Genomic DNA, 55,121 nt, shown 5'->3' on the forward strand with positions numbered 1-55,121 from the left:
ATCGCACCCGACTGCGGCATCGTACTCGAGCATCCGGACGACGGCGTCGCTCTAGCCGCGGCGATCATGCGCCTTGCCGACGATCGCGCACGTGCGCGGCAGATGGGGCTCGCCGCGCGCGAACTGGCTGGAACGCTCAGTTGGCAGGCGATGGCGAGCCGCTACCTGTCACTCTATGAACGGCTCGCCGCACGACGTGCGGCGAGCGCGATGGCGACCCCACGCGCCACGGTATCGGCGGAATCATGAGCGCATCGATCGACTCGCTGCAGATCGGCATGCATTGGTTCGACGAACGGCCGGGCGGGCTTGACCGTATGTTCCTGGCGTTGATCGAGTCTCTGCCTGCACAAGGCGTCAGTGTGCGCGGGCTGGTTGCCGGCACGCCCGGCGTGTTCGAGGCGTCGGGCGGCCGCGTGCACGCTTTCGCACCGGCAAACGCGCAGCTCGGCCGACGTCTGTGGCATGCGCGCGCGCAGTCGCGCAAGCTCAGGGACGCGCGCATGCCCGATGTTGTCGCCACGCATTTCGCGCTCTATGCCGCGCCGACCGTGGGCGTGTTCAGCGGTGTGCCCAGAGTCGTGCATTTTCATGGACCGTGGGCCTCGGAGTCGGGAATGGAAGGTCGCGGGCGGCTGTCACGCGTGACACGTCATGCGCTCGAACGCATCGTGTATCGAGGCGGAACGCGTCATATCGTACTGTCGCATGCGTTCGCCGACATTCTGCGCACCCGGTACGGTGTGCGCGAGGACGATATTCGCGTGGTGCCCGGCTGCGTCGACGTCGACCGTTTCAATACGCGCCTCAGCAAACGGCAGGCGCGCAAGCGCCTTGGCTTGCCGCAAGACCGGCCCTTGCTGTTCTGCGTCCGGCGGCTGGTGTCGCGCATGGGACTCGAAGACCTGATCGACGCGATGTTCGTGGTCAAGCAGGCCGTACCTGACGTACTGCTGACGATTGCCGGGAAAGGGCCGCTTGAGCCGCAGTTGCATGCCCGCATCGTCGCGCGGGGACTGGAGCGGCATGTGCAGCTTGCCGGTTTCGTGGCCGACGCTGTGTTGCCGCTGTGGTATTGCGCGTCGGACGTGACGGTGGTGCCGACCGTGGCGCTCGAGGGCTTCGGACTGACGACGATCGAATCGCTCGCTGCCGGCACGCCCGTGCTGGTTACGCCAGTGGGTGGCTTGCCGGAAGCGGTTGAGCCGCTGTCGCCCGATCTGGTGCTCGCGTCGGGCGGATTTCAGGCGCTTGGCGGCGGCATAGCCGATGCCTTGCTGGGGACGCACGTATTGCCCGATGCGCAAGCTTGCCGGAATTATGCGCGGGCGCACTTCGATCATCCGGTGGTGGCGGCGCAGGTCGCGCGGATCTATCGCGAAGCGATAGACGCGTTCTGACGGCGCGAGGCGCTCATGCGACGCAACGCCCGACGAACGTTCGAACGGATCGCTTGCGCGGGCGCGGTGTTGCTGCCGGTGCTGGCGTTTTATGCTGCACTCGGGTCGGGTGAGGCCGCGCTCGGCCCGGCGGTATTTGCGCAAGCGGCGTCGGGGAGCGCCACCGGCGCCGGCGCGAACCCCGCACCGGTCTCCGTCGCCGCTCTCCCGTCGCTGTCCTATCGCACGTCGTGGATCGGCAACACGTGGGGCTACGCCAATCAACGTTGGGTACAGATCGACGTGCAGGCGCTCGCCGTCACGCCGGAAGGCGACGTGTACACGAATGCGCCGTGGGATGAAGGCGGCGGTGAGATCGGCCACTACCGCAACGGACAATTGATCGGCCACGGTGGGCAATCGCACGGCTGGGGAATGCTGGGCGGCGACGCGATCGCCGTGAACGGCGACTATGTGTTCGCAGCACAACTGGTCGTGAGTCTGGGCAACGGGATGGCGGCGCAAAAGCATCTGCCGCCCGAAGGGGTCGTGTGGTACGGCGTGTCGCGCCGCCGCCGTGCCGACTTTCGCGAGGGCGCGCCGTTCGAAGGCGAGGTGGATTGGCCCGGCAGTCCCCTCGCGTTCCGTGTGATTACCCAGTCGTCGAGTGCCGAGGACTACGCAATACGTGGTCTCGCCGTGGATTCGACCCGGCTCTACGTGTCGAATCAGCACGATAACCGCGTCGAGATCTTCGATGTGCGTTCGATGCAGCCCGTCGGCAACTTTCCGGTGCGCGAGCCGGGGCGGATCGCCGTCGCACCCGATGGCACGCTGTGGATCATTGAGCGCAGCCGCACAGACGGCGCTCGACGCGTCGCTCACCATGCACGCAATGGCGCGCTGCTGGGCATGCTGAGCTTGCCGCCCGGCGCCGAGCCGGCCGACCTGACGCTGGATTCGCGCGGCCGGCTGCTGGTCGCCGACAACGGTCCGCGCCAGCAGATCCTGATCTTCACCGCCATGCCGCCCGCGCCCGCAGGCGCTGCGCCGAGCGCCGCCAACGCCACACACGAGGAGGCTTCCATGCAGTTGTCAGCCACTCTGGGCGAAGCAGGCGGTATCTACGCGGGCCGTGCCGGCGCGCCGGGACCGTTGCGCTTCAATGGGCTGACGGGTGTGGGTGTCGATGGCGCGGGCAATGTGTACGTGTCGATGAACGGTGCGGGACCGCGCGGCTTCGTGCCCGGCCCGGGCAACACCGATGGCGCGCTGATCGAGAGCTATACGCCCGACGGCAAGCGGCGTTTCAGCCTGCAAGGGCTGCTGTTCGTCGATGGCGCGCAGTTCGTCGACGGCGATCCGCCGTCCGTGTATAGCGGCACCAAACGCTTCACGCTCGACCTGTCTCGTCCGACCGGGCAGGAATGGTCGTATGCCGGCTATACCGTCGACCGTTTCCGCTATCCGTATGACCCGTTCCTCAATCTGCGGCAGGGACAGCGTGGCATGCCGCTCGTGCGCGATATCGACGGACGGCGCCTGCTTTACACCGTCGACATGAACGGCACCTGGCTGCGCATCTATCGTTTCGCGGCCGACCGGGAGACAGCGATTCCGTCGGGCTTTGTCACGCCGTCGCATGTCGACGGCGCATGGCCGCCCAACCAGCCGCCCCATGGCGGATGGATCTGGCGTGATACGGCGGGCCAGGGCCGCTTCGCCGCGAGCGACTTCGATCAGGACATGGCGCGAGACGATGGGCCGCCGATGTCCGGCTGGTGGGTCGACAGCGCGGGCGCGATCTGGCAGGGCACCCAATCGCAAGGCATTCGCCGCTTTCCGCTGCAAGGATTCGACCGCATCGGCAATCCGGTCTACCGATACGCGGCGATGCAGCGCTACGCGATGCCCGCGCCTTTTAACCGGATCGCGCGCCTGAACTACTTTCCCGCCGACGACACGATGTTCATCTCCGGTTCGACCCGCGAGCATCCGTTCGTCGAATACAACTGGAATGGCGCCGGCTCGTTGCTCGCGCGCTACGACCACTGGACCAGCGGCAAGCCGACGTTGCGTTACGCGATCGAGCTGCCCGACGAAGGGCCGCCCACGGCCCTATCGTTGAACGGCTTTGCCGTCGCCGGCGACTATCTCTTCGGCGTCGAAACCGAGACCGCCGTCGTGCGCGTCTACGAGCGCGACACCGGGCGCGAAGCGGGGCGCCTGAAACCGGGTCCCGAAGTCGGCGCGGCCAGCGGCTGGATCGATTCGGCGATGCCGATTACCGCGCACCGGCTTGCGAGCGGCGAATACCTCGTGTTCGTCGAAGAAGACGCGCATGGCAAGGCGCTGATGTACCGCTTCAAGCCTGCGGCCCGCGCGCTGACGAGCACCTCGATCAATCACAACTGAGCTCGCATCGATATGAAAATCGTCCACCTTGCCAATCACGCGCAGAACGTCGGCAACGGCATCGTCAACATGATGGTCGACCTCGCCTGCATGCAGGCGAAGGCCGGTCATGAGGTGACGGTCGCTTCGTCGGGCGGCGGTTTTGAGGCCTTGCTCGAACAGCACGGCGTGCGTCATGTGTTGCTGCCGCAATCGCGCCAGCCGTGGCGGGTGCCGTCGATGCTGGCGGGCTTCAACCGCTTGCTCGCGCAGTGCGATCCGGATGTGGTGCACGCGCACATGATGACGGGAGCGTTGATCGCGCGCTTCGGCGCCGTGCGGCGGCGCTATGTGCTGGTCACGACTGTGCATAACGAATTCCAGAAGAGCGCCTCGCTGATGCGCTTCGGCGATCGCGTCGTGGCGGTCAGCAAGTCGGTGGCGGCGTCGATGGCGGTGCGCGGAGTGCCGCAGGAACGTCTGTCGGTGGTGCGCAACGGCACCATCGGCACGCCGCGCTTCGCCGGCGTGCCGATACCTGCTTCCCCGCGGCTGACTCGCCCGAGCATCGTGACCGTGGCCGGCATGTACGAACGCAAGGGGATTCAGGATTTGCTGCGCGCGTTCGCGCAGTTGTGCGAACGGGTTCCGTCGGCGGCGTTGTATCTCGTCGGCGAGGGGCCGGATCGCGCCGGCATGGAGGCGCTGGCGCAGGAACTGGGCATTGCGCATCGCGCGCATTTCACGGGCTTCGTTGCGAATCCGCGCGCGCATCTGGCCGAGGCGGATGTGTTCGTGCTGGCCTCGCATAAGGAACCCGGCGGTCTCGTGCTGTGCGAGGCACGCGAGGCGGGCTGCGCGATCGTGGCCACCCGTGTTGACGGCAATCCGGAAATGCTCGACGACGGCGAGGCCGGCCTGCTTGTGCCGCCATCGACCCCGCACGCGCTGGCCGACGCGATCGAGCTGCTACTGACAGACCAGATCGCCCACGCCACGTTGGCCGCACGGGCGCGGCGCAACCTTGAGACCTTCCATGTGGAGCACGTATGCGATGCGTATCTGTCGATCTACGAACAGACGCTCGACGCATGCCGCCCGCAATGCCACGTGCTGACAGAAGCGCGGCGCGTCGCGTCGCCTGACGGAGTTATACGATGAGCGCGATCGTGCAACCCGCAACGCCGGCTGCCGATGCCAGCAGCGTGCAAGACGGCAACGTGCAAGACGGCGCCCGAAGCGCGGAACCCATCTTCGCCGCTTTCGCCGTCTGCGTGACGACGATGAATCGCACCGAAACGCTCGCGGCGTGCCTCGACAGCCTCTCGCATTGCGTGCCGGCTGCCGCGTGCATTGTCGTCAGCGACGACTCGCCGGAGCTTGCGATGCGCGCGGCCAATGCGGCCGTTGTCGCGCAGCATCCGGGCGCTATCTGGCTGGAGGGCCCGCGGCGCGGCGTATGCGCGAATCGCAACAACGCGGTGCGCCATTGCCTCGCCCACGCGCCGCAATGCGAGTATGTGTCGTTCGTCGACGATGACGTGCAGATCGCCGCTGATTTCTTTGCCGTCGCGCGGGCCCATCTCGCCGCGTTGCCGCCTGAGCGTCGTCACAAGGTGATGCTGACGGGCGGTTCGTCGAGTGGTGAGGAACATCCCGAATGTTATCCGCTGAAACTGTCGTTTGCGGGCTATTTCACCGCCGCCGACGAGCCGCAGTGCGTCAACATTCATGCGGCCGTGTTCCCGTTAGCGCTCTTCGAGCGCAACGGCTGGGACGAGAACATTTTCTTCGGCATCGAAGATGCCGAACTGTCGCTGCGCGCGCTCAAGAACGGCTACTCGATCGAGCTGTTGCCCACGCTGCGCACCCGCGACACGCTGCCTGGCGGCGGCGTGATCGAGTGCACGCCTCGCCGGTATGGCATGTCGCGCTATCAGCTGTATTGCGAAGCGGCGCGGCTCTACGTGGGGGTGAAGCGCTACCGCGTGATCGATCCGAGTCTGCCGAAGTACCTCGTGTTCATCACGCTGTATTTCGTCCACCTGACGCTTTATCTCGCGAAGCGCCGCGCGCTTTCGTCGCTGCTGCCGATTGTCAGACTGTCGAATGTACGGCGGGCGACCACGGCCCAATAAAACTAACTTTTCTATTCTGCCAGGCGATGAATATCCTGTTCACGATTCACCACAATCTGAGCCGCAACGCGGGCGCGCCCGGTGTGACCGTCAAACTCGCCGAGGCGTTGCGCGCGCGCGGCCATACCGTACGGATTTTTTCGCATGACGACGTGAAAGTCATCGGCGGCCTCGGGCGCACGATGCTGTTTCCGTGGATCGTGCTGGGTCATGTGCTTGCGCATTCCGAGTACGACGTGCTCGACATGTCGTCGGGAGACGGCTGGCTGATCAACCTCGCAAGGCGCGCGTGCGGATGGCGGCGGCTGCAGTTGTCGGTGACCCGCAGCCATGGCATGGAGCCTGTGGTGCACGAGGCGTTTCTCGAAGCCTGGCGCACCGGCAATGTGGAAAAATCATGGAAATACCGCTTCTACTATGGTGGACTGCGGCTATGGGAATGCACGAAGTCGTTCGAGTGGGCAGACGTTGCGATGCTGCTCAACGATACCGAGTGCACGTTCGCCGTATCGAAACTGCGCTTTGGCGAAACGCGGGTGGTCAGGATCGACAACGGGATCGACGAGACGTTCACGTCGATCGCGCGGACGGCGCTGAATGAAGCGAGGACAGAAGCGGTGGTCCCGCTGAATCTTGCATTTATCGGCCGCGCCAACTACTGGAAAGGCATCGATACGCTGGCGACGGCCGTTGCCGCGCTGTTCGAGCGCAACGGCGGCGTCACACTCACATTGCTCGGCACCGGCGAGTCCGCCGAGCAGACGCTCGCGCGCTTTCCAGAAAGCGCGCGCGAGCGGATCACGGTGGTGCCGGCTTTCGACAACGCAAAGCTGCCCGAACTGCTTGCACCGTGTCACATTCTCGCGTTTCCGTCGATCTACGAAGGATTTCCGCTCTCGCCGCTCGAAGCGATGGCGTGCGGGCTCGTACCGGTGGTGTCGAATATTGGCGGCCTGCGTGCTTATGTGCGCAATGGCGACAACGGCGTGATCGTGCCACCCGGCGACGCAACGGCGCTCGGCGCCGCCATCCAGTCGCTCCTCGACGACCCCGCGTACTGGGCCGTGCTGCAGCGGCGCGCGCGGGAAACCGCGCTCGACTATTCATGGGCGAACGTCGCGGATCGCTTCGAGTTGCTCTACGCGTCGCGTCTACGACGGCGTGCCGCGCCGGTTGCGGCATAACCGGCATAACGGCTATCCGCGCGCTGCGCCGACGTTGCAGCGTCGGCCGCGCGGCTGACCGTCGCGGCGTCGCTTAACCGGCGAACACCGACAACCGCGTCCACACCTTGCGCACCATCGCGCGCAGTTCACTCGACACATGCAACGACCAGCCGAGGTTCGCGGCTGCCAGCACGATGGCGGCCGCAATCAGCACCGGCAGTGCGACGATCGACGCGGCGAGCACGCCCGCCACAACAAGAAACGACAGATGAGCCAGCATATTGGCGACGATCGCCAACGCATGCAGCCGCGAGAAATACAGAAACGCCGCATAGTCGAACAGCGCTTTGATCACGACGACGGTAGCGGCGCCCACGATGCCGAACGTGTGAATCGCCAGCCATAACGCACCGACGAACACCGGCAACTGAATCCAGCTCACGCGCGCGACGTCGGCGGGATTCCCCTGCGCCTGAATCAGAATGCCGAGAATGCTCGATTGACCCGCAAGCCACACGCCGACGATGAGAATGCGGCCGACCGGCGCACAGGCTGTCGCCATCGACGCGCCGAGCCAGATCGTCAGGAATGGTTCCAGCGCGAACAGCGCGACGATCACGCACGGCGTGAACGCACCGTTCAGAAACGCCAGAGCGCCGCGCGCCAGCTGATCGGCGTTTTCTCGCGACGACGCCGACAGACGCGGAAACAGTGTGCGCAGCATCGCGCCCGGCAAGATGTTCAGGCGGCTCACCAGATTTTGCGGCGTGGCATAGTACGCGACGAAGCGCGCGCCTAGCAGCGAGCCGACCAGTACGCGATCCAGCGTCTGCGAAACGATGCCGGCGCCGGAAAACAGCAGCAGCCAGCGGCCATAGCGAAACAGGTCGGCAACCGCCCGCCATTCCGGCTTGCCCACCCGCCTGAGCTTCAACGCCCGCCAGGTCGCGATGCCGAGCAGGACGGCGGCGATCAGCCGCGCGCCTACCGCAGCCGGAATCACCACCGCCAGCGAGGGCGAAAAACAGTAGATCGCCACCAGCGGCAATACCTGGAAAAGGATCGTGCCGATCGTCTGGTTGGTGTTGTAGCTGGCGAAGCGCTCGACCGCCGTGATCGCGCCGGCGAAGACCCACGACACATTCGCGAGCGGCACCGAGATCGCGATCCATGGCAGGCTCGCCATCACTTCGCGCTGGAACGCCGGCTCGATCTTCACGCCGTGTGCGATATACAGAAACGCGCCGAAGTACACGATCAGGCCGCCGACTATCCCGGTGGCGAGATTCAGCGCGCACGCGCTCCAGAAAATCCGCTCGACTGACCCGTCGTCGGCATCGCGCACTTTGGCAATCTGATTTTCGGTCGCGAGACTGATGCCCAGATCGAGCACGCTGAAGTAGCCGATCAGCGCCCACACCAGGTTGATGACGCCATACCGCTCGACGCCCATCAGATGCAGGTAAGCCGGTACGGTCGCGAGCGAGATGAAGGTCGGAACGATCGAGCCCGCGAAGTTGATCGCGATGTTCTTCAGAATGTTTTTTTCCATGGCTTTGCTTTGCAGTCAGGCCGTGCTGGGCGCTGCGGGTGGCGCGGACGCGGCACGCCTCGGCTGCGCCTTGACGAACGCGCGCCTGAGTCGTTCGGACGGCTCGTCGACGTAGCGATAGATGAGCCAGGATAGCGCGGCTACGGCGGCGATCATCAGCACAATCCACGGCATCCGCGCGGCGCGCGACAGATGCAGGCAATGTTGCAGGAAGATCGGCAGGGCCGCGCCATGGACGAGATAGACCTCATAGGACAGATTGCCGAGCGTCCGGTCGGAGCGTGTGCCCGCTCGCCGCACGGTCGCCATCGCATAGGGAACGAGTAGTAGCGCGAGCAGGCCGTTAGCCTGCGCGTTGTACTGGCTAAGCGGACCGGAAAAGCTGCCCCACAGGAAGAATTCGCGTGCGTGCGGCAGCGCGATGCAGCCGGACAGCAGCAGCGCGGCGCCCAGCAGGCTGGCCCGCGCCTGACCGCGGGCCGGGCGCCAGCCATGACGGGCCGTCAGCAGACCGCACAGGAAGAACCCGAGATAAAGCGGCAGCGTGCCGGTTGTCGGACGCAGACCGTAGATCGTGAAGAGCACCGCGAGGCCCGCAGCCGCGAAGCCGTATAGCGCGAGACGGCCTGTCGAGCGATGCGTCGTGCGATCGAGCAGCCAGATGGCGAGCGGGGCGAACAGATAGAACTGCAACTCGATATCGAGCGACCACACCGTCGGCACCACATTGGCAGGCGCGCTGAGCTGGGCATAGCCGAGCAGAACCAGATGCGATACGTAGAAATTGAGCGAAGCCGGCGACCAGTCGTTGGGCAACTGGAACGCCAGCCAGCCGAGCGGATGCACGCACAGCGCAAGCACCGCCAGTGTTGCGTAGAACGCCGGGAACAGTCGCCAGACGCGCGACACGAGGAACGTCGTGTAGGGACGGTCGAGCGACGCGTACTCGCTATGCCACATCTGATAGATCCAGTAGCCGCTCAGCGCGAAGAACAGGTAGACGGCGGCTGCGCCGAGCGCGAGTGGCAACACGTGACTGACAAAGACAGTGCACGCGAGCGCGAGACGGAATGCGCCGGGCGGCATGACCAGATTGCGTGGGTTCATCGCAAGTCCTCAAGGGGCGCTTCAGGCCGCTGTCACCGACAGCGAATGGACGAACCAGCGCGTAAAAGCTTCCGCGCCGCAGCGGTTCAGATGCAGGTAGTCGACGAACGAGGTGTCGGCGAGCGCCAGTTCCGTCTGTCCGTAGACGAATTCAATGTTGCGCGTCTGCGCGAATTTTTCGATCGGCTGCCAGAACGCCTTCAGTGTCGTGCCGAATTGCGCGCGTGCGACCGCCTCTACCGGTGTCGAGACGATGATGAAGCGCGCGCCGTCCTGCCTGATCTGCCCGGCGAGCTGGGCAAGGGCGGCATACGCGGCCGGACGCAGGCTGGAGATCGGATGGGTGCGGTACCCATAGACGCGTTCGTCGGTGAGATCGTGTTTGGCGCACGACAGCAGCACGGATCCGCCGTGATCGAAGTCGAGTGAATCGACATTGCCGGGATGGTCCCGGTCGTGCCATCCCGCCGTGACGCGGCGCGTGTAGTAGTACAGATCCGGCGACTGGATATAGGGTTCGAGCTGCGCACCGGACAGATAGCGTTCGAATGCTTGCCAGTCGATGTCTTTTTCCCAGTGATCTTCAAAATCGACATAGGTCGTCGCGAGAATCACCGTGCGGAATTTGCAGCGTTGCGACAGATGCGCGTAGAACGTCGGCAGGTCTTCGATGTTCAAGCCCCACGACGCGGCGTTGATGATGTTCGAGGCCTTCAGGCCGTGCGCCAATTGCTGGTCGTCCATGTCGTTCAGGGCAACCGACGAACCGATCACCAGCACATCGCAATTCGTCGGCATGAGCCGTTCGCGCAGCCATGCGCTCTTTTCGTTGAACGCTTCGCTTGAGGAGAGGCGTGGGGCGGGAATGCGCACGCCTGCCGCAAACGACGCGGCGATCGCTGCCACGAACAGCACGATCGGAATGCAGAAGCCGGTGAAGAAGGTGCGGGCGTTCATGATTCAGAATTGGAAGTAGAGAAATTCGGCTTTGCGGGCAAGAAACAGCAGGCAGAAGATGAACGTCACCCCGCAACCGAGCCCGCTTGCCAACGCGAGCGAACGCGCCGGACGAGCCGGCAGCGTGCCGCCGGGTTGCGCGAGACGCGCGACGATCTGCTGCGAGTTCGGACAGCCCCAGACAATGGCCGCGCTCGCGACCAGCAACAGCACACATTTCTTTGCTTCGGCGATGCCGTAGGGCTTCAGCGCGCGCCACGGTTCATCGAATTGCAGGAGCGACGCATAGTGTCCGCTCAGCTTCGCGACGAAGGGCTGCAGTTGCGCGGGCAACACGATGCCGTGCAAACCGGTCATGCCGGCGAGCACATCGAAGGCCGCATGAAACGACGGTGCACGGAAGAACACCCACGCAAGCATGACGGCGAGAGACGTCAGGACCGTGCTCAGCACGCGATAGCGTGTGCGCGTTTCCCACTGAACCCGCCTCTCGCCCATGGCGAAGCGCCATGCGTGGTTGATGCACAGAAACAACCCGTGCAGACCGCCCCAGATCACGAAGGTCCAGTTCGCGCCGTGCCACAGACCGCCGAGCAGCATCGTGATCATCAGGTTCAGATAGCGGTACGCGGCGCCGTCGCGGTTGCCGCCGAGCGGAATGTACAGGTAGTCGCGCAGGAAACGCGATAGCGTCATATGCCAGCGCCGCCAGAATTCGACGATATTGGCCGATTTGTAGGGCGAATTGAAATTGAGCGGCAAGACGATATTAAACATTCGCGAGATGCCGATCGCCATGTCCGTGTAGCCGGAAAAATCGAAGTAAAGCTGAAACGTGTAGGCGAGCGCGCCGGTCCAGGCGGCGAACAGATTCAGCGGGACACCATGGTGGGCCGCATCGAAAACCGGCGATACGTAGGGGCTCAGGTTATCGGCGAGCAGGATTTTTTTCGCGAGGCCGATCGTCAGAAACAGCACGCCGGTGGCGACGTTGGCGGGTACGATCCGGTAGCAGTCGCGATTTGCGAACTGCGGCATCATTTCCTTGTGATGCAGCACCGGTCCCGCGATCAGATGCGGAAAATACGTGACGAATAGTGTGTAGTGGACGAAGTTGAATTCGGTCGCGATGCCGCGGTATGCATCGACGAGAAACGCAATCTGCGTGAACGTGAAGAACGAAATGCCTAGCGGCAGCACGATATCCAGTGCGCTGAGATGCACGCCCACGGTCTGGTCGACGGTGGCGATGAAGAAGTTGCTGTACTTGTAGAGCGCCAGCACGCTGAGATTGCACGCGATCGCCAGCGCGAGCAGCCGCTTGCCGCCCTGAGTATGGTGGCATCGCGACAGTTCGCGGCCGGCCAGATAGTTGCCGCTGACCGAAAGCATCAATAGCAGGACGAAATGCGGATTCCACCAGCCATAGAAGAACAGCGACGCGAGCGCAAGCCAGCCGGCGGCGAGTAAGCGGCTGTAACGCCCGATCGCAAAGAAAACGACCAGGACGATGGGCAGGAAGGCGAACAGAAATTCGAAGCTGTTGAAGAGCATGTTCGACTCGCACTCGGTGACTGGGCCACGGCTCGCGGCACGGTGGACGTTGCCCCAGATGGTGCGCCAAGACAGGCTTTGAATGTGTGCGCGTGCGTACAGATGAGCGTGGCCCACGGGGGTTTAATGAGCATCGTGCACGGCGACACGGGTTGCGTGATCGCAGGCAAAGCAAAAAAAGAAGCCGGTCCGCGCTCAGGCGAGTGCGGGTGTCAGGCCTGGCCATCTGCGAGGGTAGGCAATGAAACCTGTCGTCTTTGACGACTGCTTTGGCTGGCTGCATCCTGCGCCGGGCGAGAGCGGCGTCGTGCTGTGCAATCCGTTTGGATACGATGCGCTGTGTACGCATCGTGGCTGGCGCAAGCTCGCCGAGCGAATTGCCGCGGCGGGCATGCCGGTGCTACGTTTCGACTATCCGGGCGCGGGCGATTCGGCTGGCGTGGAAGAGGATCCGCAGCGCGTGAGCGCGTGGCTCGACAGCATCGTCGCCGCCATCGGACGGCTGCGCGAATGGACTGGCGTGACGCGCGTGTCGCTGGTCGGTCTGCGGTTCGGCGCGACGCTGGCGGCGCTGGCGGCCGAGCGGATGGGCGGCATCGATAACCTCGTCTTGCTGGCGCCGCCGATCATGGGACGCAACTATCTGCGTGAGCTGCGCGCGCATCGGCAAAGCTGGCTCAGCACGCCCGCAGGCATGAACGGCGACGCGATCGCCGACCCCGATACCTATGTCGAGGCGTTCGGCTTCGGGCTATACGGCGACGACATTGCCCGAATCGGCGCGCTCGATCTGCGACGCGATACGGCGAGGCCCGCTCGCCGAGTACTACTGCTCGATTCGAGCGACCGCAACCGCGCGCAGGCGTTGGCAGAACACTATGTGGCCAATGGCGTGACGGTGGAACGTCACAGCTTCGACGAGTGCGACCGCTTTGTGATCGAAGCGTTGTATAGCGAAGAACCGGTCGAGGCGTTTTCGCGTGCCACTGCGTGGCTGGCTGAAGAGCTGCCGGTTGACCATGCAAGCGCCCGTGCGGACATCGACACGCCGGAACCAGGCAACCCCGAATCACCCGAACTCGCGCTCGCGCCTTATCACGCCGTCGAGCGGCCGGTGGTGTTCGGAAAGTGTTTTGGCATCTATTGCGAACCCATTGCGCCGCGCACCGAGGTGCCGCGCGCCGACACACCCGCGATGCTGTTTTTCAACACCGGCGCGAGTCATCACATCGGCGACGGCCGCATCTTCGTGCTGTTCGCGAGGCGTCTGGCAGCACTCGGCATCGCGTCGCTGCGCATGGACCTGAGCGGTCTCGGCGACGCCGTGCCGGCTGCCGCGGCCGTCACGCTCGACACGATCTATTCCGACATGTCGTGCAATGACGCGTGCGCCGGCGCCGACTGGCTCGTCGCGCACGGTCACGCGCGCGTCGTCACGTTCGGCGTGTGCGGGGGCGCGTTTGTCGGGTTGCATGCGTGCGCGCGTCATCCAGACATCGTCGGCGGTTTTGGCGTGAATCTGCAGAAATTCATCTGGGACGGTGCAGCGCGCGAGCCGGGCGCCCATCAGTTCGCGTCGTCGAAAGTCTATTGGCGTTCAGCGCTGACGCGCGAAAAATGGTTGCGCGCGCTGCGCGGTCAAAGCCATCCGTTGCGCATTGCGGGCGTGCTCGGAAAACGGGTCGCGCGATCCTGCTGGCTAGCCGCGACCGGCTGGATCGAACACCTTACCGGCTGGCCGCTTACCACCAACGAAGTGCGCGATATCGTGCGCACGCTTCACGCCAAAGGGGTGCATCTGCGGCTCGTTTACGGCGAGTTCGACGTCGGGCTCGACGAGGCGCGCGTGCAGTTCGGCGCACGGCTAGGCGCATTGCTGCGCTATTCGCGCGTGCGCGCTGTCACGTTGCCGAAGCTCGATCACGCGCTCTTCACGCGCCCTGCGCGCGAAGCGGCGATGGCCGATGCCGAACGATGGCTGTTTTCAGAGGTGATCCAGGCGGCAGTTCCCGCAGGCGCCGAAATCGATACCACCGGCGCAACGACGCCGGTGCTTTTCCCGAGTCAGTCCGCCAGCTCGCCGGCTGGCGGAACAACGAGTTCCCGCCCCCCGGCACACTCATACCTCGACGGAGTACGTCCGTGAATACACAGTCACTGTCCGAGTTGGACCGCATCAACCGCACGGCGTGGAATTCGCCGGATGCGACGCGCGAATTCACTACCGAAAAGACTTTCTCCGATAGAGGCGAGCAGGCAGCGCTCGAATGGCTGAGGCCGCGTTGCGCGGGTCTGCCGTTGCTCGATATCGGCATCGGCGCGGGCCGCACGATTCCGCTGATGACGTCGCTTTCGAACGACTACACCGGCGTCGACTACACGCCCAAGCTGCTGGACATGGCGAAGTCGCGCTATCCCGATCTGGACTTGCGGCATATGGATGCGCGCGACATGTCCGCGCTGCCGTCCGGGCATTACGGGCTGGTCGAGTTCAGCTGGAACGGCATCGATTGCGTCGACTACGACGACCGCGTGAAGATTCTCAGCGAGATGTACCGCGTGTTGCGTCCCGGCGGCTACGTGCTGTTCTCATCGCATAACCGGGGCGGTCCTGGCTATGGCGAGAACATCTGGCAACTGCTGCCGGAATTCACCCTCAACCCGCTCAAGCTCGGCTGGCGCACGCTGCGCTCGTTGCGGCGCTTTCAGCTCGGCACGCTGAACTATATGCGCAACATACGGCTGAATCGCGACTACGGCAGCTACGCACTGAAGACAGCGGCGGCGCACAACTTCGGCATTGTGATCGTCTATACGACGCTCGCCGAACAGCGCCGGCAGCTCGCCGAGGTCGGCTTTCAGCGCGATGTGGTGTTCGGCAGTTGCGATGGCGACCTGATCGCCGACGACGTGGAAACGAGCAACGCGTGGTGGTTTCACTTCATCGCGCACAAACCGTTTGCCGAACGACGTTTCGACTGACTGCCGGCGAGAGCCGAAAGGGTCGATCGGAACATAAAGAAATCAGGTTGAACACGAACGGGAAGCGGACATGAATCGCATCGTTGAACCAGGCAATCCGCTCGCGTCGATTGCGGGCGTCACCGGAGAGGCCACACGTTTGTCCGTCCAGCCGGTGATTCTCGCGGGCGGTTCCGGCACGCGGCTCTGGCCGTTGTCGCGCGCGCGCAATCCGAAACAGCTGATCGGGCTGATGGGCGACGAATCGCTGCTCGAAGCAACGCTGCGCCGGCTTGACCTTGCGTTCGCCCATGCCGCGGGTAGCGAGATCACGGCTGAGATGCCCACAGTCACGCCGCTGAGCATGGCCACGCCGCTCGTGGTCTGCTGCGAGGACCTGCGTCTGCAAACGCTCGAGCGCCTCGAACAGTGCCGCCGGCCGGTGCGAATGGTGCTCGAGCCGGTGCCGCGCAATACCGCGCCGGCGCTGACCGTCGCGGCATTGGCCGCGCGCGCGGCAGCCGCGGACGGCGACGATCCGGTCATCGTCGCATTGCCGGCGGACCATCTGATTGCCGATCATGCGGCTCTCGGCGCGGCGCTTGTGGAAGCGGTCTGTCACGCCGGGCGTGGGGCGATCGTGACACTGGGCGTGCCGCCGCAGCGCGCGGAAACCGGCTACGGTTATATCCGCACGGGTATGGCGCTCGGCGAGCACGGGGCGCGTGCGATCGAACGCTTCGTCGAGAAACCCGATGCGGATCTCGCCGAACGCTATGTCGCCTCCGGCGAGTACTGGTGGAACAGCGGTATGTTCGTGGTGCGCGCGTCGGTCTGGCTTGCGGCCATCGAGCTATGCGGGCCCGCGATCGCGGCGGCTTGCGCGGCGGCTTTCGAGCATGCCGCCGTGGATGGCGACGGCACGCTGCGGCTCGCGCGTGAAGCATTCGCGGCGTGTCCTTCCGACTCGATCGACTACGCCGTGATGGAGCGTGTCGCCACCGACGCGCGCCTGATCGGCGTCGCGGTGCCGCTGGTCGCGGGCTGGTCGGACGTGGGCGCATGGGATTCGGTATGGGCAGCGTCCGATAAGGACGCTTGCGGCAACGTCGCGCGTGGCCGCGTGATGTTCGAGGGCTCGGCCGACAGTTTCGCGCATTCCGAGGGGCGCCTCGTCGCGTGTGTCGGCGTGAGCGGCGTGGTGGTGGTCGAGACCGCCGACGCGGTGCTGGTCGCCTCGAAAGATCGCGTACAGGACGTCAAGGCGATCGTCAGCCGCCTGAAGGCGGAGCAGGGCGCGGAGGCGCAGGAGCATCGCAAGGTCGGCCGGCCGTGGGGCTTTTACGACTCGCTCGAGCGCGGGGAGCGCTTCCAGGTGAAGCGCATCGTCGTCAAGCCGGGCGGGCGTCTGTCGCTGCAGATGCATCACCATCGCGCGGAACACTGGATCGTGGTGCGCGGCACCGCACGCGTCACGCGCGGCGACGAGTGCTTCCTGCTCTCGGAGAATCAGTCGACGTATATCCCGCTCGGCGTCACGCACCGGCTCGAAAATCCGGGCAAGACGCCGCTTGAAATGATCGAGGTGCAATCAGGCGGCTATCTCGGCGAAGACGACATCGTGCGCTTCGACGATCAATACGGCCGTGATCAGGAGAGCGGCCATGCAGGCACGGGTACTTCACACTGACGCACCGCAGGCGGCGCGTGCCGCGAGCTTGCAGGACCCCGTGGCCCGCAGCGCGGGCGGCGCGCCCGGTTCAGGCACAGCCTGCCCGGACACGGCCGCCGTGAACGCGGCCGGCTCAAGCGCAGCGGACCCGAACGTGTCGAGCTTCGACGAGCGCCGTTTCCGCCATGCGCTGGGCCGTTTCGCCACCGGCGTCGTGGTGATTTCGACCGGCAGTGGCGACGGGATGCATGCGATGACCGCGAATGCCTTCATGTCGGGGTCGCTCAAGCCGCCGCTGATCGTCGTGTCGGTCGGGCACCGCGCGCGCATGCACGAGCGTCTGATGAACAGCGCGAGGTTCGGCGTGAGCGTGTTGTCCGACGCCCAGGAACCCCATAGCCGCCATTTCGCCGGCGAGCCGCAGGGCCGGCTCGCGCCGCGCTTCGCGCCGGTGGACGGCTTGCCGGACGTGGTGCTGCTCGAGCACGCCGCGGCCCGGTTCGCGGCGCGCATGGTGGACCGGCATCCGTGCGGCGACCACACGCTCTTTGTCGGCGAAGTGCTGGTGTTCTCGCTCGACGAACACGCGCCGCTGATCTTCTTCGGGGGGCGCTATGCGTCGGTAGCCGGGCCGCTCGAGGCGCCGGTGACAACACCGGCCGGAACGCCGGTCACGATCAGCCCGCCACTGAAGCGGTGAGCGCCGCTTTTCCTTTCAATTTGCCCGCGTTTCCCGCCTTCAACCACCACCGACAACCGGCGTCTGAAGCGCCGCGTCGTTGCGCCGGTGTTTTTGCACCTGTCCAGAGCCGCCCAGGGAGTGAGCAGGGGGTGAGGATCAGACAATTCGATTCCCTACGTGCGTCTTCGCACTATGCAAATTTCGCAACGCAGGCACGCTTGTGACGCAAGCTTATGGCCCGTCAAAACATGCGGCGTTACACGGACGAAACAATTCTTCAGAGGGATAACCCTCTCAGGACGTTTCCCAACTGGCGCAACCGTTTCGAAGCTAGCAACGTATCGTAAAAGAACAACGACACCTATATAAAACGACACATCAGGGCTGCTTGATCAACAGGCTACGCGGGGGCAAACACCGCTTCGGGGAGAGTGTCAACATGGAACAGGCAAACAAGGATCGATCGCTGGTCAGCAAAGTCATGGACGGACTCGTGACCGGCATTGTCGAAGAGAAGTACGGCGCCATCCTGCCGCCACAGGATGTGCTGTCGAAGGAGTTCGACGTCAGCCGCACCGTCATGCGCGAGGCGCTGTCGATGCTGCTCGCGCGCGACATGCTGGACGTGCGGCCCAAGATCGGCACGCGCATCCGGCCGATGAGCGATTGGCGCATGATCGACGAGGACGTCGTGAACTGGCGTTTTCGCGCGAAACCCGATCCGCTGTTTCTGCGCGACGTGATCGAGTTTCGCATCCTGATCGAACCGCGCGCCTCGGCGCAGGCGGCCGCGCGGGGTAGTGCGGCCGACGTCGCGGCGATTCGCGAGGCGTTCGACGCGTTTCGCGTGATCCGGCCGGGCGAGTCCGGTTATCAGGCCGCCGACGAACTGTTCCATGCGCGCATCGTGGTGGCGAGCGGCAATCAGTTCTTCAAGCAGATGGCGGCGATCATTCGCGGCGCGCTCTCGACGGTCAACCCGATCGTCAATCAGAAGGATGGCGCGTGGGAGAAGGCGGTGAGCACGCATCAGCGCGTGGTCGACGCGATCGAACGGCGCGATCCGAAGGAAGCCGAAATCGCCTCGCTGGCGATGATCGACTACACCGCGGAAGAGGTCGCCAGCAACTACACGTCGGAACCGCCCGTGCGGGGCTGAATGCGGCCGCGGCGGCGGCCGCTGAAAATGCCTTCCCGCAGGGACCTTGCATAACGAACGGCGCGACAGCATGCCTGCGCATGCGCACGCGGCTTGCGTCACAATAGCGGCCTGTTCTGAACTGCACGGACTCGAAGGAACGATGACAATTGCCATGCAACAAGCCCCGGCGGGCGGCGTGATTCGCTGGGGGATCGTCGGGACGGGCCGCATTGCCCGTCGCTTCGCTCTTGGACTCGCTCATGTGCCGCAGGCGCAACTGACCGCGCTGTGGTCACGCCGCGCCGAACCGGCCATGGCCTTCGCCGACGAGTTCGGCGGCGAGGTGTGCGCGAGTTTCGACGCGCTGCTCGCGAGCGGGATCGACGCGCTTTATGTCGCCACCGTCCAGGATAGCCACGCCGACTACACGATCGCCGCGCTCAAAGCCGGTCTGCACGTGCTGTGCGAAAAACCCGCCACCATCAACAAGCCGCAACTCGAGCGTGTACTCGAGGCCGCGCGCGCCGGGCAACGGCTTTTCATGGAAGCCATGAAGCCGCCGTTTTATCCGCTCTACAGAAAGTTGCGCGCGCATCTGGATGCCGAGCCGATCGGCGAGGTGGGTCTCGTGCGCGCCGGCTGTTCGGTGCCGGGCGTGCCGGACGATCATCCGTCGCTGTCGTTCGAGCACGCGGGCGGCGCGCTGCTCGATATCGGTGTCTACGAAATGTTTCTCGCGGTCGACTGGCTCGGTGCGCCGCGTGAGGTACAGACGCTCGGGCGGCTCGGCTCGACCGGCGTCGATACGTTCGCGAGCCTGAACAGCCGGCATGAGCGCGGCATTGCCCAGCTGTTTTGCGGACTCGACCTGCACGGCAAGGGCGACGCATTGCTGATGGCCACGGGCGGCCATGTCACGCTTCACGAGCCCTGGTGGAATCCGGTGCGCGCGACGATCCGGTACGCCGACGGTCGTGTGGTCGAGCTCGACGAGCCGTTCGAAGGCGGCGGCCTGAACTACGAGACCGCGCATTTCTGCGAGCTGATTCGGGCGGGACAGATCGAGAGCCCGCTGATGACGCATGGCAAGTCGCTGCAGATGATCGAGATGGCCGATGCCGCACGCGCTGCGTTGGGACTTAAGTTCGCGGGAGAGTGAGGGTTCGCTGAGGGCGATTGCGATCGATTGCGAGCGATTGGGGGCGCCGCTGGATGCGGCGCGCCCAGTGAGGTGTGTCAATGACGCGCCGGCAGCGCAAGGCGCTTTTCGTACCAGTGCTGCACCCACTCGAGCACCTGGCACAGCACCCAGTAGACCGCGGCGGCCGCGAGGTACAGCGGCAGCGGCTGATAGGTCGACGCGATGATCTCCTGCGCGCTGCGCAGCAGCTCGGTCACGGTAATCACCGACACCAGCGACGTATCCTTGATCAGGCTGATCAAGCTGTTCGACAGGCTCGGCACGGCGATGCGCAAGGCCTGCGGCGCGATCACGTAGCGCAGCGTCTGACGCCGCGAGAGCCCCAGGCTATAGGCGGCCAGCCACTGGCCGTTGGGAATGCCGAGAATCGCGCCGCGCATGCTTTCCGACAGATACGCCGCCACGTTCGCCGACAACGCGATCACACCGGCGGGCGTGGGGTCGAGCGAAATGCCGAGACTCGGCAAGCCGTAGTAGATCACGAAGATCTGCACCAGCAGCGGCGTGCCGCGGAACACGCTCACATAGACGCGCGCGATCCAGTTCAGCGCGCGGTTGTGGCTGACGCCCATCACCGCGAGCACGGCGCCGGCAATCAGGCCGAAGATCATCGACAGAACCGCGAACTTGACCGTCAGGACGGCGCCCTGTGCGAGCACGGGAAGCGATTGGACGAGCAGGGAAGTGGTGGACATGAGCGGTGGGCAGGGTTGGCGCACAAAGTGCACATGGGCGCGCATCATGGACAAAAGCGAAGGGCGGCATCGCCGACGATGCCGCCCTTCGCTTCATCCGGCGCGCGTTACTTGACCGGCTTGCTGACGTCGATGCCGAACCACTGGTCCGAGATCTTCGAGAACGTGCCGTCTGCTTCGAGCTGGGTCATCGCGTCGTCGATCGCCTTGGCGAACTTCGGATTGCCCTTCCTGAACGGAATGCCCGACGGGTTGCCCGCACCGACCGTCGCGCCCGTGCGCAACGGCAACTGCGAGTTCTTCATCAGATACGCGAGCATCAGGCGGTCGTTCAGCGCCGCGTCCAGACGGCCGGCGGCGAGGTCGCGCAGGTATTCCGGCGCGCCCGGGTACGTCTTCACGTCGATGCCCGGCACCGACTTCGCCATGTCCATGTAGTTCGTGCCCAGACCGACGCCGAGCTTCTTGCCCTTCAGGTCGTCGAGCGATTTGAACTGGCGCGTGTCGTCCTTACGCTGGATCAGTTGCGCGGCCGAGTACGTGTAGGCCGGTGAGAAATCCAGCGCCTGCTTGCGTGCGTCGGTAATGCCGACCTGGTTGACGATCACGTCGAACTTGCCCGCTTGCAGACCGGCGATGATGCCACTCCATTCGGTCGTGACGAATTCCGGCTTCACGCCGAGCCTGGCGGCGACAGCCTTGGCGATGTCCACGTCGTAGCCGACCAGTTCGCCCGACGGCGCCTTCGAATTGAACGGCGGGAAGGTGCCTTCCAGGCCGACACGCAACGTGCCGCGTTGCTTGACCTGGTCGAGCAGATCGTCCGCGTGGGCGGTGACAGCAGTAAACGACGCGCCGATCAGGCCGGCGACGAGCATCTTTTTCAGCAAGCCAAATTTCATCGAGTTCCTTTTTGTTCGTCTGGCGTTTTAGCAGACGAAAGCATAACAAAACAGACTATCGAAACCTAAATACCGTTTGTTTATGTCTATATTACGGGGGCGGAGCGAGCGTGGCGGTGCGTTAGCCGGGGGTGCGGCCGGCTCGGACCAGGCGCGGATTGGGCATGAACCCGACGCTGGCGCCGACGCAAGCCGCCGGCTTTCCGGAAGACTGCCGCCTAGCGCAGCGCCTGCGCGCATTCGGCCACCAGCGCCGGTCCGCGATAGATGAAGCCGGTATAGAGCTGCACCAGCGAGGCGCCGGCCGCGAGCTTGGCGCGCGCATCCTCGCCCGAGAAAATTCCACCGACGCCGATGATCGGCACCGTCTCGCCGACCTCGGCGCGCAGCTTGCGGATCACTTCGTTCGACGCGTCGAATACCGGCTTGCCCGACAGGCCGCCGGCTTCGTCGCCGTATTGCATGCCGGCGACGGCGGTGCGCGACAGCGTGGTGTTGGTGGCGATCACGCCTTCGAACTTGTGGCGCAACAGCGTATCGGCGATCGATTTGATCTGTTCGTCGTCGAGATCCGGGGCGATCTTCAGGGCGAGCGGCACCAGCTTGCCGTGCATGTCGGCCAGACGCTGCTGCTTGTCCTTGAGCGCCGCGAGCAGCGCGTCGAGTTCGCCCGCGCCTTGCAGCTGGCGCAGGTTCTTCGTGTTCGGCGACGAGATGTTGACCGTCACGTAGCTCGCGAACGGGTACACGCGTTCGAGGCAGTAGAGATAGTCTTCGGCGGCGCGCTCGATCGGCGTGTCGGCGTTCTTGCCGATGTTGAGTCCGAGAATGCCGCGATAGCGCGCGGCCTGCACGTTCTTGACGAACTGGTCGACGCCGGCATTGTTGAAGCCCATCCGGTTGATCACGGCATTCGCCTGCGGCAGGCGGAACATGCGCGGGCGCGGATTGCCCGGCTGCGCGCGCGGCGTGACCGTGCCCACTTCGATGAAGCCGAAGCCGAGCGCCGCCAGACCGTCGATGCAGGCGCCGTCCTTGTCGAGCCCCGCGGCGAGCCCGACCGGGTTGCGGAACGTCAGCCCCATCACGGTGCGCGGCGCATCCGGCACGCGTGGCGCGAGCGCGCCGGCGAGGCCGGTGCGGCCGGCCGCGCCGAGGAGGCGCAAAGTCAGGTGGTGAGCATCTTCCGCGTCCATGCGAAAGAGTTGGGCGCGTACGAGCGGGTAGAGGGAACTGAACACGGGGCGAAGCCGGGCGGCCGGAAAATGGGAACCCGCCATTTTACCGGCTTTGGGGCATGAATGAGACTAACGGGTAGAGACGTGAAGGCGTGGGACGTGTAGGCCAGCCATATCGAACAGGGCCGGTGCGCCGCAGAAGTGCGCCGATGCGGGCAGGGCTTATCGGGTGTGGCCTCGCGTGCCGGTGTGGCCGACCTGGCGCTGGCCTCAAACCGTTACGGCCGCAGCGGCCCGCGCCTGCCCTGAATCGCGAGATCGACCGGCGGTAAATCGATGCTGGCGGGATCGAGCACTTTCCAGGCGCCGTCGATCAAACCTTCGAGCGGCCGGAAATTCGCCTTGTACGCCATCTTCGGACTCTCGCGAATCCAGTAGCCGAGGTACACGTACGGCAGCTTGAGGCTCTTCGCCTGTTCGATCTGCCAGTAGATGTTGTAGGTGCCGAAGCTGGTGTGCGGCAGGCCCGGCTCGAAGAACGTGTACACCGACGAGAGCCCGTCGCCGAGGATGTCGATCATGCTGATCATGCGCAGAATGCCGGGCGCCGCCGGATGGTCCGGCAGCGGCTCGCGGAACTCGACCAGCCGCGAGTTGATCCGGCTCTGCAGCAGGAACTGTTCGTACTGGTCGCGGCTGTCGCGGTCCATGCCGCCGCCGGCATGCCGTGCCGATTGATAGCGCATATAGAGCGCGTAGTGCTCTTCGTCGTAGTGCAGTGGGGCGACTGTTGCGATCAGCTCGCCATGCTTCTTCCACACCCGGCGTTGCGTGCGGTTCGCCTCGAAACGATCGACCGGCACGCGCACCGGCACGCAGGCGCGGCAGCCATCGCAATACGGGCGGTAGGTGAAGACGCCGGAACGACGGAAGCCGGCTTTGACGAGGTCGGTGTAGACGTCGGAGTTGATCAGGTGACTGGGCGTGGCGACTTGCGAACGCGCGATGCGTCCATCCAGATAACTGCAGGGATAGGGCGCCGTTGCATAAAATTGCAGCGCGGAAAGCGGAGAAAGAGGCAGCTCGTTGGGATGAGTCACGTTGGCAGCTCTCGATGCGTCTCTGGTATTGCAAACCCGGCGCCTTGCGGTTTGAAACCCGCGGCTCGTGATCCGCGGCTCGGTAGGCGGCGGATCCGGATTCGGCCTGATTCTTCCTACGCCGCCGGCGCGACAACATTGCGCAAGACGGTCTTGTCGAAACGCCAGGGAATCGGCGGCGCATCGACAGACGCGCGAACGTGCGCGATGAACGCTTTGCGCGCGATCTCGCGACCGCCCAGCGACGCCAGATGCGACGTGTTCTGCTGGCAGTCTATCATTTCTATTTCGTGACAGCGCAAGTGTCCGACAAGCGCGGCCAGCGCCACTTTCGAAGCATCGGTGACCTCCGCGAACATCGATTCGCCGAAGAACATCCGGCCGAACGACACCCCGTACAAACCGCCCACGCGCCTGCCTTCGAACCAGGTTTCGATGCTGTGCGCGTCGCCCACGCGGTGCAGCGACGAATAAGCTTCGACCACGTCCGCGGTGATCCACGTGCCACGCTGGCCACGCCGCGGCGCCTGCGCGCAGGCACGCATCACGGCGGCGAAATCATGGTCGACGCGGACTTCCCACGCGTCCTCGCGCAACACGCGCCTGAGCGTCTTGCGCAGCGACGGCGACAGCTTGAATTCGGCGGGGCGCAGGATCATACGCGGGTCGGGACTCCACCACAGCACCGGCTGGCCGTCCGAGTACCACGGGAAGATGCCGCGCCGATAGGCGTCGATCAGCCGCGACGGCAGCAGGTCCGCACTGGCGGCGAGCAGGCCGGGTGCGCCGCTTGCCGCGCCGAGCGCGCGCTCGACGGAGGGAAACGGATCGTCAGGTCCGAGCCAGGGAACCATGCGCGCCGCTCAACCTTCGCGCAGCGAGCGGAAGATGTCGCCCGTGTGCAGCCCGAAGCTGCCGGCGGCGCGGTCGGCGAAAAAGAAACGCAGGGTCTGGCCGACCGTCGGAAAGGCGATCTCGTCCCACGGAATGTCGTGTTCCTCGAAGAGTTTCACTTCGAGGCTTTCCTCGCCGGCGGCGATGTCGAGGTCGAGCAGCCGCGCCATATAGAAAAGATGCACCTGATGCACGTGCGGCACGTTCAGCAGCGAGAACAGGTTCTGCACCTCGACGCGCGCGCCGGCTTCTTCCAGCGTTTCGCGCGAAGCCGCTTCGGCGGTGGTTTCGCCCATTTCCATGAAGCCTGCCGGCAGCGTCCAGTAACCGTAGCGCGGTTCGATCGCGCGACGGCACAACAGCACTTTGTCGTCCCAGACCGGGACGGTGCCGACCACGTTGCGCGGATTCTGATAATGCACCGTGCCGCAACTTCCACATACGAAGCGCTCGCGGTTGTCACCCGGCGGAATGCTCAGGCTGACGCCGTGGCCGCAGACAGAACAGAATTTCATAGGAAGGGGACGAGAAAGGGTGATAGGAGTTTATCACTGGGGCGCGTCTTGTCGGGATCGGAGCATGGCGGTGGCGCCAGTCGGCGCAGGGTGGGGATGTTCGGCGGGCCAGGCCGCACTGCCGCGCGTGCCTGTCACTATGGTTCAAGAAGGATGTGGATCTGTTTGGAGTCCGGATCAACGGGCGCGAGTGAGGGCGCGCTCGGGCCGCGACGGTGCTGAGCGTGGTTCACGCTTGCCAACGATTCGGAGGCTAGTCCGGCAACGAACAGAGGTGCGGGAAAGATGCGTGCAATCGGGCACGCAGAACGCGCTCAACCGCGAGGCGGGGAACGGGAGACAGAAAACAAAAAAGGCCTGCCGGTTGGGCAAGCCTTCAAGTTTTTCGACGTTTCGAACCGCTTTAGCCACTTAAGCGCTACTTGGTTGCGGGGGTAGGATTTGAACCTACGACCTTCGGGTTATGAGCCCGACGAGCTGCCAGACTGCTCCACCCCGCGTCCGTCGAAGAAAAGATTATAGAACAAAGCCGAGGCCAAAGCAATAGCTAGTTAAGGAACGGTTTCAATAGGATCCGATAGGTTGCAATGCGGGTTCTCCAATACGGGTTCCAATACGCGCGCGCCGATGCGATGCGAACTCCGAAGCGCACCGGCCTCCGAAGTCGCGGTGTGAATTGCCGGCGTCGCATGCCGGAATGCCCGCTTGGCGTGCTGCGCTAGAATCCAGGTTCTCTTCGCGCGCCGGCATGCATGGTCAACGGCCTGCGCTTCACCTCTTACCTTGCTCTGAACTCCATGGATATCGCTCACGATCTACAGGTGATTGCCGCTCAGGAACAAGCGCTGGTGTTCCCGCAATTCGATACCGACCGCGCATGGCAGATCGGCGCCTATCTGCACGAGGTCGCCAAGGCGCGCGGCATTGCCGCGGCCATCGACGTGCGCACCTTCGGTCAACCACTGTTCTTCAGCTTGCTCGAGGGAGCGACGCCGGACAACGTCGACTGGGCGCGCCGCAAGGGCAACACGGTCGCGCATTTCCGGCGCAGTTCGTACGCGATCGGTTTGAAGATGCAGCAGGCGGGCAGCACGCTCGCCGACAAGCACGGCTTGCCGGTCACGGAATATGCGTCCCATGGCGGCGCGTTTCCGCTGACGGTGGCGGGCGCCGGCGTGATCGGCACGATCACGGTGTCCGGTTTGCCGCAACGCGCCGATCATGAACTGGTGGTGGAAGCGCTGTGCGCTCACCTCGGCCACGACTACAGCAAGCTCGCGCTTGCAAAGGCCTGAGGCGATGCGGATGCCTCCCTATGCGCTGCTCGCCATTGCGATCGTTGCCGAAGTCATCGCGACCTCCGCCATGCGAGCCTCGGAAGGTTTTTCGCGGCTATTGCCCGCAGCGGTCGTGGTGATCGGCTACGGCATCGCGTTCTACTGCCTGTCGCTCACGCTGAAGACTATTCCGGTGGGCATCGTCTACGCGGTGTGGTCCGGCGCCGGCATCGTGCTGATCACGCTGGTCGCGGTCGTCATGTACCGGCAGGTGCCTGACGTGCCGGCCGTCATCGGGCTCGGGCTGATCATTGCCGGCGTCGCCGTGCTGAACATGTTCTCGAAGATGCAGGCGCACTGAACGTACGCCGAGCGTTACTTGCAGCGCACGATCATCGAACGGTTTTTCACGTTGGCCGAGACGACGTTTGTGACGCTGCCGCCCGCGGCGCCGCCTTCGTCGTTGTCTTTCGACACGATGTCGTAGCCGGTTGCGCCACATGCCTTGCCGGCCTGCACGTAGCAGGAGGCCCAACTGGACGCGGCGTCGGCGCCGCTGCAGTTCACCGCGAAGCCGGTCTGGCCGTTCGGCAGATTGATCAGCGAGGTGGTGTTCGACGATGCGCAGCCGCCGAGACCCGCGCCGAGCAGCACGGCGGCGGGCAGGGCGACAGACAGGGACGCCCTGCGGACCAGAGCAAGCGCGGCGCCGCTGGGTTGGAAGCGGCCGGAGCGGCGCAGTTGCGTCATGAAATGCATCGTGATGGTTCCTTTCAAATAGATATCGAGACTTCTCGCCACGCACACCGCACGTGTGCCCACAAGGCTAGGACGTTTCGATCGTGATGCCTGCCGCGCTGACCAGTTGACGGCTTTCCGCGCCGCTTTCGGTCGCAGCGTCTTCCCAGATGCTGATGGCCTTCGGAATGTCGATCCCGTGACTTTCGGCGTAAGCAAACCAGGTGTTTGCCGCATCCGGTTCAGGCAGTTCGTGGTTCTGCAGAAAATATTTTCCCATATTGCGCTCGCTGTCCTCGAAAAGGCGTCCCTGCGTCAGTACGGATCTTCCTGGTGAACCCGTTCGACAGAAGCAGCCGGCGCAAGTGCAATCCGGTGTATCGACCGGCATGCGGCGCTTACCGGTGCGGGGCGCGCGACCTTGATCGGGCGGCTGAGGGAGGCTGGACCGCGGTCCGGCCGCGCGAGTACCATAGCGGGCATGTCCGGGGGCGGCCGGTTCTCCCCGGTGCCCGTTTTCCGCCGGATACTTCTGATGAGGCGACCATGGAAATTCGGTTTCCCGCGGACGCGCCCGCTTACCGCGACTCCAATCTGACGGTTGTCTTTCCCGCGCTAGTCGACGGCGAACCGGTGCCGTGCGCGATTTCGGTCGAAGCGCTCGAGGATCACTTCGGCGCGTACACCGAGGATCTCGAAGGCTGGATGCGAGCGTTCGACGCCGGGCGTCCGCACATCGAGGCGGTGGCGCGCGAGCATTTGCAGATCAGCAACGGCACGCCTGTCCTGCTCAAGAGCGGCCACTTTCCGCCTGGCAACGTGGCGGGCTGATCCGGTTCACTCGCTGATGCACGAATAACTCGGCTCAACGGGTTCACTCGCACGTGTACGAACAGCGCGTCTCAGCCGGTTCACTCGCGCATGCACGAGCAGCCTGCGTCAAACCCGCTGGCTTTTGAAAGCCGTCCGCAATCAGGCGGTTTTCGCGGCGTCCCGGCGCGTGTCCGTATTCGCCGCTACCGCCGCGCGCGCGGCGTCGAACGCATGCCGGATACCGTCTTCATACGAGGTCTTGGCGATCGGGCCGATCAGCCGTGTCAGCGCGGAGTCGTCAAGCACAACCGGCTCGGTCATCAGGTAGTTCATCTCCACCAGTTCCCGCATCAGCGGATTGAAAAGGCCTAGCAGGCGCAGCAGCGTCTTGCCGGCCACCATCAGCTTCGGCTCGCGGCCCGCCAGCGCAAAGGCCTGTCTTGCCACCTCGCGCTGCGTGATCGTGCCCGTGCCGGCCAGATGCCACCAGCGACCGTACGCGTCGGGCGTGCGCGTGAGTTTCTCGACCACCGGTCCGATATCGGGCAGGTAGATGAATTCATGCGGCACGTCGATCGGCCCGATCACCTGCGCGCGCTTGCCGTGCGCCGCGGCCTCGAATATGCCGTTGATCAGACTGCGTTCGATACAGTGACCGTAGAAATCCGGCAGGCGCAGCACGAGTGTCGACAGGCGGGTCGACCCGCTCGCGCGCCCGTGCGCCGCGAGCACCCGTTTTTCCTGTTCGAGCCGCATCTTGCCTTTGAACGTATGGGGCTCGCGCGGATGATTTTCGCTGATCGGATTGCCGCGCGCGCGGCCGTACGGATACACGGTGCCGATCAGAATGAAGCGTTCGACGCCCGCCGCCGTCACGCCGTCGAGGGTTCTTGCCATGAGCGGCGGATGCGCGGCGAACTGGTCGTAGGGCACGCCCACCAGATAGATCACCGTCTGCAACCCGGCCGCCGCGGCGCTGATCGAATCCGGATCGTCCGGATTCCACGTGACGATTTCCGCATGCGGGTCGTGGCCGAAGGCCGCCTCGAGCGGCGCGCGCGAACGGCCGACCACCCGGTAGTCGCGGCCCGCCGCGCTCAGCGCCGCCCCGATGATCTGGCCGGCCGCGCCCGCGGCACCGAATAAACCCACTTTCCCAATGGCTTGCATGAACGACTCCTGAAAACGGCGCCGCGTCGCGCCTGATGGAAGTTGTCTGATCGATGAGAATTTAGTGAACACCGTTCAGTAAACAGTGTTCAGTTTAATTTGACTTTTCAGTTTGTCAACCCGAAAATGTTCGTCATGGGAATCGTCGAACGAAAAAGCCGTCAGAAACAGGCGCTGCGTGAGCGCATCCTCGATGCAGCGCGGCGCATCGTCATGCGCGAAGGCTTCGCCGCGCTGTCAATGCGCAAGATTGCGGACGCCATCGAGTATTCGCCCGCCACGCTGTACCTTCACTTCGCGAGCCGCGATGAGATTGCGCAGACCTTGTGTGCGGAAGGTTATGCGCAATTGCTGGAGACGTTCGTGCCGCTTGCGCAGATCGCCGATCCGGCAGAGCGGCTGAAGGCGCTTGGGCGTGCGTATGTGGCATTCGGCGTCGCGCATCCGGAGACCTACCGGCTGATCTTCATGGAAGACCCGAGCTACACCGGCGCGGCGCTGGGCGGTGCGGCCACCGCGTCGGGCAAAACGAACCTCGCGCCAGCGAAAGCGGACGACGATCCCGGTGACGCTGCCTTGCACATCATGCTCACCGCGCTCGAAGAATTGAAAGCGGCGGGGCGTTTGTCCGCATCGATGGACCTGGCCGTGTGGGCGGAAGCGTTCTGGGCGACCCTGCACGGCATCGTCGCGCTCAACCTCACATGCCCCGTATTTCCGGGCGCTCCGCTGGACACGGTGGTGGGCGTCGCGCTCGATACCTGGCTGGGTACGCAATCCGCCGGGCAGCCGCAACGCGCGGCAAGATCCGCGCGCGCCGGCGGCAAGAAAAAGTCCGCGGAAGCGCCGGCGGAATTGCACGCCGAGGCGGGTGGCGAACCGGCTGCGCAACCGTCCCAGCCGTCCCAGCCAGCGGCACGGGCCGGTAAAAAGGCCACCAAGCCGGCCGGAGCTTCGGCCAACGAACCTGCGACCAAGCCCAAAGCCGCGAGTGCGTGATAACGTTCAGTTCCGGTTCAATTCGCGGCATCGTGCCTAGCCCCCCATGTCCATTTCCGCCTCGCCCGCCATCAGCGACGAAGTCGCGACCTACGTAGCCAACCGCATCGGTTTCATCGAACTGGAAAGGCCGAAGGCGCTCAACGCGCTGTCGACCGGCATGATTCGCGCGATGCACGCCGCGCTCGATCAATGGCGCGAAGACCCGGACGTGCTCGCGGTGGTGGTGCGCAGCCAGCATCCGCGCGCGTTCTGCGCGGGCGGCGATATCCGCTTTCTGTACGAGTCGGCGCAGCGCGGCGATCAGGATGCGCGCGATACCTTCTTCACCGAGGAATACCGGCTCAACGATGCGATCTTCACCTACCCGAAGCCGTATATCGCCTTGATGAACGGTGTCGTGATGGGGGGCGGCATGGGGATTTCGCAGGGGGCGCATCGTACCGGCGGTCTGCGGGTGGTGACCCACTCGACCAGGATGGCGATGCCCGAGACCCGCATCGGACTCTTTCCCGATGTCGGCGCGAGCTGGTTTCTGGCGCGCACGCCGGGCGCGCTCGGCCGCTATCTGGCGGTCACGGGCGAGACGATCGGCGCGGCAGACGCGCTCTACGCAGGTCTCGCCGACGCCTATATCGACGATGCGGCATTGCCCGCGCTGGTCGACACCTTGCGCTCCGAACTGTTCGAACGTGGCGCGGACGTGGTGGCGTGCATCGAGCGTGAGACCGCCACCCATCGGGTCGTGCCGGAACCCGATGCTTCGCCGCTCGCGAGCACGCGTGCGTTGATCGACCGGCATTTCGCGTTGCCGGACGTGAAGCAGATTCTCGCGTCGCTTGCGCAGGAACGGGAGCGTGGCGGGGAAACCGGCGATTGGGCCGAGCAGACGATTGCCGTGTTGCGGGAACGTTCGCCGTTGTCGATGGCCGTGTCGCTGGAAGTGGTGACGCGCGCGGAGGGGTCGATGGCGGACGTGCTGCGCGGCGATCTCGACCTGACGCGCACGTGCGTCGAGCAGGGCGACACGATCGAAGGGATTCGCGCGCGCATCATCGACAAGGACAACGCGCCGCGCTGGCGTTTTGCGCGCATTGAAGACGTGAGCGCCGCCGATGTGGAGAAGATGTTCGAAAGCCCGTGGCCGGCGAACGAACACCCATTGCGCGACCTGCGCGGTTAAGCGCGTTCGGGTTGCGACGTCAAGGCAATCGAGGCGGCAGGGCTATGCCAGGGCAAAGCCCGGCATAGTCAAACGGACACACACCGGGAGCTCGCTCAGTCCTCGTCCTCGCTTGCCATGAAGGCGCGCATGAACACCAGCGCGCCCCAGCCCCACATTGCATTCGCCGCGAAACCCACCGCGAGGCGCGGCAGCATGTTGCCGCTCGGCCAGATGCCGCGCAACGGATCGACCACAAACACGCTCGCCGCTGTCAACGCAAGGCCGCCGAACACGAATGCGGGCACCCACGGCGCGCGGCGCCCCGGTGCGACGCGCAACAGCCATGCCATCAGCACCGCCCAGAATGCGCTCCAGATTGCATTCGCAATAAACTCCGGCAGTCCGAGCGGCAAAAACGGCGCGGTCGAAAAACCGGTTGGGTCGATCAGACCGGCTGCGTGCAGCAATGCCAGCGTCGATTCATGAAAGAACAGGGACGCCAGAAAACCGGCGACGAACGGCAGGATGAGTTTTTGCATGTATTGCACCGCGAGAGCTCAGGCGGCGCGGTTCACGCGGCCTGCAGCGGATTATTGGAAACGTGGCGCCATTATATAGAGGGGTGCCCGGCTTTCAGCGTCGATAAGGTGCAACACCCGCGCAATATCCGTATGCTTTAGCGTCGGGCTAATCACGAAAGTGGAAAACCTAAGCTCAAAAAAATCGTTCAAAAGCCGGGTCCCGATCCATAGACTGTTTCTCCATGCAGACGGTGTTTGCCGCCGTCGCCCATTTAATCGAGCGCGTCACGCGCACGTTTGGTCGAGGGAAGCCGTCGCGATGTCCTGCCTGATGCCGATCTTCAACCGCTCCATGGCGCACACGCGTTCGCGGATGCGCTGTCGGAACTAGTCCCGCAACGAGTTTCCGGTCGCAGCAGTATTTCCGTCCTTTTTTGCACCTGCATCTCCGGCTTGCATGCCGGATGGATGTGCGCGGCTAGCGGCGCGCGGCTGGCGGTGCGCGACCAGCGTGTGCGCATTCACTCGACGCATCGTCGTTACGCACGTTTCCAATCAATCCAGTTTCGAACAAGCAGGAGCAGCAAATGAATGTGTTCTGGTTCATTCCGACTCACGGCGACAGCCGCTATCTCGGTACGTCCCAAGGCGCACGCGCAGCGGATTACGACTACTTCCAGCAGATTGCCGTCGCCGCCGATACGCTCGGCTACGAGGGCGTGCTGCTGCCGACCGGCCGTTCATGCGAAGACGCATGGGTCGTCGCGTCGAGCCTGATTGCCGCGACCCAACGTCTGAAGTTCCTGGTGGCGATCCGGCCGGGCATTTCGTCGCCGGGTCTGGCGGCGCGCATGGCGGCAACCTTCGACCGGTTGTCGAATGGGCGCCTGCTGATCAATGTCGTGACCGGCGGCGATTCGGCTGAACTGGAAGGCGACGGCGTGTTCGTCGATCACGACACGCGCTATGAAATCACCGACGAATTCCTGCATATCTGGCGCAAGCTGCTCACCGCCGCGCATACCAACGACGCGATCGACTTCGAGGGCAAGCATCTGACCTCGAAGGGCGGCAAGGCGCTATATCCGCCGGTGCAGAACCCGCATCCGCCGCTGTGGTTCGGCGGTTCGTCGGCGGCGGCGCACGACATCGCGGGCGATCACATCGACACGTATCTGACATGGGGTGAGCCGCCCGCGGCGGTCGCGAAGAAGATCGCCGACATTCGCGCCCGCGCCGAAGCGCGTGGCCGCAAGATCAAGTTCGGCATTCGCCTGCACGTCATCGTGCGCGAGACCGAAGAGGAGGCATGGGCCGCCGCCGACAAGCTGATCAGCAAGCTCGACGACGACACCATTTCCCGTGCGCAGGCTTCGTTCTCGAAGATGGATTCCGAAGGACAGCGCCGTATGGCCGCATTGCACGGCGGCAAGCGCGGCACACGCGCGGAACTCGAGGTGTATCCGCATCTGTGGGCCGGCGTCGGTCTCGTGCGCGGCGGCGCGGGGACGGCGCTGGTCGGCAATCCCGAGCAGGTGGCAGCGCTGATGAACGAGTACGCGGCGCTCGGTATCGACACGTTCATCCTGTCCGGCTATCCGCATCTCGAAGAATCGTATCGCTTCGCCGAACTGGTGTTCCCGCTGCTGCCGGGCCATAGGAGCAAGGTCGCGGGCGGTCCGCTGTCGGGGCCGTTCGGCGAGATCGTCGGCAATAACTATCTGCCGAAGGCGGCGAGTTCGAGCTGAGCGTATCGCTCGGTTCGGTAAGAACGCCTACCGGTTCAGCAATGAGGAAATCATCATGGCTCAATCTACTGTGAGTGCGGGACAAAGTACTCACGCCGGGACTCACACTGACACTCACGCCGGCGCGCGCATCGACGTGAACGCGGATGTGCGTGCAAGCGCCAATGCAGGCGCGAATGCGGACCTGAAAGCCGGTGCGCGTTCAAGCGTGAGTCTTGCCGTCTTGCGCCGCGGCGGCGTGCATCTTGCGCCGTGGCTCGCGCCGCTCGCGATCCTGCTGGCGTGGGAATTCGCGGCGCGCAGCGGCATTCTCTCGACGCGCGTGCTGCCCGAACCGCTCGCGGTCGTGAAGGCCGCGTGGTCGCTGATCCAGTCCGGTGAAATGTGGGCGGACGTCAAGGTCAGCACGTGGCGCGCGGTGTCGGGCTTTGCGATCGGCGGCGGCATCGGACTCGTGCTCGGCCTTGCGACGGGGCTCTTCAAACCCGCCGAAATCGCGCTCGATTCGACGGTGCAGATGATCCGCAACATTCCCGCGCTGGCGATGATTCCGCTCGTGATTCTGTGGTTCGGCATCGAGGAAGAAGCGAAGGTCTTTCTCGTCGCGCTGGGCGTGTTTTTCCCGGTCTACGTAAACACGTTTCACGGCATCCGCTCGGTGGATGCCAATCTGATCGAGATGGCGCGCAGTTACGGCGTGAAGGGTTTCGCGCTGTATCGGCATGTGATTTTGCCGGGGGCGTTGCCGTCGATTCTGGTCGGCGTGCGTTTCGCGTTCGGGCTGATGTGGGTCACGCTGATCGTCGCCGAAACCATTTCCGCGCAGTCGGGCATCGGCTACATGACGATGAACGCACGCGAATTCCTGCAAACCGATGTGGTGGTGGTCGGCATTCTGTTGTACGCGGCGCTCGGCAAACTCGCCGACGTGCTGGCCAAGAGTCTCGAGCGCGTGTCGCTGCGCTGGCATCCCGCCTATCAACGAGGAGCGAAACCATGAGCGCAACGACATTGTCGGCGTCGTTCGGCGGCATCGCGGGCAGCGATCTCGAAGCCGAATTGACCCAACCGCGCACCGTCGATCACGACGCGGACGAGACTGCCGGCCTGGGCCGTGCGGATTCGGCGCACGCTCACCCGCGCGTGGGCGTTGCGCCTGCAGCGGCCGGTACATCGGCGCGCAACGACGCACGCCGCTCCGCGGATTTTTCGGTCGAGTTGCGCGGCATCGGCAAACAGTATGGCGAGCGCAAGGTGCTGTCCGACTTCGATCTGTCGATCGAGCGCGGCAGTTTTGTGGCGATCGTCGGCCGCAGCGGCTGCGGGAAATCGACGTTGCTGCGCCTGATCGCGGGTCTGGAGAAGGCCACGTCGGGGGTGCTCGACAAGCGCGCCGAAGACGGCCAGCCGCTCGATACCCGCATCATGTTCCAGGACGCGCGGCTCCTGCCCTGGAAGAGCGTGCTGCAAAACGTGATGCTCGGCCTCGGCCGCAGCGCCCGTGATGATGCACGCGCCGTGCTTGCCGAAGTCGGCTTGCTGGAACGCGCCAACGACTGGCCCGCGCAGCTCTCCGGCGGTCAGCGTCAGCGTGTGGCGCTGGCGCGCGCGCTGGTGCATCGGCCGCAATTGCTGCTGCTGGACGAGCCGCTCGGTGCGCTCGATGCCTTGACCCGCATCGAAATGCACGCGCTGATCGAACGCCTGTGGCGCGAACATCAATTTACCGCGCTGCTGGTCACGCACGACGTTCATGAAGCCGTCGCGCTCGGCGACCGCATTCTGCTGATCGAAGAAGGGCGCATTGCGCTCGATCAGCCAGTGCCGCTTGCGCGCCCGCGGGCGCGTGCCTCGGCCGGTTTTGCCGCGCTGGAAGAACATGTGTTGCAACGCGTACTGAAGACCGCGCCGAACGACGACGCGCAGTCCCATCGCGCTTACGACGCACGTGACGAGGGCCGCCTCACGCGGCCGACAGACGTCCGCTGGGCCGTCTGACATCCCTTGACTGATCGTTTTCAATCGCTTTTCTGGAGTCACTCGACATGAGCATTTCCGCAATCAACGTACGCAATCAGTTCAAAGGCAAGGTCAAGGAAATCATCCGCGGCTCCGTGGTATCCGAAGTCGATGTGGAGACGCCGTTCGGCATTGTTACCTCGGTGATCACCACGCGTTCGGTCGACGAACTCGACCTGAAGGTCGGCTCGGAAGTGGTCGCGCTGGTGAAGTCGACGGAGGTGTCGATCGCGCGTCTGTAAGCGCGCGGTTGCACGGTTCGCGCGGGTTCGCACGGTTCGCACCGTCGCGCGTGTCGACGCTATTTCGCGTTGGCGCCGCTGGCGGGCGGCTCGTGCATTATCCTGTCGTTGGCCGGCTCGCGCGGACGCTTGATCGGCATAGTGTCGGGGTTGCTCGAACCATTGGAACCGGGAGCCGCCTCGGGCGGCTTTACCATCGATGCGCCGCTATCGCGCGGCGCCGCTTGCGTCTTGAGCGTCGGCTGCGACGTTTGTGCGAACGTCATCGTGCCGACTGTGCCGCACATCGCGAACACGACGCTCGCTGTCAGCGCGGCCATTCTGTTCTGCGCCATCTCGTCCTCCTTCCGAAGCCGCTCGGTGGATTTGCTGCCGTCACACAACGTACGGTGCGCAACGCGCATGCCTCGACGCGCCCCTGCGTAAGGCCGCGAAACTTGCTACGATGAACTCAGCACCACGACGGAGACGGCCATGTCGAAGTCATTGAGTCCGGAAGCGGTTGAAGCATTACGGCGCCTGAACGATGCCGGCGTCGGACAGCCCATGCCGAAGTTTGAGCAATCCGTCACGGCGGAGTTGCTGGCGAGTGGGCTCGCCGCCGAAGCGAGCGGCGGCGACGTCGAGATCACCTGCAGCGGCCGGCAGTACCTTTCTGGCGATTGCGACTGATCGTCTGGCGAGGGCGGGCCAGGGCATGCTCCGAGCCGCAACGACGGCCCGGTGGATAGGTACGGCCGCCGACAATCTCGTCAAGGGCATGTCAAGGGCTAATCAAGGGCACGTCAATGACACATCAAGGACGCACAAGACACCAAGGAGGCGATCATGGAGCCGAAAGGCCTCGACATGGGCGACTACCAGGAGCGCTATCAGGACTACGACATTGAAGTCGCGGTCGAGCAGGTGCTCACCGGCGTCAAGGCGCATTTTCGGGTGTTGCGCAACGATGCGGTGGTGCTCGACTGGCGACTCGTGCACATCGACACGCTATGGTCCACCGAGCATGCCGCAGCAGAGGCGGGCTTCAGGGCGGCGCGCGAAACGATCGATGCCGACTCCGCCGCTTAGCCACAAGCGCGTGAGCCGCCAGGCGCATTCGATAAGCTGACGAACTTTTGCCTTGCAGGAGACCGCTGCGTATCCGCTGGCTGGATTCCGATCATCCGTATCGCCGAAAGAGGAGATGCGCGGGGCGTGATGTGGCGGTGGCAGAAGCTTGATGCCGCGAGCGTGGCCACCGCGTAAACGGAACTGGGCGCCGGCATGCATTGTTGCGTGCGCGGCGCCCAGTTCGGCTGCCGTCTTGTGGACGGCAGCCTTCAACGACGACAGATTAGTGGCCGAAGAAAACCGATTGCGGGCCCGACGCAGCCGGTGCACGCGTACCCGATTGCGACGACACGTTGTTCACGCCGCCGTATGCGTTCGACTCGGCATTGGCGCGTTCAGCCGCGACGGTTTGCGCGTTCTGGCCTTGTTGCGAAGCCGGTGCGCCGACCGACGGACGGTAGAACGGTGCCGGGCCGTAGCCGCTAGCGAATGCGGGGGCAGCGATCGAGGCAGAAACAGCAACCAGCAGGGCGGCGATAAGCTTGGTCTTCATGGTGTGACTCCGATAACGTTTCGATTTCATTTCAGGAAGGCGTCGCAGGAGCCGGTGAGGTGTGTCTGCAACGTCGATGGAAGGCAGTGTATACCCCTACTATCAAGAATTTGTACCGATAATCTGAAATTACTATTCTCGCCACTGAAATAATCGGCCGGAGGGTTATGCGACGGGCGTCAGCGGTGGTCCGACCCCGTCGGCCAAGCGGTTTTGGCGCTGAAAGAGCTAGGTGGGAGGGCGGCTAACAGCCTCTCCCGATACTCGCGGGCTTTGTGTTTTTCTTGAAGCAGTCCCACTGGAGAACCGTAATGTTGTCGTACCCCATCGAGCTGACGCCGGATTCTAACGGCACGCTCCTCGTCACGTTCCCGGACGTGCCCGAAGCGATCACCGTTGGAGAGAACGAAGATGATGCAGAGGTGCAAGCCCTCGACGCACTGGAGGCCGCACTTGAGATCTACTTTTCGGAGAAGCGGCTCATTCCTTTGCCGTCGAAGGCAAAGCGCGGCCAGCGTGTCGTCACGCTTCCTGCTCTCGTCACCTCGAAAGTCCTGCTTGCAAACGAAATGCTGCAGCAGAACGTGCGTAAGGCGGAATTGGCGCGTCGACTGAAGGTCAACCAGGTGCAGGTCGATCGGCTTTTGAATTTCCGCCATTCATCGAGGATCGAGATGGTCGAGTCGGCGTTTGCCGTTCTTGGCAGGCGTCTGGAGGTGCGGCTGGTTTGATCCGCTTGTTCTTTCCCAATTGAAAACCTCGCTTCGGCGAGGTTTTCAATTGGGAAGTTTGCGCAACAGAGTGCGCGTCGCAGTGCGGTGGATCGCGATGCAAAAACAAAAAACGGCGTTGTGATTTCTCACAACGCCGCTTCGTAAAACTTTCGCCAAACTTTTTACTGCCTGAATTCTTTGGGGTGGCTGATGGGGCTCGAACCCACGACAACAGGAATCACAATCCTGGACTCTACCAACTGAGCTACAGCCACCACTGACATCTGCTTGACTTGCTAAGCAACTCGTTGCTGAGAAACTTGGCTCGTCGATGAAGAAACGAGATTATACGAACAAGAATCCCGTTTGCCTAGTCCTTTATTCAAAAATTTCGACAGGCTCACGCAGATGCTGTCTTGCCTCGTCGAAGATGGTCAGATCGCGCGCCGCCAGGCGCTTGCTATCGGACAACACGCGACGCCATCCCCGTGCACCGGCCTCACCGCGATAGAGGCCGAGCGCATGGCGCGTGATTGCACCGAGGTACGTGCCGCGCGCCATTTCAGCCGCGCAATATTCGATCAGCTTCGCCTCGACCTGCTCGCGTGTGAGCGGTGCATCAGTTGAGCCATAGAAGCGCGCATCGACTTCGGCGAGCACATAGGGGTTGTGATACGCCTCGCGCCCGAGCATCACGCCATCGACGTGCTGAAGATGCGTTTCCACCTCATCGAGCGTCTTGATGCCGCCATTGATGATGATCTCCAGATGCGGGAAGTCGCGCTTCAACTGATACGCGTAGTCGTACTTGAGCGGAGGAATCTCGCGGTTCTCTTTCGGGCTCAAACCTTTGAGAATCGCATTGCGCGCGTGCACGACGAACACGTTGCAACCGGCGTCCGCGATCGTGCCGACGAAGTCGCGCACAAAGCCATAGTCTTCGACCGCATCGACGCCAATTCGATGCTTGACCGTGACCGGCACGGAGACCGCGTCGCGCATTGCCTTCACGCAGTCAGCGACGAGTTGCGGTTCGTTCATCAGGCACGCGCCGAACGCGCCGCGCTGCACGCGCTCGGACGGACAACCGCAGTTCAGATTGATCTCGTCATAGCCCCATTGCTCACCGAGCCTGGCCGAGCGCGCGAGGTCGTCGGGCTCACTGCCGCCGAGTTGCAACGCGACCGGCGCTTCTTCGGGCGTAAACGCCAGATGGCGCGGCACGTCGCCGTGCAGCAACGCGCCGGTGGTGACCATTTCGGTGTAAAGCCACGCATGACGCGATATCACACGATGCAGCGAGCGGCAGTGGCGATCGGTCCAGTCCATCATGGGCGCGACGGAAACGCGGCGTGGACTGGGAGTTTGAACTGAAGACATGGGGCGGCCGAACGGCATCGATCAAAACCCGATTTTACCGCAAGGCATGAAACCTCCCGTGCGGGCGGGAGACCTGGCAGCGCCGAAGGGCCGCTCAGCGGGTCTCCGGCGTATTAGTGCCCATGCCCCCCATTGCCGCCACTGGTCCACGAACTGCCGCCGCCGTGGGAGCCGCCAGCGCCGCCGTGCCAGCCGCCGCCTCCGTGCCACCCTCCGCCATGCCATCCGCCGCCGCGCCAGGACCCGCCATGTCCGTGGTAGTAACAGCAGGGGCCACCCCAGCCGCCCCAGATGTCCACCGTGCCGTAAGCCGGTCCATACACCGGACCGTAGGCATAGCCGTAGCCGGGGTAATAGGGCTGCGCGTAGGCATAGTCGTATCCCGGGTATGCCGGCGCGACCACGCATCCGGCGAGACCTGCCGCCACGGCCAACATCGCGACTGATGCAATGAGCCTGCTCACGATTTTCTCCCTCGTATGAGAATGAGAAAAACGGCGTGCCGGGGAGTTCAGCAGGATTTGTGTCCGCAAATTACGGCCCTGATTTGCCAACCGGCTTCCGTGATGCCTGCACGCCAACCTGACGCCATAGCGGCTGCCCGTTGCGCGCACCTTTCGAACTATGACGGATTCATCGCGCTGTAACAGTTGGTTAAATTATTGCAACGTAACTGTAGGGCGCGCCTGATACTTTTTCCGTCAGACAATTTTCCTTTGAATCCAGACCCATGCTGGCGCTGACGCTGGACGAAGAAGAACGCACCCCACATTGCCGCGGCCGCCAGATGCGAAGCCGGCAAGAACCCGGCCGTCAATGAAGCACGATCCACAGCCTGCGACCGCATCGGAATGGCGCGCCGAAGGCGACGCCTGCGCCGCTCGCGGCGAACACGAAGCCGCACTCCGCTGTTTCGAGGCGGCGCGTTTGCTGGATCCCGCTGACGCCATTGTCCGCGAGCGTCTCGCCGCGACGCTTGCCGCGCTGAATCGTTTCCCCGAAGCCGTCGTCCGCTATCACGAAGCGATTGGACTCGATCCGCGCAACACCGATTTGCGTCACGGCCTCGGCTGGTCGCTCGAACAGATGCACCGGCTCGAGCAGGCGATAGACGCCTATCGCGAAGCCGTCCGGCTGAATCCGAAAGCCGACGGCTCGTACAACAACATGGGCAATTGCCTGCAGGCGCTCGGTCGTTTCGACGAATCGCACGAAGCCTATCGCCGCGCGATCGAGGCTGCCCCGCAGGTGCCGATCTATTACCGCAACTTCGTGCAGTCCAAACGCCTTACCGCCGACGATCCGATGTTCGTCGCGCTGGAGCAGCTCGTCGGCGATGCCGCCTCGCTCACGCCCGCCAATCAGGCAGAGATTCACTTCGCGTATGGTCAGGCGCTGTCCGACGCGGGCCGCAACGATGCGTCGTTCGATCACTTCCTGAAGGGCAACGCACTGTACCGCGCCGGCGTGCGTTATGACGAAGCCGCATCGCTCGGTCTGTTCGGACATTTGCCGGAGCTTCTGACTTCAGAGGTGCTGGCGGCGAGGCGCGGTCAGGGCGATGCGTCGGACGCACCGATCTTTATCGTCGGCATGCCGCGCTCCGGTTCGACGCTGATCGAACAGATTCTCGCGAGCCATCCGCAGGTTTTCGGCGCAGGGGAACGCACGGAGTTCGGCGAGGCGCTGGTGAACTGCATCGGCCGCGATCCCGACGACCCCTTGCGTATCGATATCGAAGCCTTGCAGGGCGTCGGCCCCGCGCAATTGCGCACGCTCGGCGCCGATTATTTGCGCCGCATGCACGCGTCGCTACCGGAAATGCAAACCGCAACGCCGGGCTACTCGCGTTTCACCGACAAATATCCGTTCAATTTCATCAACGTCGGGCTGATTCATCTGGCCTTGCCGAATGCGCGTTTCATTCATAGCCGCCGTTCGCCGTTGCAAAGTTGCCTGTCGATTTTTTCTCGAATTTTCCATGACGTGCCGTTCAGCTACGATCTTGGCGAACTGGGCCGCTACTATCGTGCGTACGACACGTTGATGGCTCATTGGCAACGCGTGTTACCCGAGGGCACGATGATCGAAGTCAAATACGAAGAACTGGTTGAAGATTTCGAGGGCAATGTCCGGCGCTTGCTCGCGCATTGCGGACTCGACTGGGACGAGCGCTGTCTGGCGTTTCACCAGACCACGCGGCAGGTGAATACGGCAAGCGCGGCACAGGTGCGCCGTCCGCTCTACAAGACGTCGCTGCGGCGCTGGCAACCGGGGCAGGCATTGCTGCAACCCTTGTTCGACGGTTTGGGACCGGAATTGGCGCCAGTGGGTAGCGTCGGCGCGCCCGAGCGCGAGCCGCTTGCGGATGCGGGAACGGATGACAACGCAACGGAGCGGAAATCGTGAGTGCAACGCGTGGTGCCGTCATATGGATGACCGGTTTGTCCGGCGCCGGCAAATCGACCGTGGCCGAGGCGTTGCATCAGCGTCTGAAAGAAGCGGGGCATGCCTCGATCGTGCTCGACGGCGACGTGCTGCGGCGCGGCCTGACCGCCGGCCTCGGCTTTACGCCTGAAGACCGCGCCGAAAATCTGCGGCGCATCGCGCACGTCGCGGCGTTATTCATGCAACAGGGCTTCATCGCGATTGCCGCGGTGATCTCGCCGGAGCATGAGCATCGGCGCATGGCTCGCGAAATCGTGGGCGAGGGTTTCGTCGAAGTGTTCGTGAATGCGCCGCTGACGGTGTGCGAGGCGCGCGACGTCAAAGGCCTCTACGCGCGTGCCCGGCGCGGCGAGATACCCGATTTCACCGGTGTTTCCGGGCCGTTCGATGTGCCGCTCGATCCCGATGTCATGATCGAAACCGATCGGGCGTCGATTGGAGAGGCGGTAGGCTGCCTGCTTATGCATCTGAGCGCCATGGGTTGCCTGCCGAGGGAAAGCGGGCTCAGCAGGCCTCGTCTCGCGAAATAATCGGCACGAGGCGTGAGCCTGAATCCGATCGCGCAAATTTTCCACCCGGCGCGGCGCATTTCGCTATACCTTTTCGCCTGGTCGTGGACAGAAGGGGTGATGCGTCGATGCCGACATTGTCGATACGAAAAATCAGGCCGAACGTCGAAACGCTCGTTCTGGCGGCCGATCTGACCGGCACGGTTGTTTTCGCGGTCGAGGGCGCGCTCAGCGCGATGCGCGGCGGTCTCGATCTGCTGGGTGTGATGGTGATCTCGTTTGTCGCGGCGCTCGGCGGCGGCGTGATCCGCGATCTGTTGATCGGCGATTCACCGCCTAACGCGATCCGCGACTGGCGTTATCCGGCGTTGACGTTCGTTACCGGTTTGCTCACGTTTGTTTTCCACTCGGCAGCGCAGCAGTTTCCTGTCGCGCTGATTACGGTGCTCGATGCTGCCGGTCTCGCGCTGTTTGCTGTCGCGGGCGTGGAAAAAGCGCTGCTGTTCGGGATCCGTCCGTTTATCGCGATGCTGATGGGCACCATCACCGGCGTGGGTGGCGGCGTGATCCGCGATGTGCTGATGGCGCGCGTGCCGCTGGTGCTGCATGCCGACATCTATGCGACCGCGGCTTTCGCGGGCGCATTCAGCGTGGTGGTGGCGCGACGCGCCGGTTTGCCGCCGGGTGTCGCGGCCCTCGCGGGCGGCGCGGTGTGCTTCATCTTGCGCGTGCTCGCCGTCACCTATGGCTGGCATCTGCCCAAGGTATCGCTTTCAGCGCTTGCGTAAAGGCTCGATCAGCGACGACAAGCCGTTGTGATCGATCTCATGCATCAAAGCCAGCAGACGGCCTATTTCGCCCGGCGGAAAGCCCTGGCTCGCAAACCAGTTCAGATAGTGGCCGGGCAGGTCCGCGATCAGCCGGCCTTTGTATTTTCCGTAAGGCATCACACGCGTAACCAGCAGTTCGAGGTGTTCGGGATTCATCGCAGATGGGTCGACGGAAAGTTTATTGAGCGCGGCGGTGCGAGCGCCTGCTGACGCGGCATTCTAGCTGCGCTGCAGGCATTGCGCCGGCATGGTAACGTCAGCGCTTTCCCTTTACACACAACAGGACAGGTTCGATGGAATACCGCAGACTCGGCGACTCGGATGTGAAGGTTAGCCTGATCGGTCTCGGCACCATGACGTGGGGCGAGCAGAATACCGAGCAGGAAGCGCACGCACAGATCGATTACGCGCTCGACCACGGCGTCAATCTGATCGACGCCGCGGAAATGTACCCGGTGCCGCCGCGTCCCGAGACGCAGGGATCGACCGAGCGCTATATCGGCACGTGGATCGCGCAGCACCGCGGCGCGCGCGAGAAGATCGTGCTGGCCACCAAGATCGCCGGCCCGGCGCGCCAACCGCACAATCCGCGTCATATTCGTGGCGAGGGCAACCAGTTCGACCGCAAGAACCTGACCGAAGCGCTCAACGACAGCCTGAAGCGTTTGCAAACGGACTACGTCGACCTGTATCAGTTGCACTGGCCGGATCGCAGCACGATGACGTTCGGCCGCCCCGCCTATCCGTGGGTCGACGACGCGTACACGGTGCCGATCGAAGAAACGCTGTCGGTGCTCGCCGAATTCGTCAAGGCAGGCAAGATTCGCCATATCGGCGTGTCGAACGAAACACCCTGGGGCGTCGCGCAGTTTCTGCGCGCGGCCGAAAAGCTCGGCTTGCCGCGCATCGTCAGCATCCAGAATCCGTATAGCCTGTTGAACCGCACATACGAAGCGGGTTTGTCCGAGTACGCGCATCGCGACAACATCGGCCTGCTTGCGTATTCGCCGCTGGCCTTCGGCTGGTTGTCGGGCAAGTATGAGGGCGGCGCGCGTCCGGCGGGCGCCCGTATCACGCTGTTCGAGCGCTTTCAACGCTACAGCAAGCCGCAAGCGATTCTGGCAACCACGCGCTATGTGGAGCTGGCGAAGCGTCACGGTTTGTCGCCCGCGCAGTTCGCACTGGCTTTCGTCAACAGCCGGCCGTTTTTGACGAGCAATCTGATTGGCGCCACGTCGCTCGATCAACTGAAGGAAAACATCGCCAGCGCCGAGGTGAAACTCTCGCCGGAGGTCCTCGCGGAGATCGACAGGCTGCATGAATTGCAGCCGAATCCGGCGCCTTGATGCTGTTGAGGTGTGGGTTGGGTTGAGGTGTGAGTTGATGCGTTTTACCAGCCTCAGCCTCAGCCTCAGCCCAAGCCCAAGCCCCGCTTCAGCGAATCTTCAGCGTCGAGCGCACCGCATTGAGCGCCAGTAAGCTCACCACCGCGCAGAACATCAGATAGAAACCGGGCGCGAGTTTATTGTCGCTCGCATCGATCAGCCAGGTGATCACGAAGGGCGCAAAGCCGCCGAATATCGTCACGCCGATGTTGTAGCTGACCGCGAGACCGGTCGCGCGTGTCTGCGTCGGAAAAATCTCCGACATCAGCGCGGGCAGCGCGCCGAAGTATGTCGCCTTCAATACGCCGATCCAGATCAGCGCCAGCAGCATCGTGGCGAACGAGGGATGCGCATTCATAAACACGAAGGCCGGATAGACCGTCAGCAGCATCAACGCCGCGGCGATTGCCATGATGCGGATGCGTCCCAGGCTATCGGACAGGTGGCCGGCGAACGGCGTCAGCACCGTCAGCACGATTCCCGTTGCGAGCGTCGCCGAGAAGCCGGTCGACGCGGGCAGGTGAAGTTGCTTGATCGCGTAGGTCGGCATGTACAGGATCATGTAGTTGGCCGCGGTCGAAATGACCAGCGAACCGACCGCGAGCAGCATGCGGACTTTCTGCGTGCCGAACAGATCGCGCAATGGCGTGCGGGTTTTCGGCTCCGTGTCGAACTCCGCGCCTTCGTCCACGTAACGGCGAATATAGAAGCCGACCGGGCCGATCGCGAGGCCGAACAGAAACGGAATACGCCAGCCCCACGATTCGAGTTGCGCCGCCGTGAGCTGGCTCGTCAGCAACGCGCCGAAACCGGAGGCGAGCAGCGTCGAGAGGCCCTGGCTGGCGAACTGCCAGCTGCCCATGAAGCCGCGCCGCTCGGGGGCATGCTCGACCAGAAACGCGGTCGACGCACCGAACTCGCCGCCCGCCGAAAATCCCTGAACGAGCCGCGACAGCATGATGCCGGCCGGGGCCCACAAACCGATCGCCGCATACGGCGGCATCACCGCGATCGTCAGCGTGCCGATCATCATCAAACCGATCGACAGCAACAGCGACACCTTGCGTCCCGCACGATCCGCGAGCGAGCCGAGCACGAGTCCGCCGAGCGGCCGGATCATGTACGAAATGCCGAAGGTGCCGAGCGTGAGCATCAACGAAATCGCTTCGGTGCGCGCCGGGAAAAACAGCTTCGCGATCGTCACCGCGAAAAACCCATAGACGATGAGGTCGAACCACTCGAGCGCATTGCCGATAGATGCCGCGAGAATGATGCGATGGACCTTCGCGGCGGACGGCCGCGCGGCGCTGGCTTGCAAGGTGGATGTGCTCATCGTGGCGTGTCTCGTGACGGATGCGGCTAACAGTGAACTGCGGGCGTGATGGAAGCGTGCGGCCGGCGTACTGCCTTGATCGCTCAGGCCGCGGCTTCCGTGGTCGTTGCGCTTGCGTGCGGGGCGTTCTCGCCGAGATCCCAGAAGAGCCCCGCCATGATCTGCAGGCCCTCGCGGACCACCGGTCCGAGCAGATGCTCATTCGGCGCGTGCTGCGAGCAGGCCGGATACGAATGCGGCACCCAGATGGTCGGCAGGCCGAGCGTGTCGGCGAACACCTCGTTGGGCAGCGTGCCGCCGAGATTCGGCAGCACGGCCGTCTTCTTGCCGGTGGTCTGTTCGAGCGAGGCGATGGCCCAGGTGACCCACGGATCGTCGGGATTCAGACGTGTCGCCGGCGCGCCGCGCTCGACGCCGATCTCGACCAGCGAAAAGCCATGTGCGTCCAGATGGGCGCGCAGGTGCCGTTCGAGGTTTTCCCAGTCGGTGCCGACCACGAAGCGCAACTGGCAATGCGCGAACGCCGACGCCGGAATCGCATTGACCGGGTTCTCGGGATTGCCTGCCTTGAAGGCCAGCACTTCGAAGCTGTTCCAGCCGAACACACGTTCCGGCGCCGTGAGACCGGGCTCGCCCCAGTTATCGTCGACGGCCGGATCGCCCGGGCCGCCGCCGACCGTGATATCCGCCAGGGCACGACGCACCGCCTCGGGAATCGGCGGCGGACGCAAGCCGTCGACAGCGATCACGCCGCGTGCATCGACCAGACTGGCGAGCGCATTCGCCAGCACGATGGCCGGGTTGCGCAGCAGACCGCCCCAATTGCCCGAGTGGTGTGCGCCATCGCGCAGGTTCAACGAGAGCTTGAAGTTCACCGAGCCGCGCGAGCCGAGAAACACCGTGGGGCGGCGCGCGGCGAGACGCGGACCATCGGAGGCGATCAGCACGTCCGCGGCCAGTTCCTGTCTGTGTGTGCGGCAGATCGTGTCGAGCCCTGGCGAGCCGGTTTCCTCGCCCATCTCGATCAGCAGTTTCGCGTTGAAGCCGAGCTTGCCGCCGCGCGCGGCCAGCACGCTCGCGAGCGCGGCGAGGTTGATGGTGTGCTGGCCCTTGTTGTCGGCGGTGCCGCGGCCATACCAGCGTTCGCCTTCGACGGTCACGGCCCACGGCGTCAGCGGCGCGCGCCATTGACTGTCGTAGCCGCGCACGACGTCGCCGTGGCCGTAGATCAGCACGGTGGGCAACCGGTCGTCTTCGTGACGATGGGCGATCAGGAATGACCCGAATCCTTGCGCCGGGTTATCGACGATGCGCGTGCTGAAGCCGAGTCCTTCGACTTCGGGCGCGATTTCGTCGGTCAGATACGACAGCAGCGTGGCGGCGCGGTCGCTTTCCTGGCTCTCGGTGCGAAATCCGACGCGCCGGTTGAGGTTCTCAAGGAAGGCGCCTGATTCGAAATGCTGCGTGGCGTGTTCGATGGCCTGATTGCGGCTCATGTTTGTCTCCGATGCGGGGTGCGGGGATGGCGCCGCCGCGCCGCCGTGCGTAGCACGTCCGGCTTGCTGCCATCATTTCGAAACGATTCTAGGAGGCCGTTATTTTTGTCACAATGATCGTCTTTCGAAGCTTGCGTTGCCGGAAAGGCAAAGCTCGGCACCCCGGCGCACGGCTGCATCCGCTTGCATAAGGCATCGCTCATGGCACTTTCATTACACGGCATTGCATTGCGCTACTTTGTCGAAGTGGCGCGCACCGGCTCGATCAGCGACGCGTCCGCGCGGCTGCATGTGGCCGTGTCGGCGATCAGCCGGCAGATCGCGCGGCTCGAAAGCGATCTCGGCGTTGCCCTGTTCGAGCGGCGGCCGCGCGGCATGTCGCTCTCCGAGGCCGGCGGGCGTCTGCTCGTCTACGCGCAGCGCAGCCTGCTCGAGGCGGAGCACGTGATGAAGGAGATCGGCGGCCTCGAAGCATTGCACGGCAGCATGATCAAGCTCGCCAGTTCGGAGGGATTCGCCGCGGACTTCCTGCCCAGCGCGATGGCGGCGTTCCGCCGCCACTATCCGGGGATCGACTTCACGCTGTCCGTGATGGCGCCGGGCGAGGCCACTCGCCGGGTGCGCGACGGCGACGCCGATCTCGCGCTGACGTTCAGTCTCGCGTCGGAGAAGGGCGTCAAGGTCGAACACACGGAGCGGGCACCGGTGCTGGCGCTGCTGCGCGCCGATCATCCGCTGGCCTCGCGCGCGAAGGTGTCGCTCGCCGATTTGCAGCGCTATCCGCTGGTGCTGCCGGAGGCGGGCACGACGATCCGGCAGTTGATCGACATCACCTGTGCGCTCGAAGGCGTGCTGCTCGAGCCCGATCTCACCTGCAACAACAGTGCCGCGATGTACCGCTACGCGCAGAAGTCCGGGGCGATCATGTTCACGGGTCTGCTATCGGTGCGCGACCGTTACGCCGACGACGGCTTTGTCGCGATGCCGCTGACGCATCCGCAGATGCGCCAGCGCAGCATTCAGGTGCAGACGATGGCCGGACGGCAGTTGCCGCCGTCGGTGAAGGCGTTCCGCGACCATCTGATCGCAGAAATCGGCGGTGCGAAGCCTGCGGATGCTGCGACGCGGAAGCCGGCACGAAAGCGAGGCGAGGCGCGTTGAAAGGCAAATCTCCCTGCCGGACGCCGAATCACGACCTAAACTGTGGGGACGGAGCGGGCCGGTCGGCTTCTACTGCGCGGCTGGCGGTGCTGCGGCCTATACCAGTGGTAGGATTCAGCCCGAAAAATGGAGCGCGGTGCGCAATGCATGCGGCGTGCCGTCCACAACAGAGCGATAGGACTCAGGACATCGAATGGCGCAACAAAAAACAAACCCAAAACTTGAGCAGGCGCTGACGCGCGGGGATCTTGCAATTCGTCAGGCCAACTCGGCCCGGGCGACGGCGTTGCTGCGCGCGCTGGGCAAGATGATCGTCGAGGCGTCGGCGACGATCGGCGTGGAGGCATTCACGCTGATTCCGGACGGCGACAAGATTTACGATCCGACCGACGGACTATGGCCGCAGGAATTGCAGGTTTCGCTCGACGGCCCTGTCGAGGAAGCGGATCCGGACGAGGTTCGCACGGTCCGGTTGATTGCCGATGATCCGGGCACGGTGTTCAGGGTTGAATGGCAGCGGGCCGACGGGAAGATCGGGCGTCAGGATGGGGGGCCGTTTGCAACGGTGGCTTTTATTTCCGATGTGGAGATTCCCTGGACGGATGATGAGGATTGAGGTTTTTTTTGTCTTTGCGGCGCGTTCTTGTCGGTGTGCTTACGGTGTTGCCTTTCCTTGAGTTGCTAGTGGTCTGTTAGCGTTCGCCCCTGTGCGGGGCAGGCACCTACTTTCTTTGCCGCCGCAAAGAAAGTAGGCAAAGAAAGCGGCTCACACCGCTCATGCTAAGTGGGCGCCGTAGCTTGCAACGGGTAGTGGTGCATCTGGAATCCGTGCCCGCGCCCCTGCGTGCGCTTGTGACAAAGGGCTCATCAGCCCCCACTCCGCACTGCGTGCGTCGCGGACGGGTCTGCATGGGAAACCAGTGGCTTCGTTTGAGTGCGGTGGGAACCATCGGCTTCGCCTCGGCGAGGCGCCTCCGCATTCACCTAGCCCCCACTTCTAATGATCTGTCGGTGTGCTGCAATCACCGTCCCAACCCCGGTCACAATCACCGCCGCAATCAAAGTCGCGACTACAACCACAACTACCGTTCCACTCACAATCGCGGTGACGGTGGCAGTGACGATTGCGATTGCAGTGGCGAAGGCGAAGGCGAAGCAATGATGAGTCACGGCCCGGTGGTAAGACGCGAGCGTCAAACGTAGCCGGTGATTTTATGAAGTGCTCTTCGGCGCGCGCAGCGCCGCCGGAAGAATGACGCCCGTGTCACTAGGCTATGCAGGTGCACGAACACAGATTCCAGATGCACCACTACCCGTTGCAAACCACGGTGCCCGCTTAGCATGATCGGTGTGAGCCGCTTTCTTTGCCTACTTTCTTTGCGGCGGCAAAGAAAGTAGGTGCCTGCCCCGCACAGGGGCGAACGCTAATAGACCACTAACAATTCAAGGAAAGGCACCAAACCAAGAAGCACTAACAATTCAAGGAAGCGCACCAAACCAAGAAACACAGCCAAAAACCACAAAACAGGCAAGCAACTCAAGGAAAGACCACTGCCGCAGGCAAACAGCCAGAAAGCGCCGCAACGGCAAAAAAACCTCCACCCGCTTCGCGAAAAAACCCAGCCCGCAGGGCCCCAAAAAACCTTATTTCATCATCCTGCGCCGAAACAAAACCGCCGAAACAACAAACCCACCCACCGCATAAACCGCCAGCACGGCAACATGCAAAACAGCACCATCGACAGGCCGCGCAAGCATAGCCGGCCGAATCAGATCGACCGCATGCGCCAAAGGCAAAAACTCAGTCACGATCCGCGCCGCGGCAGGCAACTGTGAAACCGGAAAGAACACCCCGGACAGCAGCAACATCGGCGTCAACACCAACGTCTGGTAAAACATAAAGAAGTCATACGACGGGGCGAGCGCCGTCACCACCATCGCGACACTCGCGAACGCGAGCCCCGTTAGCACGATCACCGGCAACGCCAGCAGCATCGACGGGAAACTCGCGTAGCCCAGCGCGCCCGCGACCAGCATGATCGCCGCGCCTGAAAGCATCGACTTGCTGCCCGCCCAGATCACCTCGCCAAGCACGATATCGCCGAGCGTCAGCGGCGTATGCATGATCGCCTCCCACGTGCGCTGAACGTGCATGCGCGAAAAGCCCGAATACATCGACTCGAAACTCGCCGACATCATCACGCTCGATGCCACCGTGCCCGCAGCGAGAAACGCGATATACGACACGCCGTCGACGTGCCCGACCATCAGCCCAAGCCCGAAACCCAGGCCGAACAGATAGATCATCGGATCGGCAAGATTGCCGAACATCGAAGCGATCGCGAGCTTTCGCCACACCAGATAGTTGCGGCGCCACACCGCAATCCAGTTCACGGCGTTGGCAGGGAAAGCGGCGAAGGTTTCCTGCTTCGGCGGTGCCTCGCCGTGGGGTTCGTAAGTGCGTGCGTCCATTGCGTGTCTGTTGCCGTGTCGTTATAGCGGTAGAAGGTTGTGAGCAGAGCGGCTGTCGATTCGCGTCAATCCTGCATCTCGCGCCCGGTCAGACGCAGGAACACGTCTTCCAGATTCGCCGGGCGATGCAGATAGCGCAGATCGGCGCGTTGCTTGAGCCGGGCATGCACGGGCTGTGCGTCGTTCACATAGCAGAAGAGCGTCTCGCCGCTGATCTCGGTACGCTCGACAAGCGGCGCCAATTCATCGCGCAACGCGACCGGATCGGGCCCGAAGATTTCGATCACGTCGCAACCGATCTCGGATGAGATCAATGCACGCGGTGCGCCTTCGGCGATCTTGCGTCCTTCCTCGATCACGCAGAGGCGGTGACACAGCCGTTCGGCTTCTTCCATGAAGTGCGTGGTGAGCAGGATTGTCTTGCCGCGTGCAAGTAGCGAGCGCAACCGCTCCCAGATCAGGTGGCGCGCTTGCGGATCGAGGCCGGTGGTCGGCTCGTCCATGATCAGCACGTCGGGGTCGTTGACGAGCGCGCGAGCCAGCGTCAGGCGTCGCTTCATGCCGCCCGACAGTTCGCTCACACGCGCATCCGCCTTGCTCTCGAGGCGCGCGAATTCGAGCAGCGACGGCACCATTGCGCGGCATTGAGCGGCGCTCAGGCCGAAGTAGCGGCCGAACACCAGCAGGTTTTCGCGGACGGTGAAATCGGGATCGAGATTGTCGAATTGCGGCACGACGCCGACACGCGCCCGTGCCACGCGCGCGCGGCCGGGAATCGGCTCGCCGCACAGGCGGATCGCGCCGGCATCCGGTGCGGCGATGCCGAGCAGCATGCGCAACGTCGTGGTCTTGCCGGCGCCGTTCGGGCCGAGCAGGCCGAAACACTCGCCAGCGTTTACATGAAACGACAGTCCGTCGACGACCGTTTTCTCGCCGTAGCTCTTTTTAACCTGGTGGAATTCAATGGCGGCTTCAGACATGAATCGATCGAGGCTCCGGGAAAAGACGTAAATGGCCGGTAAGGCCGCTCATTCTATGGCATTGGCAGCGAGGTGTTGATCGCCGCCGACCATGCCGGCCGGCGTTTCTTGCGTTGCGGCAAAGGTCCGGGGGCGACCCCAATCCGGCCGAAACCCGCCACGAATCCAGCACGCACCGGTTTAGGGCGCACTTAGCGTTTTCCATCCCTTGCAACCTGAATTGCGGCGCACCATGATTCATTCAGACCGCGTTCCTCGCGGAATGGGAGAAAAATCATGGCGAGCTACCAAAAAATCCTGCTGTGCTACGACGGCTCGCGCGAAGGCCGCAAAGCGTTACGTTGCGGCGCCGACCTGGCGTTGGACCTGAAGGCGGAAACACACTTGTTGTCCGTGGTTGACATGCGCTCGAGCATCGCGCAAAGCGCAGGCCTGCTGACCGATGTGGCCTGCGGCAGTTTCGAGAAAACAGCCCGCGACATCCTGCAGGAAGGGGTGGACTGGCTCACCGAACGCGGCGTGACCGCACAAGGGCATTTTGCGTTTGGCCATCCGATCGACGAGATCGCCAATCTCGCCAGCGAATTGCATGTCGACCTCGTGGTGGTCGGCCACCGTTGCCGCACCGGTCTGTCACGATGGTGGATGGGCGCGGGGAATACACAACTGCTCGACCGGGTCTCGTGCAGCATTCTGGTGGCGTGCTCCTCTGCGCAGGAGCAGCAAGCGGCGGCGGCTTGACGCACGGCGAGAGGAGGGCGCGGGCTGGGCTGAATAAGCCGAACTGAATCGGCTGAACTGAATCAGCTGAATGTGGCACGCGACCGAACGGTCGCGCGTTCACGGCGATCGTTCGGCCAAACTATGATTCGCACCTACGCCCCCGTCGATTGCGCCTGCCGGGCGATCACTTGTTCAAATCGACCGCGGCCAGTTTCCACGTGAACAAACCTTCGCGCCGCAAGATCGCCGAGTAGCGCGCGTCGCCAGCGCCATGCTGGTAGTTGACGACGAACTCGTTGAGGCCGCGGTAGCCCGCCGTGGTTTGCGGCGGCTGCGGTGGCGCGGCGCTGTTCCCCTTGTTAGCTGCGCCGTTGGCAGTATTGCCGGGAACAGGGGGTGTCGGTTCTTGTGCAGGCGCCGTTGTGGCCGGCGGATTGCCGGCGCCCGCTGGAACAGGTGGTCGTTCTCCCGGGTTGCCGCGCGGCGGCATGCCGTTCAGCAATGCCGCGACGCCGTCGGGTGTCGCATAAGCGTCGACCAGGGGGCCGATCAACGCCACACCGATCATCGCGCCAATCGCCGCGAACGGATTGCCGGTGCCCTGGGTGTCGAGCCGGCGTGTCAACAGGCCGGTGACCTGCTGCTTCAGGCTCTCGCGCAATGCGGGAAAGTCGACGTATTCATTGACGGTTTGCGCATCGCGCGCATCCGCCGCGCGTTTGAGGTTATTCAGCGCCATGTAAGGCGACGCGTAACCGAACCCCAACGCGACGATCACCGCAATCACAATCAAGGTGACGATCAGTGGCCGGGTGGCGTTGCGCCTCGTACGTGTTGAAACTGCCATCGAGTGGGGCTCTCCATCAGAGGGGATCTAACGTGGACCGCTGTCACGCGAAAACGATCCCACGCGATGCGATATTCGAGAAGGCGCGAGCGAGTGAAACACGACTGAAACACTTTACGCCCGGCGTCGCACAGCCGCACAGCCGCAGTGGAATGCCGCGCACGGGCGAGGACAGTTTATGACTCGAACACCGCGCCGTGCACGTTGGCTTCATCTGCGATGCAACGGTCGATCATGCGGCACACGGCGTCTACCGTGCCCACCATGATCAGCCGCGACGGACCGTGATATACGCGCACCGGCGCGCGACGCGCGGGTTCAGCCGTATTCAGCCCGGAATTCAACGATACGCGAGCAAAAGCCGGCAGCGAGGACGGCAGGCTCGATACGCCGGCGGGCGCGTCGAACAGTGACGGAGTAACGGCGGAGGACGCCTCGATCAGTGAGCAAGGCACCAGCTTGCGCAGATGACGCAGACGACCGAACTGGCGAAAAGGCAGCAGGCGGGCAAGGCGTTCCATGAGTCTCTCCAGGCGATTCAACGTTGGGGCAGCTTTGGGTTGGCTGGCGAGCCAGAAGCGAGCAGGGGTTAGAACTCGCCAGGGCGGATCAGCCCGACGGCGATACCCTCGAGCGCAAATTCCGCGCTGCCGGTTTCAACGAAGATGTTCTCGTAATCGGGGTTCTCGGCGATCAGCTCGATACCGTTCGGCCGCCGCTTCAAGCGCTTGACCGTCACGTCGTCGCCGAGGCGCGCGATGATGATCTGGCCGTCTTTGGCCTCGCTTCTCTTCTGCACCGCGAGCAGGTCGCCGTCGAAGATGCCCGCGTCGCGCATGGACAGCCCGCGTACCTTCAGCAGGTAGTCCGGCTTGCTCGAGAACAGCGCCGGGTCGCACGCGTAGTGCTGCGAGATATGTTCCTGCGCGAGGATCGGGCTACCCGCGGCAACCCGGCCGATCAGCGGCAACGACAGTTGCATGATGCTGGCGTGCGGCAGCGTGAACTGGTACGGCGAATCTTCCGCCCCGCCCAGCAGGCGAATGCCGCGCGATGCGCCGGCCGCGAGTTCGATCACGCCCTTGCGAGCCAGCGCCCGCAAATGCTCTTCTGCCGAGTTGGCCGAGCTGAACCCCAGTTCGGCGGCGATCTCCGCGCGGGTAGGCGGAAAGCCGGTGCGTTCGATGGCCCGGCGGATCAGATCGAAAACCTGCTGCTGTCGTGCGGTGAGTTTGGTCATAGCGCCACTGTATGTATGAACAGGTGACTGTATTTTTATACAGTATTCCGCGCAATTCAAGCTTTACTTTAAGTTCGTGACTTTGGGTGGCGCTCCAGCGTCGTCCAAGGACGCCATA

Annotated in this window: 57 protein-coding genes and 2 tRNA genes (1 of these 59 cut by a window edge); 31 read left to right on the plus strand and 28 right to left on the minus strand. The window is 63.8% G+C overall.

The features are described from left to right. The 6 genes in view from DSC91_RS33430 to DSC91_RS33455 are tightly spaced (at most 26 nt apart) and all read left to right on the plus strand, a layout consistent with a single transcriptional unit that may run on beyond the window. Positions 1-249, plus strand: the 3' end of a protein-coding gene (locus DSC91_RS33430; RefSeq protein WP_115783600.1) for a glycosyltransferase family 4 protein. 930 nt of this gene lie to the left of the window's left edge; 249 of the gene's 1,179 nt are visible here — the last part of the coding sequence; its start codon lies off the left edge, out of view; its stop codon occupies positions 247-249. Then, positions 243-1,400 carry a glycosyltransferase family 4 protein gene (locus DSC91_RS33435; RefSeq protein ID WP_115782770.1) on the plus strand — a complete coding sequence of 386 codons (1,158 nt, stop codon included), beginning with the start codon at positions 243-245 and terminating at the stop codon, positions 1,398-1,400. Before DSC91_RS33430 ends, DSC91_RS33435 begins: the two co-directional genes overlap by 7 nt. A 15-nt stretch (positions 1,401-1,415) precedes the next feature. Further along, positions 1,416-3,794, plus strand: a complete 2,379-nt coding sequence (locus DSC91_RS33440) for an NHL repeat-containing protein (RefSeq protein ID WP_115782771.1) — start codon at positions 1,416-1,418, stop codon at positions 3,792-3,794. Between the two features lie 12 nt (positions 3,795-3,806). Further along, on the plus strand, positions 3,807-4,934 hold the full coding sequence (locus DSC91_RS33445) for a glycosyltransferase family 4 protein (protein ID WP_115782772.1): 1,128 nt from the start codon (positions 3,807-3,809) through the stop codon (positions 4,932-4,934). Next, positions 4,931-5,911, plus strand: coding sequence for a glycosyltransferase family 2 protein (locus DSC91_RS33450; protein ID WP_115782773.1), 981 nt, complete (start codon positions 4,931-4,933; stop codon positions 5,909-5,911). Before DSC91_RS33445 ends, DSC91_RS33450 begins: the two co-directional genes overlap by 4 nt. A 26-nt stretch (positions 5,912-5,937) precedes the next feature. Next, positions 5,938-7,095: a glycosyltransferase family 4 protein gene (locus DSC91_RS33455; RefSeq protein WP_115782774.1), complete on the plus strand. Its 1,158-nt coding sequence runs from the start codon at positions 5,938-5,940 to the stop codon at positions 7,093-7,095. A 73-nt stretch (positions 7,096-7,168) separates the two neighbouring features. Here the strand turns inward: DSC91_RS33455 and DSC91_RS33460 are convergent, their stop codons facing one another. From DSC91_RS33460 to DSC91_RS33475, 4 genes are read right to left on the minus strand one after another with little or no spacing between them, the layout of a single operon-like run. Then, a complete protein-coding gene (locus tag DSC91_RS33460) occupies positions 7,169-8,629 on the minus strand; it encodes a flippase (protein WP_115782775.1) in 1,461 nt (486 codons plus the stop codon). A 15-nt stretch (positions 8,630-8,644) separates the two neighbouring features. After that, positions 8,645-9,736, minus strand: coding sequence for an acyltransferase family protein (locus DSC91_RS33465; RefSeq protein ID WP_115782776.1), 1,092 nt, complete (start codon positions 9,734-9,736; stop codon positions 8,645-8,647). Between the two features lie 21 nt (positions 9,737-9,757). Further along, positions 9,758-10,693 (minus strand): hypothetical protein, encoded by a 936-nt coding sequence (locus tag DSC91_RS33470; RefSeq protein WP_115782777.1) that lies wholly within the window; start codon positions 10,691-10,693, stop codon positions 9,758-9,760. Positions 10,694-10,696: 3 nt separating this feature from the next. After that, a complete protein-coding gene (locus DSC91_RS33475) occupies positions 10,697-12,247 on the minus strand; it encodes an MBOAT family O-acyltransferase (protein ID WP_115782778.1) in 1,551 nt (516 codons plus the stop codon). A gap of 241 nt (positions 12,248-12,488) precedes the next feature. On the opposite strand from DSC91_RS33475, the gene DSC91_RS38420 reads away from it, so the two are divergent. The 6 genes from DSC91_RS38420 to DSC91_RS33505 all read left to right on the plus strand — a co-directional run bounded on the left by DSC91_RS38420 (position 12,489) and on the right by DSC91_RS33505 (position 19,862). After that, complete coding sequence (locus DSC91_RS38420; RefSeq protein ID WP_115782779.1) at positions 12,489-14,393, plus strand: alpha/beta hydrolase family protein; 1,905 nt, start codon at positions 12,489-12,491, stop codon at positions 14,391-14,393. Continuing rightward, on the plus strand, positions 14,390-15,229 hold the full coding sequence (locus DSC91_RS33485; protein WP_229758100.1) for a class I SAM-dependent methyltransferase: 840 nt from the start codon (positions 14,390-14,392) through the stop codon (positions 15,227-15,229). Before DSC91_RS38420 ends, DSC91_RS33485 begins: the two co-directional genes overlap by 4 nt. A 70-nt stretch (positions 15,230-15,299) precedes the next feature. Continuing rightward, positions 15,300-16,898 carry a mannose-1-phosphate guanylyltransferase/mannose-6-phosphate isomerase gene (locus tag DSC91_RS33490; RefSeq protein ID WP_115782781.1) on the plus strand — a complete coding sequence of 533 codons (1,599 nt, stop codon included), beginning with the start codon at positions 15,300-15,302 and terminating at the stop codon, positions 16,896-16,898. After that, positions 16,873-17,580, plus strand: coding sequence for a flavin reductase family protein (locus tag DSC91_RS33495; RefSeq protein WP_229758099.1), 708 nt, complete (start codon positions 16,873-16,875; stop codon positions 17,578-17,580). Before DSC91_RS33490 ends, DSC91_RS33495 begins: the two co-directional genes overlap by 26 nt. 421 nt (positions 17,581-18,001) lie before the next feature. Further along, a complete protein-coding gene (locus tag DSC91_RS33500; protein ID WP_115782782.1) occupies positions 18,002-18,721 on the plus strand; it encodes a FadR/GntR family transcriptional regulator in 720 nt (239 codons plus the stop codon). Between the two features lie 154 nt (positions 18,722-18,875). Beyond that, a complete protein-coding gene (locus DSC91_RS33505) occupies positions 18,876-19,862 on the plus strand; it encodes a Gfo/Idh/MocA family protein (RefSeq protein WP_175171805.1) in 987 nt (328 codons plus the stop codon). A 77-nt stretch (positions 19,863-19,939) separates the two neighbouring features. Here DSC91_RS33505 and DSC91_RS33510 read toward each other — a convergent pair whose 3' ends face one another. The 7 genes from DSC91_RS33510 to DSC91_RS33540 all read right to left on the minus strand — a co-directional run bounded on the left by DSC91_RS33510 (position 19,940) and on the right by DSC91_RS33540 (position 25,688). After that, positions 19,940-20,599, minus strand: coding sequence for an amino acid ABC transporter permease (locus DSC91_RS33510; RefSeq protein ID WP_115782784.1), 660 nt, complete (start codon positions 20,597-20,599; stop codon positions 19,940-19,942). Positions 20,600-20,706: 107 nt separating this feature from the next. Beyond that, the gene (locus DSC91_RS33515; RefSeq protein WP_115782785.1) at positions 20,707-21,501 is read right to left on the minus strand and encodes a cystine ABC transporter substrate-binding protein; all 795 of its coding nucleotides are present in this window, start codon (positions 21,499-21,501) and stop codon (positions 20,707-20,709) included. A 218-nt stretch (positions 21,502-21,719) separates the two neighbouring features. Continuing rightward, positions 21,720-22,697 (minus strand): quinone-dependent dihydroorotate dehydrogenase, encoded by a 978-nt coding sequence (locus DSC91_RS33520; RefSeq protein ID WP_229758129.1) that lies wholly within the window; start codon positions 22,695-22,697, stop codon positions 21,720-21,722. Positions 22,698-22,957: 260 nt separating this feature from the next. After that, a complete protein-coding gene (locus tag DSC91_RS33525; RefSeq protein ID WP_115782787.1) occupies positions 22,958-23,779 on the minus strand; it encodes an arginyltransferase in 822 nt (273 codons plus the stop codon). 116 nt (positions 23,780-23,895) lie between these two features. Then, the gene (gene aat / locus DSC91_RS33530; protein WP_115782788.1) at positions 23,896-24,633 is read right to left on the minus strand and encodes a leucyl/phenylalanyl-tRNA--protein transferase; all 738 of its coding nucleotides are present in this window, start codon (positions 24,631-24,633) and stop codon (positions 23,896-23,898) included. Positions 24,634-24,642: 9 nt separating this feature from the next. After that, positions 24,643-25,188: an NUDIX hydrolase gene (locus DSC91_RS33535; RefSeq protein ID WP_115782789.1), complete on the minus strand. Its 546-nt coding sequence runs from the start codon at positions 25,186-25,188 to the stop codon at positions 24,643-24,645. A 423-nt stretch (positions 25,189-25,611) separates the two neighbouring features. Next, a tRNA-Met gene (locus DSC91_RS33540) sits at positions 25,612-25,688 on the minus strand. 297 nt (positions 25,689-25,985) lie between these two features. Between DSC91_RS33540 and DSC91_RS33545 the strand changes: the two genes are divergently transcribed. Beyond that, complete coding sequence (locus tag DSC91_RS33545) at positions 25,986-26,483, plus strand: heme-degrading domain-containing protein (protein WP_115783601.1); 498 nt, start codon at positions 25,986-25,988, stop codon at positions 26,481-26,483. Positions 26,484-26,493: 10 nt separating this feature from the next. Beyond that, complete coding sequence (locus tag DSC91_RS33550; RefSeq protein ID WP_373291812.1) at positions 26,494-26,826, plus strand: DMT family transporter; 333 nt, start codon at positions 26,494-26,496, stop codon at positions 26,824-26,826. 14 nt (positions 26,827-26,840) lie between these two features. On the opposite strand, the gene DSC91_RS33555 is transcribed toward DSC91_RS33550, so the two are convergent. Beyond that, complete coding sequence (locus tag DSC91_RS33555; protein ID WP_115782791.1) at positions 26,841-27,224, minus strand: hypothetical protein; 384 nt, start codon at positions 27,222-27,224, stop codon at positions 26,841-26,843. A 67-nt stretch (positions 27,225-27,291) separates the two neighbouring features. After that, the gene (locus tag DSC91_RS33560; protein WP_115782792.1) at positions 27,292-27,483 is read right to left on the minus strand and encodes a hypothetical protein; all 192 of its coding nucleotides are present in this window, start codon (positions 27,481-27,483) and stop codon (positions 27,292-27,294) included. Positions 27,484-27,749: 266 nt separating this feature from the next. Here DSC91_RS33560 and DSC91_RS33565 point away from each other — a divergent pair, with 266 nt between their 5' ends. Next, entirely contained in the window at positions 27,750-28,034 is a 285-nt protein-coding gene (locus DSC91_RS33565) for a DUF1488 family protein (RefSeq protein ID WP_115782793.1), read from the plus strand. 141 nt (positions 28,035-28,175) lie between these two features. Here DSC91_RS33565 and DSC91_RS33570 read toward each other — a convergent pair whose 3' ends face one another. Next, positions 28,176-29,186, minus strand: coding sequence for an NAD-dependent epimerase/dehydratase family protein (locus tag DSC91_RS33570; protein ID WP_115782794.1), 1,011 nt, complete (start codon positions 29,184-29,186; stop codon positions 28,176-28,178). A gap of 135 nt (positions 29,187-29,321) precedes the next feature. On the opposite strand from DSC91_RS33570, the gene DSC91_RS33575 reads away from it, so the two are divergent. After that, entirely contained in the window at positions 29,322-30,185 is an 864-nt protein-coding gene (locus DSC91_RS33575) for a TetR/AcrR family transcriptional regulator (protein ID WP_115783602.1), read from the plus strand. Between the two features lie 46 nt (positions 30,186-30,231). Further along, positions 30,232-31,368, plus strand: coding sequence for an enoyl-CoA hydratase/isomerase family protein (locus DSC91_RS33580; RefSeq protein ID WP_115782795.1), 1,137 nt, complete (start codon positions 30,232-30,234; stop codon positions 31,366-31,368). A gap of 95 nt (positions 31,369-31,463) precedes the next feature. Here the strand turns inward: DSC91_RS33580 and DSC91_RS33585 are convergent, their stop codons facing one another. Further along, entirely contained in the window at positions 31,464-31,889 is a 426-nt protein-coding gene (locus DSC91_RS33585) for a hypothetical protein (RefSeq protein ID WP_097392287.1), read from the minus strand. Positions 31,890-32,458: 569 nt separating this feature from the next. Here DSC91_RS33585 and ssuD point away from each other — a divergent pair. Genes ssuD through DSC91_RS33605 form a run of 4 tightly spaced genes read left to right on the plus strand, consistent with a single transcriptional unit; the run spans position 32,459 to position 35,880 of the window. Next, positions 32,459-33,619, plus strand: coding sequence for an FMNH2-dependent alkanesulfonate monooxygenase (gene ssuD, locus DSC91_RS33590; RefSeq protein WP_115782796.1), 1,161 nt, complete (start codon positions 32,459-32,461; stop codon positions 33,617-33,619). Positions 33,620-33,674: 55 nt separating this feature from the next. Continuing rightward, positions 33,675-34,619, plus strand: coding sequence for an aliphatic sulfonate ABC transporter permease SsuC (gene ssuC, locus DSC91_RS33595; RefSeq protein WP_229758098.1), 945 nt, complete (start codon positions 33,675-33,677; stop codon positions 34,617-34,619). Continuing rightward, complete coding sequence (locus DSC91_RS33600; protein ID WP_115782797.1) at positions 34,616-35,617, plus strand: ATP-binding cassette domain-containing protein; 1,002 nt, start codon at positions 34,616-34,618, stop codon at positions 35,615-35,617. The genes ssuC and DSC91_RS33600 overlap by 4 nt, the downstream gene beginning before the upstream one ends. A 47-nt stretch (positions 35,618-35,664) precedes the next feature. Next, a complete protein-coding gene (locus DSC91_RS33605; RefSeq protein WP_115782798.1) occupies positions 35,665-35,880 on the plus strand; it encodes a TOBE domain-containing protein in 216 nt (71 codons plus the stop codon). A gap of 59 nt (positions 35,881-35,939) precedes the next feature. Here DSC91_RS33605 and DSC91_RS33610 read toward each other — a convergent pair whose 3' ends face one another. Beyond that, positions 35,940-36,215, minus strand: a complete 276-nt coding sequence (locus tag DSC91_RS33610) for a hypothetical protein (RefSeq protein ID WP_115782799.1) — start codon at positions 36,213-36,215, stop codon at positions 35,940-35,942. Positions 36,216-36,354: 139 nt separating this feature from the next. On the opposite strand from DSC91_RS33610, the gene DSC91_RS33615 reads away from it, so the two are divergent. Both DSC91_RS33615 and DSC91_RS33620 read left to right on the plus strand, forming a co-directional pair. Continuing rightward, positions 36,355-36,552 (plus strand): hypothetical protein, encoded by a 198-nt coding sequence (locus DSC91_RS33615; RefSeq protein ID WP_115782800.1) that lies wholly within the window; start codon positions 36,355-36,357, stop codon positions 36,550-36,552. Positions 36,553-36,708: 156 nt separating this feature from the next. Further along, positions 36,709-36,951 carry a DUF6566 family protein gene (locus tag DSC91_RS33620; RefSeq protein ID WP_115782801.1) on the plus strand — a complete coding sequence of 81 codons (243 nt, stop codon included), beginning with the start codon at positions 36,709-36,711 and terminating at the stop codon, positions 36,949-36,951. A 265-nt stretch (positions 36,952-37,216) separates the two neighbouring features. Here DSC91_RS33620 and DSC91_RS33625 read toward each other — a convergent pair whose 3' ends face one another. Beyond that, positions 37,217-37,486: a hypothetical protein gene (locus DSC91_RS33625; protein WP_115782802.1), complete on the minus strand. Its 270-nt coding sequence runs from the start codon at positions 37,484-37,486 to the stop codon at positions 37,217-37,219. A gap of 311 nt (positions 37,487-37,797) precedes the next feature. Between DSC91_RS33625 and DSC91_RS33630 the strand changes: the two genes are divergently transcribed. Next, entirely contained in the window at positions 37,798-38,217 is a 420-nt protein-coding gene (locus DSC91_RS33630) for a type II toxin-antitoxin system HicB family antitoxin (protein WP_115782803.1), read from the plus strand. A gap of 181 nt (positions 38,218-38,398) precedes the next feature. On the opposite strand, the gene DSC91_RS33635 is transcribed toward DSC91_RS33630, so the two are convergent. From DSC91_RS33635 to DSC91_RS33645, 3 genes are all read right to left on the minus strand, one after another. After that, positions 38,399-38,474, minus strand: a tRNA-His gene (locus DSC91_RS33635). Between the two features lie 103 nt (positions 38,475-38,577). Continuing rightward, a complete protein-coding gene (gene dusA / locus DSC91_RS33640; protein WP_115783604.1) occupies positions 38,578-39,579 on the minus strand; it encodes a tRNA dihydrouridine(20/20a) synthase DusA in 1,002 nt (333 codons plus the stop codon). A 113-nt stretch (positions 39,580-39,692) separates the two neighbouring features. Further along, positions 39,693-40,043, minus strand: coding sequence for a hypothetical protein (locus DSC91_RS33645; RefSeq protein ID WP_115782804.1), 351 nt, complete (start codon positions 40,041-40,043; stop codon positions 39,693-39,695). Between the two features lie 352 nt (positions 40,044-40,395). Between DSC91_RS33645 and DSC91_RS33650 the strand changes: the two genes are divergently transcribed. The 3 genes from DSC91_RS33650 (at position 40,396) to DSC91_RS33660 (ending at position 43,324) form a co-directional block, all read left to right on the plus strand. Further along, positions 40,396-41,988 carry a tetratricopeptide repeat-containing sulfotransferase family protein gene (locus DSC91_RS33650; protein ID WP_115782805.1) on the plus strand — a complete coding sequence of 531 codons (1,593 nt, stop codon included), beginning with the start codon at positions 40,396-40,398 and terminating at the stop codon, positions 41,986-41,988. After that, positions 41,985-42,557, plus strand: a complete 573-nt coding sequence (gene cysC / locus DSC91_RS33655; RefSeq protein ID WP_115782806.1) for an adenylyl-sulfate kinase — start codon at positions 41,985-41,987, stop codon at positions 42,555-42,557. The genes DSC91_RS33650 and cysC overlap by 4 nt, the downstream gene beginning before the upstream one ends. A gap of 107 nt (positions 42,558-42,664) precedes the next feature. Further along, positions 42,665-43,324, plus strand: coding sequence for a trimeric intracellular cation channel family protein (locus tag DSC91_RS33660; RefSeq protein ID WP_175171803.1), 660 nt, complete (start codon positions 42,665-42,667; stop codon positions 43,322-43,324). Here DSC91_RS33660 and DSC91_RS33665 read toward each other — a convergent pair. Continuing rightward, complete coding sequence (locus DSC91_RS33665; RefSeq protein ID WP_006048800.1) at positions 43,310-43,522, minus strand: DUF3820 family protein; 213 nt, start codon at positions 43,520-43,522, stop codon at positions 43,310-43,312. The genes DSC91_RS33660 and DSC91_RS33665 overlap by 15 nt on opposite strands. A 137-nt stretch (positions 43,523-43,659) precedes the next feature. Between DSC91_RS33665 and DSC91_RS33670 the strand changes: the two genes are divergently transcribed. Continuing rightward, complete coding sequence (locus DSC91_RS33670; RefSeq protein ID WP_115782807.1) at positions 43,660-44,712, plus strand: NADP(H)-dependent aldo-keto reductase; 1,053 nt, start codon at positions 43,660-43,662, stop codon at positions 44,710-44,712. Positions 44,713-44,800: 88 nt separating this feature from the next. On the opposite strand, the gene DSC91_RS33675 is transcribed toward DSC91_RS33670, so the two are convergent. Together DSC91_RS33675 and DSC91_RS33680 are read right to left on the minus strand one after the other, a co-directional pair. Beyond that, complete coding sequence (locus tag DSC91_RS33675; protein ID WP_115782808.1) at positions 44,801-46,084, minus strand: MFS transporter; 1,284 nt, start codon at positions 46,082-46,084, stop codon at positions 44,801-44,803. A gap of 83 nt (positions 46,085-46,167) precedes the next feature. Further along, on the minus strand, positions 46,168-47,580 hold the full coding sequence (locus tag DSC91_RS33680) for a M20 family metallopeptidase (RefSeq protein ID WP_115782809.1): 1,413 nt from the start codon (positions 47,578-47,580) through the stop codon (positions 46,168-46,170). A gap of 201 nt (positions 47,581-47,781) precedes the next feature. On the opposite strand from DSC91_RS33680, the gene DSC91_RS33685 reads away from it, so the two are divergent. Both DSC91_RS33685 and DSC91_RS33690 read left to right on the plus strand, forming a co-directional pair. Then, positions 47,782-48,741 (plus strand): LysR family transcriptional regulator, encoded by a 960-nt coding sequence (locus DSC91_RS33685; RefSeq protein ID WP_115782810.1) that lies wholly within the window; start codon positions 47,782-47,784, stop codon positions 48,739-48,741. Between the two features lie 193 nt (positions 48,742-48,934). After that, positions 48,935-49,357 carry a hypothetical protein gene (locus DSC91_RS33690; protein ID WP_115782811.1) on the plus strand — a complete coding sequence of 141 codons (423 nt, stop codon included), beginning with the start codon at positions 48,935-48,937 and terminating at the stop codon, positions 49,355-49,357. 1,028 nt (positions 49,358-50,385) lie between these two features. Here DSC91_RS33690 and DSC91_RS33695 read toward each other — a convergent pair. Beyond that, positions 50,386-51,213, minus strand: coding sequence for an ABC transporter permease (locus DSC91_RS33695; protein WP_115782812.1), 828 nt, complete (start codon positions 51,211-51,213; stop codon positions 50,386-50,388). 65 nt (positions 51,214-51,278) lie between these two features. Further along, a complete protein-coding gene (gene nodI / locus DSC91_RS33700; protein ID WP_115782813.1) occupies positions 51,279-52,193 on the minus strand; it encodes a nodulation factor ABC transporter ATP-binding protein NodI in 915 nt (304 codons plus the stop codon). A 276-nt stretch (positions 52,194-52,469) separates the two neighbouring features. Here nodI and DSC91_RS33705 point away from each other — a divergent pair, with 276 nt between their 5' ends. Then, positions 52,470-52,934, plus strand: a complete 465-nt coding sequence (locus DSC91_RS33705; protein WP_115782814.1) for a universal stress protein — start codon at positions 52,470-52,472, stop codon at positions 52,932-52,934. A gap of 166 nt (positions 52,935-53,100) precedes the next feature. Here DSC91_RS33705 and DSC91_RS33710 read toward each other — a convergent pair whose 3' ends face one another. From DSC91_RS33710 to lexA, 3 genes are all read right to left on the minus strand, one after another. Then, the gene (locus tag DSC91_RS33710) at positions 53,101-53,763 is read right to left on the minus strand and encodes a DUF2939 domain-containing protein (protein WP_115782815.1); all 663 of its coding nucleotides are present in this window, start codon (positions 53,761-53,763) and stop codon (positions 53,101-53,103) included. 176 nt (positions 53,764-53,939) lie between these two features. Then, positions 53,940-54,284 (minus strand): hypothetical protein, encoded by a 345-nt coding sequence (locus DSC91_RS33715; protein ID WP_115782816.1) that lies wholly within the window; start codon positions 54,282-54,284, stop codon positions 53,940-53,942. Positions 54,285-54,352: 68 nt separating this feature from the next. Next, positions 54,353-55,003: a transcriptional repressor LexA gene (gene lexA / locus DSC91_RS33720; protein ID WP_115782817.1), complete on the minus strand. Its 651-nt coding sequence runs from the start codon at positions 55,001-55,003 to the stop codon at positions 54,353-54,355. Positions 55,004-55,121 lie beyond the last annotated feature (118 nt).

The sequence above is a fragment of the Paraburkholderia caffeinilytica genome (genome assembly GCF_003368325.1).
GTDB classification, from domain to species: Bacteria; Pseudomonadota; Gammaproteobacteria; order Burkholderiales; family Burkholderiaceae; genus Paraburkholderia; species Paraburkholderia caffeinilytica.

Coding starts and splice junctions, on each gene's coding strand:
- DSC91_RS33605 (WP_115782798.1), top strand. CDS start 35,665: ATGAGCATTTCCGCAATCAACGTACGCAATCAGTTCAAAGGCAAGGTC.
- DSC91_RS33505 (WP_175171805.1), top strand. CDS start 18,876: ATGCAACAAGCCCCGGCGGGCGGCGTGATTCGCTGGGGGATCGTCGGG.
- DSC91_RS33675 (WP_115782808.1), bottom strand. CDS start 46,084: ATGAGCACATCCACCTTGCAAGCCAGCGCCGCGCGGCCGTCCGCCGCG.
- DSC91_RS33685 (WP_115782810.1), top strand. CDS start 47,782: ATGGCACTTTCATTACACGGCATTGCATTGCGCTACTTTGTCGAAGTG.
- DSC91_RS33450 (WP_115782773.1), top strand. CDS start 4,931: ATGAGCGCGATCGTGCAACCCGCAACGCCGGCTGCCGATGCCAGCAGC.
- aat (WP_115782788.1), bottom strand. CDS start 24,633: ATGGTTCCCTGGCTCGGACCTGACGATCCGTTTCCCTCCGTCGAGCGC.
- DSC91_RS33560 (WP_115782792.1), bottom strand. CDS start 27,483: ATGGGAAAATATTTTCTGCAGAACCACGAACTGCCTGAACCGGATGCG.
- ssuD (WP_115782796.1), top strand. CDS start 32,459: ATGAATGTGTTCTGGTTCATTCCGACTCACGGCGACAGCCGCTATCTC.
- DSC91_RS33515 (WP_115782785.1), bottom strand. CDS start 21,501: ATGAAATTTGGCTTGCTGAAAAAGATGCTCGTCGCCGGCCTGATCGGC.
- DSC91_RS33490 (WP_115782781.1), top strand. CDS start 15,300: ATGAATCGCATCGTTGAACCAGGCAATCCGCTCGCGTCGATTGCGGGC.
- DSC91_RS33460 (WP_115782775.1), bottom strand. CDS start 8,629: ATGGAAAAAAACATTCTGAAGAACATCGCGATCAACTTCGCGGGCTCG.
- DSC91_RS33580 (WP_115782795.1), top strand. CDS start 30,232: ATGTCCATTTCCGCCTCGCCCGCCATCAGCGACGAAGTCGCGACCTAC.
- DSC91_RS33545 (WP_115783601.1), top strand. CDS start 25,986: ATGGATATCGCTCACGATCTACAGGTGATTGCCGCTCAGGAACAAGCG.
- DSC91_RS33630 (WP_115782803.1), top strand. CDS start 37,798: ATGTTGTCGTACCCCATCGAGCTGACGCCGGATTCTAACGGCACGCTC.
- dusA (WP_115783604.1), bottom strand. CDS start 39,579: ATGTCTTCAGTTCAAACTCCCAGTCCACGCCGCGTTTCCGTCGCGCCC.
- DSC91_RS33670 (WP_115782807.1), top strand. CDS start 43,660: ATGGAATACCGCAGACTCGGCGACTCGGATGTGAAGGTTAGCCTGATC.
- DSC91_RS33555 (WP_115782791.1), bottom strand. CDS start 27,224: ATGCATTTCATGACGCAACTGCGCCGCTCCGGCCGCTTCCAACCCAGC.
- DSC91_RS33650 (WP_115782805.1), top strand. CDS start 40,396: ATGAAGCACGATCCACAGCCTGCGACCGCATCGGAATGGCGCGCCGAA.
- DSC91_RS33570 (WP_115782794.1), bottom strand. CDS start 29,186: ATGCAAGCCATTGGGAAAGTGGGTTTATTCGGTGCCGCGGGCGCGGCC.
- DSC91_RS33465 (WP_115782776.1), bottom strand. CDS start 9,736: ATGAACCCACGCAATCTGGTCATGCCGCCCGGCGCATTCCGTCTCGCG.
- DSC91_RS33705 (WP_115782814.1), top strand. CDS start 52,470: ATGGCGAGCTACCAAAAAATCCTGCTGTGCTACGACGGCTCGCGCGAA.
- DSC91_RS33470 (WP_115782777.1), bottom strand. CDS start 10,693: ATGAACGCCCGCACCTTCTTCACCGGCTTCTGCATTCCGATCGTGCTG.
- DSC91_RS38420 (WP_115782779.1), top strand. CDS start 12,489: ATGAAACCTGTCGTCTTTGACGACTGCTTTGGCTGGCTGCATCCTGCG.
- DSC91_RS33660 (WP_175171803.1), top strand. CDS start 42,665: ATGCCGACATTGTCGATACGAAAAATCAGGCCGAACGTCGAAACGCTC.
- DSC91_RS33550 (WP_373291812.1), top strand. CDS start 26,494: ATGCCTCCCTATGCGCTGCTCGCCATTGCGATCGTTGCCGAAGTCATC.
- DSC91_RS33615 (WP_115782800.1), top strand. CDS start 36,355: ATGTCGAAGTCATTGAGTCCGGAAGCGGTTGAAGCATTACGGCGCCTG.
- DSC91_RS33500 (WP_115782782.1), top strand. CDS start 18,002: ATGGAACAGGCAAACAAGGATCGATCGCTGGTCAGCAAAGTCATGGAC.
- DSC91_RS33445 (WP_115782772.1), top strand. CDS start 3,807: ATGAAAATCGTCCACCTTGCCAATCACGCGCAGAACGTCGGCAACGGC.
- DSC91_RS33535 (WP_115782789.1), bottom strand. CDS start 25,188: ATGAAATTCTGTTCTGTCTGCGGCCACGGCGTCAGCCTGAGCATTCCG.
- DSC91_RS33585 (WP_097392287.1), bottom strand. CDS start 31,889: ATGCAAAAACTCATCCTGCCGTTCGTCGCCGGTTTTCTGGCGTCCCTG.
- nodI (WP_115782813.1), bottom strand. CDS start 52,193: ATGTCTGAAGCCGCCATTGAATTCCACCAGGTTAAAAAGAGCTACGGC.
- DSC91_RS33690 (WP_115782811.1), top strand. CDS start 48,935: ATGGCGCAACAAAAAACAAACCCAAAACTTGAGCAGGCGCTGACGCGC.
- ssuC (WP_229758098.1), top strand. CDS start 33,675: ATGGCTCAATCTACTGTGAGTGCGGGACAAAGTACTCACGCCGGGACT.
- DSC91_RS33695 (WP_115782812.1), bottom strand. CDS start 51,213: ATGGACGCACGCACTTACGAACCCCACGGCGAGGCACCGCCGAAGCAG.
- DSC91_RS33610 (WP_115782799.1), bottom strand. CDS start 36,215: ATGGCGCAGAACAGAATGGCCGCGCTGACAGCGAGCGTCGTGTTCGCG.
- DSC91_RS33510 (WP_115782784.1), bottom strand. CDS start 20,599: ATGTCCACCACTTCCCTGCTCGTCCAATCGCTTCCCGTGCTCGCACAG.
- DSC91_RS33520 (WP_229758129.1), bottom strand. CDS start 22,697: ATGGACGCGGAAGATGCTCACCACCTGACTTTGCGCCTCCTCGGCGCG.
- DSC91_RS33715 (WP_115782816.1), bottom strand. CDS start 54,284: ATGGAACGCCTTGCCCGCCTGCTGCCTTTTCGCCAGTTCGGTCGTCTG.
- DSC91_RS33475 (WP_115782778.1), bottom strand. CDS start 12,247: ATGCTCTTCAACAGCTTCGAATTTCTGTTCGCCTTCCTGCCCATCGTC.
- DSC91_RS33565 (WP_115782793.1), top strand. CDS start 27,750: ATGGAAATTCGGTTTCCCGCGGACGCGCCCGCTTACCGCGACTCCAAT.
- DSC91_RS33620 (WP_115782801.1), top strand. CDS start 36,709: ATGGAGCCGAAAGGCCTCGACATGGGCGACTACCAGGAGCGCTATCAG.
- DSC91_RS33455 (WP_115782774.1), top strand. CDS start 5,938: ATGAATATCCTGTTCACGATTCACCACAATCTGAGCCGCAACGCGGGC.
- DSC91_RS33710 (WP_115782815.1), bottom strand. CDS start 53,763: ATGGCAGTTTCAACACGTACGAGGCGCAACGCCACCCGGCCACTGATC.
- lexA (WP_115782817.1), bottom strand. CDS start 55,003: ATGACCAAACTCACCGCACGACAGCAGCAGGTTTTCGATCTGATCCGC.
- DSC91_RS33440 (WP_115782771.1), top strand. CDS start 1,416: ATGCGACGCAACGCCCGACGAACGTTCGAACGGATCGCTTGCGCGGGC.
- DSC91_RS33600 (WP_115782797.1), top strand. CDS start 34,616: ATGAGCGCAACGACATTGTCGGCGTCGTTCGGCGGCATCGCGGGCAGC.
- DSC91_RS33665 (WP_006048800.1), bottom strand. CDS start 43,522: ATGAATCCCGAACACCTCGAACTGCTGGTTACGCGTGTGATGCCTTAC.
- DSC91_RS33625 (WP_115782802.1), bottom strand. CDS start 37,486: ATGAAGACCAAGCTTATCGCCGCCCTGCTGGTTGCTGTTTCTGCCTCG.
- DSC91_RS33495 (WP_229758099.1), top strand. CDS start 16,873: ATGCAGGCACGGGTACTTCACACTGACGCACCGCAGGCGGCGCGTGCC.
- DSC91_RS33575 (WP_115783602.1), top strand. CDS start 29,322: ATGGGAATCGTCGAACGAAAAAGCCGTCAGAAACAGGCGCTGCGTGAG.
- DSC91_RS33680 (WP_115782809.1), bottom strand. CDS start 47,580: ATGAGCCGCAATCAGGCCATCGAACACGCCACGCAGCATTTCGAATCA.